Origin of the sequence: Rhodobacter sp. (genome assembly GCA_020637515.1) — a bacterium.
Taxonomy (GTDB): Bacteria; Pseudomonadota; Alphaproteobacteria; order Rhodobacterales; family Rhodobacteraceae; genus Pararhodobacter.
On the sequence record JACKKG010000001.1, the window covers coordinates 2649891 to 2705661 of the forward strand.

The following is a 55771-nucleotide window of genomic DNA, read 5'->3' on the forward strand; positions in this document are numbered from 1 at the left end:
AGCCGTTGATTCCCCCGCCGATGACGACAAGGTCGAATGGATCGCTCGAGGTTTGGGTCATGGCAGTCCGCGCGCGCGAAAATCTTCGTTTCTGAGCGATTATAATCGAATTCCGCGGGAATCGGCAAGACGCCCCGCGGCTCGCGCCGCGTTTTCGCGCGAAATTCCGCGCTTTGACTTGCGGTGCGGGTCCGCAGTGAACACAATCGGACAAAAAGGACCACATCATGGCCCAGGGTTTCCGCCTTCCCGAGATCCTCGACATTGCCCGCGCCGAAGGTCGGGTGACCGTGGACGATCTGGCGCAGCGGTTCGGCGTCACCGCGCAGACGATCCGCCGCGACCTGGCCGAACTGGACGATACCGGCAAGCTCGAGCGCGTCCACGGCGGGGCGATCCTGCGTTCGGGCACGGTGAACATCGGCTATCAGGAACGCGCCGCGCTGAACGCCGAGGAAAAGCGCGCCATCGCCCGCGCCTGCGCCGCCGAGATTCCGCAAGGCGCGTCGGTCTTTCTGGCGATCGGCACCACGACCGAGGCCGTCGCGCGCGAATTGCGCCGTCATGCCGGGTTGATGGTGGTCACCAACAACATGAACACCGCCAACATTCTGGCCGAAAACCCGGACTGCCAGGTGATTGTGACCGGCGGCACGCTCAGGCGATCGGACGGCGGGCTGACCGGGCCCCTGACCGAAGGCGCGATCCGCCAATTCAAGGTCGATATCGCGGTGATCGGCTGTTCGGCGCTGGATGCAGACGGCGACATGCTGGATTATGACATCCACGAGGTCGGCGTCAGCCGCGCGCTGATCGCCCAGGCGCGCAAGGCCTGGCTGGTGGTCGATCATTCGAAACTGGGCCGCACCGCGCCCGCGCGCATTGATTCGCTGGCCGTTCTGGACAGCCTGTTCATCGACCGGCCCCTGCCCGAGCGCCTGCGCGTCGCGTGCGAGGGCTGGGGCACGCGGGTGGTGACCTGCGGGCCGGTCGCCGAACCGCCGCCGGGCGATTAGCGCAGCGCCGCGCGGGCCGCCACCGCGCGCATCGCCGCGCTCAGCTCATGTTCGAGCGTGCCAGCCATCGACCGGAAAACGCCGATCTCGACCGCGTCGGGCGCGGTGCGGATCAAGACCGCCGGCAGGTGGTTCAGCGTCGCCCGGGCCGAGGTTCCGACCCCCATCGCGCGCAGGTCCAGCGGGCAGAGCCGTGCCAGGACCGCCTTGGCGTCGGGACCGGACAGCCGCACCCAGGCCCATCCGTCGGTCTGGTCGCAAAGCGCCGCCAGCCCGGACAGATCGGGCGCCTCGGCGCCCATCAGAAAGGCGGTCTCGCGCCCGGCCCAGACCAGGCGGCCTGCGCCCAGCGGCAGAACCGCGCCGGGGTCCGGAAAGGCGAAGGGCAGGCTGCGGCCCGGATAGGGCTGGATCGACGTCACCGGCCCGGGGTCCATCCCCTCGACCGTGGCCCGGCCGATGCTCAGCGGCAGGCCCTGAAACGGTTTGTCGGCGATGAGGTCAACCACGCATCCGCCCTCCCTCTGGATCGAAGAACACCGGGTCGCAGATCTCGACCAGCACGCGGTGGCCGCGCAACCCGTCGTCCAGCCGGATCACCTGCCCGTGGCGGCTGCGACCGTCCTTGACGAAGCCCAGCCCCAGCCAGCACCCCAGCGTCGGCGAGGGCGCGACCGAGGTGACATAGCCCTGGTTGTTCTCGCGCGTGGCCAGGTCGCGTTCGTTGTAGAGATGCGCGCCCGCGCTCAGCACCTCGCCCTGGTTGACGGGCATCAGCCCCACCAGCTGCTCGCGCCCGGGTTCGGTCAGGCCGGGGCGCTGCGCCGCCGCCTTGCCGATGCAGTCCTTCTTGGCCGAGACCATCTTTCCCAGCCCCACGTCGTCGGCCGTCACCCGGCCGTGGATCTCGGCGTGGGTGATGAACCCCTTTTCGACGCGCAGGACGTTCAGCGCCTCCATCCCATAGGCGCATCCGCCCTGGGCATGGACCGCGTTGAGCAAGGCCTCGAACAGCGAGGCTCCATAGCGCGTCGGCACCGCGATCTCGTAGCCTTCCTCGCCCGAGAACGAGATGCGGAACAACCGCGCCCCGATCCCGCCCAGCCGGATCGCCGTGCAGCCCATGAACGGCAGATCGGCGTCGATCCCCAGCGCGGCCAGCACGGCGCGGGCTTTCGGCCCGGCCAACGCGAACTGCGCCCAGGATTCCGTCACCGAGATCATCCGCACGTCCCAATCGGCGCAGAACGCCTGGTGCACGAAGTCGAGGTGCCGCATCACCGGCCCGGCGGCGGCGGTGGTGGTGGTGACCAGAAAATGATCCGCGGCCAGTCGCGCGCAGGTGCCGTCATCCATGACGAACCCGTCCTCGCGCAGCATCAGCCCGTAGCGCACGCGCCCCGGCTTCAGCGTGGACATGGTGTTGGTATAGACGAAATCGAGGAACCGCGCGGCGTCGGCGCCCTGCACGTCGATCTTGCCCAGCGTGGACACGTCGCAGGTGCCGACCGCCTCGCGGACCTGAAGAACCTCGCGGTCACAGGCGGTGCGCCAGTCGGCTTCTCCGGCGCGCGGGAAATAGCTGGGCCGATACCACAGCCCGGCCTCGATCATCGGCGCGCCCATCGCCCGCGATTTCGCGTCCGAGGTCATCAGCCGCCGCGGCGCAAACCCCTCGCCCCGGCCGCCCGCGCCCATCGCCGCGATCGACACCGGGACAAAGGGCGGGCGGTAGGTCGTGGTGCCGGTCGCCGCAATCCCCTGCCCCGTGGCGTCGGCCAGCACCGCCAGCGCCGCCACGTTCGACGACTTGCCCTGATCGGGCGCCATGCCCTGCGTCGTGTAGCGTTTCATGTGCTCGACGCTGGAATAGCCCTCCTGCGCCGCCAGCCGCACGTCCTTGGTGGTCACGTCGTTGGCAAAGTCCAGCCAGGCGCGCCCGCCCGCGTCCACCGCCCACAGGGGCGCGATGGCATAGGGCGTATCCTCGGCCTCGGGCACGGGGGTCTTCTTCGCGCGCAGCTTGAGGTCGCGCAGCGCCTCGGCCGCGGCCTCGGCGCCATCGGCCAGACAGGCGGCGGTGGAAAACCGCCCGCGCGCCGCGCCCGCGACGCCGAGGCCGGGCACCATCCCCGGCCGGGGCACAAAGGCGGCGATGTCCGCGTCCCAGTCGGGGCGGCCGTTCATGTGGCAGGTCAGGTGCAGCGTCGGATTCCAGCCGCCGGCCAGCGCCAGCGTCCGCGCCGCGATGACCGAGGTGCCGCCCGAATGCGTCACCGCGACGTCGCGCAACCCGTGGCGGCCGCGTGTGCCGGTGACGCTGGCCTGCGCATAGACGGGGAAATCCTCGGTCACGGGGATCGCGCGAGGATCGACATAGGCCGCGACTTCGATCCCCTGGGCGGTCAGGTGCCGCGCCGTCGCCAGGCCCGAGTCGTTGTTCGAGAAGATCACCACCTTGCCCGGGTTCACGCCCCATTTCGCGACATGCGACACCAGCCCCGAGGCCAGCATCACCCCCGGGCGGTCGTTGTCGGGGTGCGCGATCGGGCGCTCCAGCGCGCCGGCGGCCAGGATCGCGCGCCGGGCGACGATGCGCCAGAAGCATTCGCGCGGCAACTCGCCCGGGGCCGCCACATGCAGGCCCACCCGTTCCAGAGCGCCAAAGGTGCCGTCGTCATAGGCGCCGGTGACGGTGGTGCGGGTCATCAGCCGCACATTGGGCATCGCCGCCAGTTCCGCCACCGTCGCGGCGGCCCAGTCGGGTCCGGCCATTCCGCCGACCACGGGCTGGTCGGACAGAAGCCGCCCGCCCATCCGCACGTCCTCGTCGGCCAGAATCACGTCGGCGCCGGCGCGCGCGGCGGTCAGCGCCGCCATCAGCCCCGCAGGCCCCGCACCGATCACCAGCAGGTCGCAGTGCGCCCAGGCTTTTTCATAGACCGACACATCGTGATGCCCCGACAGGCTGCCCAGGCCCGCAGCCCGCCGGATCGCGGGTTCATAGAGCTTTTCCCAGAAGGCGCGCGGCCACATGAAGGTCTTGTAATAGAATCCCGCGCTGAAGAACGGTGCGAGCCAGTCGTTCACCGCCAGCGCATCGTGGCGCAGGCTGCCCAGACGGTTCTGGCTGCGCGCGGTCAGCCCCTCGTGGATCTCTTGCACGGTGGCGCGAACATTGGGGGTCTGCTGCGAGCCTTCCAGCACCTCGACCAGGGCCGAGGGTTCCTCGGACCCGGCGGTCATGGGGCCACGCGGGCGGTGATATTTGAACGACCGCGCCATCAGCCGCTGCCCGTTCGCCAGCAGGGCCGAGGCCAGCGTGTCGCCGTGAAATCCCGAATGCTCGACCCCGTCAAAGGTAAACCGCACTGGCCGCGCGCGGTCGATCAGCAGGCCCTTGCCGGGGATGCGATGCGACTGGCTCATGATTGCGCCCCGGTTCCGGCCACGGTGGGCGCGGCGCGCGACGCCACGGCCCGCGCCGACACGATGGCATGGGTCACGGTGTTGCGCGTGACCTGAACCCAGGTCTGGCAGGGGTCGTGATACCACAGGTCGCGCGTCTCGCCGGCCGGGTTGTCGCGCAGGTGCAGATAGGCGTCCCAGGCATCAAGGCCCGCATCCTCGGCGGGCCGGTCCAGGAACACCGCGGCACCGGAATAGGTGAACTCGCGCCGGTCGCGGGGGCCGCAGCACGGGCAGGGAATGCGCATCGGGTCTGTCTCCCTTCGGGAGGCGGCGCCTGGACCGGGCCAGCGGGCCGCCTGTCGTTTCAGCTCGGACTGGCGCGGATCAGTGCAGGTTGTGCTGCGCGCCGGTGCCCTCTTCGTCCATCAGTCCACGGCCGGTGCGGAACCGGTCCAGCCGGAAGCGCCCGGCCACCGGATGCGGGGCGCCGGTCGCCATCAGATGCGCCAGGCACCAGCCCGAAGCCGGCACCGCCTTGAACCCGCCATAGTTCCAGCCCGTGTTCACGAACAGCCCGTCAACCGGCGTCGTGTCGATGATCGGCGAGCCGTCGGGCGACATGTCCATGATCCCGCCCCAACTGCGCAGAAGCCTGGCGCGGCCGATCATCGGCATCAGCGTCATGCCCGCCTCCATGACATGTTCGACCATCGGCAGATTGCCGCGCGCCGCATACGAGGCGTAGAAATCCAGATCGCCGCCGAACACCAGCCCGCCCTTGTCCGACTGGCTGATGTAGAAATGCCCCATGCCGAAGCTGATGACATGGTCGATGACGGGCTTCAGCCCCTCGGTGACAAAGGCTTGCAGGACATGGCTTTCGATCGGCAGACGCATCCCCGCCATCGCCGCCACCTGACCCGAGCGCCCGGCGACCACCATCGCGACCTTCTTCGCGCGGATGGCGCCGCGCGTGGTCTGCACGCCCGTCACGCGGCCGTTCTGGATGTCGATCCCCGTGACCTCGCAATTCTGGATCAGATCGACGCCCAATCGGTCCGCGCCACGCGCATAGCCCCAGGCCACCGCGTCATGGCGCGCCGTCCCACCGCGCGGATGATAGAGCCCGCCGTAGATCGGAAAGCGCGTCTGCTCGAAATCGAGATACGGAAGCAGCCGGCGCACCGCGTCGCGGTCCATCAGCACCGCGTCGTCGCCCTGCGCCAGCATCGCGTTGCCGCGCCGCGCAAAGGCATCGCGCTGACCGTCCGAGTGGAACAGGTTGATGAGCCCGCGCTGCGAATGCATGACGTTGTAGTTGAGCTCGCGTTCCAGCCCCTCCCACAGTTTCAGCGAGTGGCTGTAGAATTCGCTGTTGCCCGGCAGGAAATAGTTCGCCCGCACGATCGTGGTGTTGCGCCCGACATTGCCGCCGCCCAGGTAACCCTTTTCCAGGACCGCGATGTTTCTGAGCCCGTGGTTCTTTGCCAGGTAATAGGCCGTGGACAGGCCGTGCCCGCCGCCACCGATGATGACGATGTCATAGGCCGGTTTCGGATCGGGCCGGCGCCAGGCCGGTGTCCAGCCCTTGTTGCCGCCCAGCCCCTGAGTGAAGACGCGAAAGCCGCTGTAGCGCATTCTCAGCCCCTTGTTGCGCCTATAGACAATCCTGTCCAGAGAGCAAAGACAAGCCTCAATTCGACAGTCCCGTGCCGATTGCCGCGCCGTGCTCGCCCGCGCAGCGGCCATGGTCGGCCAGGCTCTCGATCACCCGGCAGGTTTCGACCGCGGCGCCGTCGCAGGCCTCGGTCATGCGCCGCAATTCGCCGCGCAGGGCGGTCAGCGCGGCAATGCGGGCCTCGACCGCCCGCAGGTGCCGCCGCGCCAACGAATCGGCGGCGGCGCAGGATCGGTGCGGCTGATCCTGAAGATCCAGCAGGTCGGTGATATCTTCCAGCGCGAACCCCAGGTCGCGGGCGTGCCGGATGAAGGTCAGCCGCGCCACCGTGCCCGGGTCATAGAGCCGTCGGTTGCCCTCGGTGCGGGGCGGCGCGGGCAAAAGACCGCGGTCCTCGTAAAAGCGGATGGTCGTCACCTTGACGCCGCTGGCGCGGGCGGCCTCACCGATGGTCAGGTCCTTCATGGGGGGGTTGCTCCTCCAGCCACTGTAGATGTTAGACCCCGAGTCGCGCCACGGCAAGACCCGCGCGCGGGCCTCGCCAGGGCCCCGCACCAGCGAAGGACACAGGAGACCCCGATGCCTCACGACCACGACCACGATTTCGATGGGGCGAGCCCCGCCTATCGCCGCGCACTGATCGCGGTGCTCGTGCTGAACGGCGGGTTGTTTCTGGTCGAGATGACGGCCGGCGCGCTGGCCGGCAGCCGCGCCCTGCAAGCCGACGCGCTGGATTTCGGCGCCGATGCCCTGACCTATTCGCTGTCGCTCGCGGTGATCGGCCGCAGCCTGCGGTTGCGGGCGCGCATCGCACAACTCAAGGGGCTGTCGCTGGCGGCGATGGGGTTGACGATCCTGGGCCTCGCAATCCATGACGCGCTGGCGCCCGGCCTGCCCCGCGCCCAGGTGATGGGCGCTGTCGGCCTGGCCGCGCTGGCGGCGAACGTGGCCTCGGTCCTGATCCTGATGCGCTGGCGCGACGGCGACGCGAACGTGCGCTCGGTCTGGCTGTGCTCGCGCAACGACGCGATCGGCAACATCGCCGTGATGGGCGCGGCGGCGCTGGTCGCACTGACCGGCTCGGGCTGGCCCGATCTGGTCACCGCCATCGCCATGGCCGGACTGTTCCTGTCCTCGTCCCTGCAGATCCTGCGCCGCGCGGGGCACGAGATCGACACCCCGCATTCGCACCCTCACTGACCGCCCGCACCGGCCACCCGCACTGACCACCCGCTCCGGCCGCCGACCGGGGCGCGCCGCCAGCCCGGGGGCCCGCGCGACCGCGCGGCGGCGCCGGGGGGCTCGATGCCCCCCGGCGCCGCCCCCTCGCCCACCCGAACCACCGGGTTTTCGCCCGCAATCCCGCCCCGCCCCGCCATGCCGACTCGCCAAACGGCAATTCCTGTTGTATGCGCGGCAGCGCAGCAATCAGGACAGCCTTATGGACCTTCGCAACATCGCCATCATCGCGCACGTCGACCACGGGAAGACGACGCTGGTGGATGAGCTTCTCAAACAATCCGGCGTCTATCGCGAGGGTCAGGCCGTGACCGAACGGGCGATGGATTCGAACGATCTGGAACGCGAGCGCGGGATCACCATCCTGGCCAAGGCGACCTCGGTCGAATGGAAAGGCGCGCGCATCAACATCGTCGATACCCCCGGCCACGCCGATTTCGGCGGCGAGGTCGAGCGCATCCTCAGCATGGTGGACGGCGTCTGCCTGCTGGTCGATGCGGCCGAGGGTCCGATGCCCCAGACCAAGTTCGTCACCTCCAAGGCGCTGGCGCTGGGCCTCAAGCCGATCGTCGTCCTGAACAAGGTGGACAAGCCGGCGGCCGAACCCGACCGCGCGCTCAACGAGGTGTTCGACCTGTTCGCCAACCTCGGCGCCTCGGACGAGCAGCTGGATTTCCCCGTGCTCTATGCCTCGGGCATCAACGGCTGGGCGGACGAGGATCTGGACGGCCCGCGCAAGGACATGTCGGCGCTCTTCGGCATGGTGATGCGCCATGTCGAGCCGCCGAAACAGATCGCCGCCGCCAACGAACCCTTCCGCATGCTGGCGACGACGCTGGGCGCCGACCCGTTCATCGGCCGGATCCTGACGGGCCGGGTCGAGGCCGGCACCCTCAAGGTCGGCGAAACGCTCAAGGCCCTCAGCCGCAAGGGCGAGCGGATCGAACAGTTCCGCGTGACCAAGATCCTGGCCTTCCGCGGCCTGGGACAGCAGCCCATCGACGAGGCCGTCGCCGGCGACATCGTCACCATCGCCGGCATGACCAAGGCCACCGTCGCCGACACGTTGTGCGACCTCTCGGTCGATGCCGCGATCCCCGCGCAACCCATCGATCCGCCGACGATCTCGGTCACCTTCGGCATCAATGACAGCCCGCTGGCCGGCCGCGACGGCAACAAGGTGCAGTCGCGCGTGATCCGCGAACGGCTGATGAAGGAAGCGGAATCGAACGTCGCCATCAAGATCGAGGACACCCCGGGCGGCGAGGCTTTCGTGGTCTCGGGGCGCGGCGAATTGCAGATGGGCGTGCTGATCGAGAACATGCGCCGCGAGGGGTTCGAACTGTCGATCTCGCGCCCGCGGGTGATCTTCCGCGAGGAAAACGGCGAGCGCCTGGAACCCGTCGAAGAGGTCATCATCGACGTCGATGACGAATACGCGGGCGCGGTGATCGAAAAGCTGACGGGCCCGCGCAAGGGCGACCTGACCGAGATGAAGCCTGCCGGCACGGGCAAGACGCGCATCGTCGCGCATGTGCCCTCGCGCGGGTTGATCGGCTATCAGGGCGAATTCATGACCGACACGCGCGGCACCGGCGTTCTGAACCGCATCTTCCACGACTGGGTGCCTTACAAGGGGCCGATCCAGGGCCGCCGCCAGGGCGTGCTGATCTCGATGGAGAACGGCGTGTCCGTCGCCTATGCGCTGTGGAACCTGGAAGATCGCGGTCGCATGTTCATCGGCGCGCAAGAGCAGCTCTATGTCGGCATGATCATCGGCGAGCATTCGCGCGACAACGATCTGGAAGTGAACCCGATCAAGGGCAAGAAGCTGACCAACGTCCGTGCCTCGGGCACGGACGAGGCCGTGCGCCTGACGCCTCCGGTCATCATGTCGCTGGAACAGGCGATCGCCTATATCGACGACGACGAACTGGTCGAGGTCACGCCCAAGTCGATCCGCCTGCGCAAACGCTATCTCGATCCGCACGAGCGCAAGCGCATGGCCAAGGCCGAGGCCTGACCCCTCAGCGGCGCTGGTCCACGAGATGCAGCGCCGCCGCCCCCAGCCGGATGCCCAGCCCCCTGAACGCGCGCAGCGGATCGGGGCGCGCGGGCTCCAGCGGCACGCCCGATCCCTGCCCCAGCGCCGCCAGCGCCAGTTCGCGCCCCAGAACCGTGCCCGGTGCGATGCCGCGCCCGTTGAAGCCGGTGATGCCGTAAGCGCCCTCGCCCGCCATGACCAGCCTTGGCAACGCGTCCGGCGTGGTGCCGATGCGCCCGAACCAGCGATGCGCGAAACGCTGCCCCGCCAACTGCGGGAACAGCCGGACCATCTGCCGCCGCGCCCAGGCCTCGTGCACCGCCGCGTCTGCGGCCCCCAGCCAGCCAACCGAGCCGATGATGAACCGCCCCGCCGCGTCCAGCCGGAACGAGGTCAGCACCTGCGCGGTGTCCCAGGCCCCCTCGCCGCCCGGCAGGATCGTTTCGCGCAGCGCCTCGGGCAAGGGATCGGTGGCGCAGTTGAAATAGGGCAGCACCGCCAGCGCGGGGTTCGCGGCCGGCCCCTGGCCATAGGCGTTGCCCGCCCAGATCACGCGCGGCGCGCGCACCGTGCCGCCCGGCACGCTCAGCACCCAGTCGTCGCCCGCGCGGCGCGCGTCGGTGACGGGGCTCGGCGCATGGATCGCGGCCCCCGCCGCCAGCGCCGCGCGCGCCAGCCCCCGGGCATAGGCCAAGGGCTGCACCGTGCCCGCACGGGGATCGAACAGCGCCCCCCGATACCGCCCCGAACCCACCCGCGCGCGCGTCTCGCCGGCATCCAGCATCCGCACCGCGACCTGTCGCGCCTGCCATTGGCGCGCACGCTCCGCCAACGCGGCCAGGCCCTTGGCGTCGGGCGCGCAATGCAGGGTGCCGACCGGCCGCGCCTCGCAGGCGATCGCATGCTTGTCGATCAGCGCCCAGACCGCCGCCGGCGCCTGGGCCAGCAACCCCGGCAAGGGATTGCCCGGCGGCAAGGCGGCCTCGACCGTATCGGGCATGATCCACAAGCCCGCGTTCACCAGCCCGACGTTGCGCCCCGAACCGCCCGCGCCGATCCCCAGCGCCTCCAGCACAACCACCCGCGCCCCGGACTCGGCCGCGCTCAGCGCCGCCGAAAGCCCGGTGTAGCCCGCGCCGACAATGACCAGATCGGCCCCCACGGCACCGCTCAACGGCGACAGGTCGGGCGAAGGGGATGCGGTGTCGGCCCAAAGGCCAGGGGTGTCGAGGGTCATGCGGGCTCCATGGGCACGGGGCCTGACCCTGTTCCGCGCGCGCATCGCCGTCAAGGGCCCGCGAACCCGCCCTGTGCCGGTCTGCCGTCCATCATCTTGTGAAAAATACGCACGGGGATTTTCAAGGGGGGCGTGCCCCCCTTGAAGCGGGGGTGCGGGGGCGGCAGCCCCCGCCGCCGCCAGTCGCCTACTCGGCCGCCTTCAGCTCGAACCCGCGCTCGATCATGTCCGAGGGCGCCACCGGATAGGCGCCCGAAAAACAGGCGTCGCAGAACTGCGGGCAGGCCGCGTTGCGCCCCCCCGCCTCGCCCGCCGCGCGGTAGAGCCCGTCCAGCGAGATGAACTTCAGACTTTCGACGCCGATGAAATCGCGCATCTCGTCCTCGTTCATCCGCGCCGCCAGCAGCTTCGATCGCTCCGGCGTATCGACGCCATAGAAACACGGCCAGGTCGTCGGCGGCGAGGCGATGCGGAAATGCACCTCGCGCGCGCCCGCCTCCAGGATCATTTCCTTGATCTTCTGCGAGGTCGTGCCCCGCACCACGCTGTCATCGACCAGAACGATGCGCTTGCCGGCGACCAGCGCGCGGTTCACGTTCAGCTTCAGCCGCACGCCCATGTTGCGGATCTGTTCGCTGGGCTCGATGAAGGTGCGCCCCATGTATTGGTTGCGGATGATCCCCATGGCAAAGGGAATGCCCGATTCCTGGCTGTAGCCGATCGCCGCCGGCGTGCCGCTGTCAGGCACCGGGCAGACCAGGTCGGCCTCGACCGGCGCCTCGCGCGCCAGTTCCACGCCGATCTGGCGGCGCGTCTCATAGACCGAGCGCCCGCCGATGATCGAATCGGGTCGGCTGAAATAGACCTGCTCGAAGATGCAGAACCGCGACGGCGTGCGTTCGAACGGGCGGGTCGATTGCAACCCCTTGGTGTCGATCACCACCATTTCCCCCGGTTCGATCTCGCGCACGAAGTCTGCGCCGATGATGTCCAGCGCGCAGGTTTCCGATGCCAGCGCCCAACCGTCGCCGATCCGGCCCAGCACAAGGGGGCGCACGCCCAGTTGGTCGCGCACGCCGATCAGCTTGGTGCGGGTCATGGCGATCACCGAAAACGCCCCCTCGACCCGGCGCAGCGCGTCTTTCAGGCGTTCGGCGATGGTCTTCTGGATCGACCGCGCCATCAGGTGGATGATGCATTCGGAATCGGACGAGGACTGAAAGATCGACCCGCGGTCGATCAGCTCGCGCCGGATCGCGTTGGCGTTGGTGATGTTGCCGTTGTGCGCGATGGCGGCCCCGCCCATGGCGAATTCGCCAAAGAAGGGCTGCACGTCGCGGATCGCGGTCGCCCCCTTTGAGCCGGCCGTGGAATAGCGCACATGGCCGATGCCGATCGAGCCCGGCAGCGTTTCCATCAGCTTGGCCGAGGTGAAGTTGTCGCGCACCAGCCCAAAGCGATGGGCCGACTGAAAGCCGCGCGCGTCGTCATAGGTGATGATGCCGCCCGCTTCCTGGCCACGGTGTTGCAGCGCGTGCAGGCCGAGGGCGACGAAATTCGCGGCGTCCTGAACGCCAACCGCGCCGAATATGCCGCATTCCTCCTTCAGCTTGTCATCGTCGAATGGATGGCTGAGCCAAGGCTGCATGGCGGATCCCCATAGCTGCGATGCGCCTCCTTTAGGCGCTTGCCCCCGGCGGGGCAAGGGGCAAGCGTCCCCGGGGCGCGATTCATGTCATCGGCGTGACATCGCTCCGGGGATCGGGGGTGCCGCGCATGGCGCGGGCCAGCCCGTCCTTGCCCTGCGCCTCGAACCGTTCGGCCACGGCGGCGATGTCGCGCGCGTCGCGGTTCTGGTTCAGTTTGGACTTGGCCTCGACCCGCGTGACCTCCAGCCGGAAGGCGACGATCCGGGCCAGGTGCTGGGCCAGGAAATCCGCCGGCGCGTCGCCCATCCGCCAGGCGGCGGCGCCCTGCGTCGCGGCCTCGTGCCTGGCGGTCAGCAAGGACACGGCGCGGCGGCGGTCCCGTTCGGCATGCGACCAGCGGATGCGGGCGTGCACATGCACCACCTGGTAGTTCCAGGTCGGCACCGCCCGGTGGGTTTCGGCCTTGGAGGGATACCAGTTCGGGCTGACATAGCCCTCGGCGCCCCGAAAGATCGCCAGCACCGCGGCGCCGTCGGGCAGGTCGCGGTGCAGATCGTTGGCCAGCGCCACGTGCCCGACGAACCCGTCGCCGTCGCGCAACAGCGGCAGATGGTTGGCAACCAGCCCCTGCGGGCCCATCGCCACCAGCGCGGCCAGCGGATGATCGTGGATCACCTGGTCGATCCGGGCGGCATCGGATTCGGTGAAATGGTCGGGGGTGTACATGCGGCCTGCGGGGTTGGGGCTATGGGCAGGGCTATCGCGGAAATTGCCGACGGAAGCGAGCGGAAAGTCGGCGGCGGTAGAAAGCGACGATCAACGCCCGCACCACCGCCAGCGGCAGCACCCGGTGATGCGGGACGCCGGGGTCGAGGTTCGGATACCGGCGCGCACATCGCGCGCCCAGTCCGAGCCTTCGTCAGTCCGCTGCGTCGGGCGAGGGGATCTGCGAATGCAGCGGCATCACCTTGCGGCCCTTTTCCAGCACGACGATCGAATCGTAGATTTGAATGGAACGGCAGATATCCGAGACGACAGGGTGCTTTGGCCTGGTCACATGATACCAGCTGTGCATGTCATCCACGAGCTGGCGGGTGTAATTGAAGAAATTCCCTCGCCGCCAGAAGCCCCCGCCAAAGCGGCGCCAATAGGCGGTGTGCAGGTCCTCGATCATGTAGACCCCGGCCGGATCGAGCAGCGGAAACAGCGTCTCGAGGGTGCGCTTGATGTGCGCCATCACATGGCTGCCGTCATCCAGCACGATGTCCAGCCCGCCCATTTCCGCGACCACCCGGCGCAAGAAGTCGGGATCGGCCTGCGAGCCGATTCGCACCTGACCATCACTGCCCTGGAAGGCCGCGCATTCCGGGTCGATGTCGATGCCGTAGATGATCGCCTCGGGGCCGAAATACTTGCGCCACATCGCCAGTGACCCACCGCGCGAGACGCCGATCTCCAGAAACCGGATCGGACGGTTTCGGAACGGGGCGAAGTGGCGTTCGTAGATCGGCAGGAAGTGGTGCCACTTGTGCACCACCTTGCCGGTGTTGTCGCAGAAAATGTCGGCCAGATCGCCGGTGAACCCGTAGCTGTCGCGCAAATCGTCACGGACATTCGAGCGTTCGGGATAGCGCGAGGACCGGAACCGGCCCAGGCCGCGGCCCCGCCAGAACACGTCCTGCAATGCCTGATAGGCACTGTCGAAACCCATGAAAATTCTCCGCAATCGGGGCGAACTCGATACCAGGCGACGAAACACGCACGGAACAAGGCGGGAACAGATAAAGCAACAAGCAGGCTGGAACCAAACAGGACAACCCGGAAAAAAACGGACCGTCCCAAGTCACAAGGGCGCGACCGAAGCCGCGCCCTGTATCGTATACACCAGTTCGATCAGCGCTTCGAGAACTGGAAGCTGCGGCGCGCCTTGCGCTTGCCGTATTTCTTGCGTTCCACGGTCCGCGAGTCGCGGGTCAGGAAGCCCGCGGCCTTCAGCGCCGGGCGCAGCGCCGGATCGTAGAGTTGCAGCGCCTTGGAAACGCCGTGCTTCACGGCCCCGGCCTGACCCGACAGACCGCCGCCGACCACGGTGGCGAAGACGTCGAACTGGCCTTCAACGTTGGCGATCGTGAACGGCTGGCGCAGGATCATCTGCAGCACCGGACGGGCGAAATATTCCGCCATCGGCTTGCCGTTCACGGTGACCTTGCCGGTGCCCGGCTTGATCCAGACGCGCGCGACCGCATCCTTGCGCTTGCCGGTGGCATAGGCGCGGCCGAGCGCGTCGCGCTTGGGTTCCCGGGGGGCGGCGGGCTCGGCGGCGGGCGACGCGGCAGCCTGGGCGGCCGCAGCGCCGGCGACGGCGTCTTTCAGCGCGTCGAGGGTTTTGATCTCATCAGCCATGATCAGGCGCTCCGGGTGTTCTTCGGGTTCATCGACTTGACGTCGAGGACGGTCGGCTGCTGGGCTTCGTGCGGATGCTCGGCGCCGGCATAGACGCGCAGGTTGGTCATCTGCTGACGGCCCAGGCGGTTGCGGGTGATCATGCGCTCGACAGCCTTGATCACGACGCGTTCGGGGTGGGCGCTGTCCAGCACCTGACCGGCGGTGCGGAACTTGATCCCGCCCGGGTGGCCGGTGTGCCAGTAGTAACGCTTGTCGGCGCGCTTGTTGCCCGTCATCTGCACCTTGTCGGCGTTGATGACGATCACATTGTCGCCCATGTCCATGTGCGGCGTGAAGGTCGGCTTGTTCTTGCCACGCAGGATGTTGGCAACGATCGTGGCGAGGCGGCCCAGAACGACGCCCTCGGCGTCGATCAGGATCCACTTCTTCTCGATCTCCGCCGGTTTTGCGGTGTAGGTTTTCATGGTCCAGCCCTGAAACGTGAGAAGGGATTCGGCGCCAAGGGGACCCAAGGCGCCGGATGGCCGTGTTCTAGCGGATTGCCGGGGCGCGTCAAGGGGATGATGCGCGGAATAATCCTTATCAAACAATGCTTTGCGAAATAGGTATCATTTTACCCCAAAACTTTGCCCGTCCCCGCGTCGGCCCAGGGGATGCGGTGATGGTCGAAACCGTGGGTCAGCGTCGGCTTCACCACCGCGAAATAGGGCGACAGGTCGAAATCGCGCGGCACGATCAGCGTGGGGCTCCGCGGGCGCCAGACCTGGCCCTGCACGCGACCCACCGTCTGCCCGGTGCCGGGCTGGCGCAGCATCTCGATCTGCGGATGCACGGGGTAGCGCACCGACTGGAACGCCTGGGCGATCAGCGAGGAACAGATCGCCCGCGTCGGATCGCCCGACCCCAGGCTCAGCATGTGGCGCCGCCAGCGCACCGGAATGGGCGGCGTCGGGAACAGGTAGCGCGCCAGGTCGATGACATTGCGCGTGTCATAGGTGTAGCCGATGCGGTCGGCCATGTAGCGCGCCACGGCGATCCGTTCGGTATCGGACAGGCTGGCGGGGCGGCACAGGCGGGTGTTGAACAGCGCGTATTTCGACAGTGGCACGCGGTGGCAGCCGTCCTGAAGCGTGACCTCGACCAGTTCCACCAGATTGCCACCGTCGCGCAGATCGCGCACGCAAAGCGCGGCGTGCGACCAGGTGCTTTGCGTCAGATACTTGATTGCCGTGGAAATCCGCGCGCGCCCCTCGACAAGCAGCACATCGCCCACCCGGATCGTTGCCGACAGCGCCGGGTGATCTTGCGCGATGACCGGCTGATCGCGCGGTTTGTCCCGTTCCAGGAACCGGCCCAGGACGCTGCCAAGGCGTTCGAACATGCGCGTCTCCCTTTGCCGGTCATCTCAGCTTGGGCGGGCGGGACGGGTCAAGCCCCGGGTTGGCCCCGGGGGCCGGCTCGGGCGTCACGATCTGGTCAGTTGTGGCGGGCGCGGGCACCGGCGACAGCGCCAGGCCGACGCCCTCGATCGTCGCCATCGCCGGCGCGGGCGGAAAGATCACGTCCAGCGCCCCCGCGTCGAGACCAGACAGCGACAGGGCCTCGGCCACGGCGCGCGCGACGGGCGGGTGCGCGGCCTCGGGCAATCCCGACAGCGCCAGCACATGCCCCCGGCCGCCACCGCGCCAGCGCACCGCCGCCAGGACCGCCCGCCCGAGGCCCGGCAGACCCGACAGGCGGCGCTCGAGCGCGGGCAACAGCAGCGCCAGAACCGGCGCGGGCAACGCGGGCGCGGCAAACCCCTCGGGCACGGCCTCGGCCACGTCGGGGGCAGGCGCGGCGAGGGTGTCCGCCAGCCAGGCCAGCGCCGGCGGGTCCAGCAGCGCGGCATGGTCGGCATCGGGGTTCAGGATCAGCGACAGACCCGCCCCCGCCAGCATCGGCACCAGCACCCGCCCCGGCAGCGCCGCATAGGCCGCCTCGCCCGCGAATCCCGCGAGCCGCATCTCGCTGTCGAACGCCAGCACCGCCGGCCCGTCGGACAGCGCGAAGACGCGCGGTTCCATCCGGTCGCCGGCAACCTCGGCATCGAGCAGCACGAAGACCTCGGCGCGGCTGAGTTCGGCGTGCAGCGCCAGCCGGCGCGGGGCGTCCGCGGGCGCTTCGGCCAGGTGCCGCAGGGTCAGGTCCAGGTCGGTTTCCGGCAGATCGTCCATCGCGGCGCCTCGGATCGGTTGCGGATCGGTTGCGGACCCGGATGTCGGCGGTTTGACGCGCAAAGTAAACCCCGGCGCCGGTTTGCTACCCTGTGAACACATGTTTTTCACTACCCCGGCCCCATTGAATGCGCCATACTGACGCCCAGATCGGTCCGTATCCGGGCCGCAAGAAAAGCCCTGTTAAGCCTTGCATGGCAGACTGGTCCGCGTTGGGCCACCGTCACGACAGGCCCGGGCAACGAGGCGCGCGCAATGCTGGAGTTCAACAACGTCAGCAAATCCTTCTGGACCGGGAAAACCCACAAGGTGATCCTGCACGATGCGTCGTTCCGCATCGAGTTGGGCAATTCCGTCGGAATCCTGGCGCCGAACGGCTCGGGCAAGACGACGATCATCAACATGATGGCCGGGCTGGAAAAGCCCGACGAGGGCACGATCACGCGGGCCTGCCGGGTGTCCTTTCCGCTGGGCTTCATGGGCGGGCTGAACCACCGCCACACCGCGACCGAGAACGCGCGCTACATCGCCCGTCTCTATCAGCTCGATCCCGACGAGGTCGAAGCCTTCTGCCGGTGGATGTGCGATATCGGCGAATATTTCGACATGCCGGTCGGCACCTACAGCGCCGGGATGCGCGCGCGGTTCGCCTTTGCGCTGATGCTGGCGATCGAATTCGACCTCTATCTGGTGGACGAAGGGATGCCGGCGACCACCGACGCCAATTTCAACCGCCGCGCCGGCGCCATGCTGAAGGAACGGCTGGAACAGGCGACGGTGCTGATCGTGTCCCACCAGGCCGAGACGCTGGAACGCTATTGTCAGTCCGCAGCCGTGTTGCGCGACGGGCAGTTGCGGTTCTATGACTCGCTGGAAGAAGCGAAAGCGATTTATGACTACGAAACCCAAAGCTAGGCGGTTCCGGCTCAGGCTGGGCGATGATCCCACCGGCGCGCTTCGCACCGCGGTGGCGCCGCAGCCCGGCGCCACGCCGGGCGCGAACGAGGGCCCCTCGGCGACGCGGCCATCCAGCACGCGGGACCCCGGCGCCCAGCCGTCCCGACCGCAGCCCCCCAGGGCCGAGGGGCCCGCGCAGCCCGCCAACCGGTCCCCCGAACGGGGCGCGCGGCCCGTGCCCGATGCCCTTTTCGATGAAGAATCCGGCCCCACCCGGCCTGCGCCGACGCACCCGGCCGCACGCAACGCCCCGCGCCCGGCCCCGCGCCCGGCCGCGGCACAGCCGCCGGCGCAGGACCGACTCGCCGACACCTCCGCGCCGCGCCCGGCGCAACCGGTTACACCTGCCGAGGCCGATATCGACACGATCCGCGATTCGGAACTGACCGGGCGCCAGTTGCGCATGGCGATGCGCGTCGCGCAGCGCAACGGCATCAAGGCGACCTCGGGGATCGAGGCTGTGCGCCTTCTGCGCAAGCGGGGCATCGACCCGTTCGAACGCTCGACCCTGCTGGACCTGGCAAAGGACGAGACGCCGCAAAGCCGCGCGCTGACCACGACCGAGCCGGCGCAACCGCAGCTGCCCAAGACCTATCGCCAGCCCTCCCCCCCGGCCAAGGCCGAGCCGGGGCCTGGCCTGCCCTCGACCGAGGTGCGCAAGATGGAGGTCTCGCGCATCCAGCACGACATCGCCCGCCGGCGCCGGCGGCGCATGACCCTGCTGGCGACGCGGTTGCTGGTCTTCGTCGGTCTGCCGACGCTGATCGCGGCCTTCTATTTCTATGTTCTGGCCACGCCGCTCTATGCGACCAATTCCGAATTCATCGTGCAGCAGGCCGATAGCGGGTCCAGCGCCGGCGCCGGGGCGCTGGCGGGCATGTTCGGCGGTGCCGGGCTCAGCTCGAACAACGATTCGCGCGCGGTGCAAAGCTACCTGCAATCGCGCGACGCGATGCGCCGGCTCGATGCCGAACAGGGGTTCAAGGCGTATTTCCAGGGCGACAACATCGACCCGCTGCGCCGTCTGGCCCCCGACTCGACCGACGAGGCGGCCTATCGACTCTATGAAAGCATGGTGCAGGTCAGTTACGACCCGACCGAGGGGATCATCCGCATGGAGGTGATCGCCGCCGACCCCGCAACCAGCGAACGCTTCGCCCGCGCGCTGATTTCCTACGCCGAGGAACAGGTCGATCAACTGACGCAGCGCGTGCGCGAGAACCAGATGCGCGACGCCCAGCAACACGTCGCCAACGCCGAGCAGGAGATGCGCGACGCCCAGCAACGGGTGCTGGATCTGCAAGAACGCACGCAGATGCTGTCGTCCGAGGTCGAGGTGACGCTGCTCACCCAACAGATCACCCAGCTGGAATCGCAGTTGAACAACGAGCGGCTCAGCCTCGCCGACCTCGAAGCCAACGCGCGGCCCAACCCGGCGCGGCTGGAACAGGCGCAGCGCCGCGTCGCGTCGCTGGAAGAACGGATCAACCAGTTGCGCAACAGCCTGACGCAGGGCAGCAACGGCGAGGCCTCGGTCGCGCAGTTGCAGCGCGAACAGACGATGGCGCAGGCCGATGTCGCGACCCGGCAGATGCTGCTGGCCCAGGCCATGCAACAACTCGAGGCCGCCCGCGTCGAGGCCAACCGCCAGGTGCGCTACCTGTCGCTGGGCGTGACCCCCGTCGCCCCCGACGAGCCGACCTACCCCCGCGCCTTTGCCGATACCGCGCTCGCCTTCCTGATCTTCGCCGGCATCTATCTCATGATCTCGATGACCTCGGCGATCCTGCGCGAACAGGTCACCGGCTGAGCCTCGGCGGACCGGCCGGCAAATAAGTCCGCCTGTCCGCCCTGCGGCTCCGTCCGTGTGACGGGGTCGTCCGGTTCCGCGCCGCGCCGAAACAGCGTTCCGGCCTTCGTGGCGCGGGCGGAATACGGGTCGCCCGGCGTGCAGCCGCGCGGCGCGCCGGGCGCTTGCCAGCGTGCCATGACGCTGACAGATCGGACCCATGTCCCTGATCGGAGATGCGCCATGACCCTGTCCCGCCGCCCTGCCCTCGCGCTGGCCGCCGCCCTGACCCTGACCACCGCCCTGCCCGCGTTCGCCCTGGCCCCCGAGGGGTGGTCGCCCCTGCTGGAGCCCGCGCAACTGAGCGCGCTGCTCGCGCAACACGGCGACGAGATCCGCATCGTGCAGATCACCGGCGATTACGCCGCCGGGCATATCCCCGGTGCCGAGTGGTCGCCCTATGCCGCCTGGCGCTCGGACATGCCGAACCCGGGCGCGCTGCGCGATCTCGCGCATCTGCAAACCGTCGTGCGCGAGTTGGGGATCGACACCGACACGCCCGTCGTCGTGGTGCACGCGGGCGCCAATGCCACCGACATGGGGGCCGCCGCGCGGGTTTACTGGACCCTGAAATCGCTGGGGATCGCGGACCTGGCGCTGCTGAACGGCGGGCTGGCCGCCTGGAGCGGCGCGGGCCTGCCGACCGAAACCGCGCCGGCCTCGGCCCTTCCGTCGGAATATGTCGCGCATTGGAGCGATGCCTGGCGCGCAACCACCGACCAGGTGACGCAAATGGCCGCCGACGGCAGCGCCCGGTTGCTGGACGCGCGCCCGGCGGATTTCTTCGAGGGGCTGACCTGGTCGGTTGCCGCGCCCGGCACGATCCACGGCGCGGACAACGTGGCCTATTCGCAATTCTTCGACGGCACGCGCCTGGTCGGGGCGGATCGCATCCGCGCCCTCGCCGGGCAATCGGGTTATGCCCAGGGCACCACGGCGGTCAGCTTCTGCAACACCGGGCACTGGGCCGCGATCAACTGGTTCGCCCTGTCCGAGGTCGCCGGCTACGACGATGTGCGCCTCTATGCCGAGAGCATGGCGGAATACACCGCCGACGGCAGCCGTCCACTGGATCACGCGCCGAACCGGCTGCAATACGCCTGGCGCGCGACCTCGCGCTGGGTGGCGGGGCTGTTCTGATGACCGCGCGCCGTCTTGCGATGACCCTGCTGGGGCTGGCGGTGGTCGGCGCGGTGGCGCTGGCCGCGGGGCCGCGCTCGGGCCTGCTGGTGGCGATCGGAATCGGCTTTGGCCTGGTTCTGGAAGGGTTGCGATTCGGCTTTGCCGGGCCCTGGCGCCTGATGATCGCCGAACGCGACGCGCGCGGACTGATCGCGCAGGTCCTGGCCATCGGCCTGACCGCCGCCGTGGCCTTTCCGTTGCTGGCCGCGAACCCTGTCGAGCTGGCCCCGGCCCATGCCCCGATCGGGCTGGGCATGTTGATCGGCGCGTTTGTGTTTGGCGCGACGATGCAGGTGGTGATGGGTTGCGGATCGGGCACGCTGGTGAACGCGGGCTCGGGCAACTTGGTGGGGTTGGTCGCGCTGGCCGGATTTGTCGCCGGCGCCTTTCTGGGCACGCTCAACGCGGGATTCTGGGGCGGGCTGCCGGGGTTGCCGATGGTCTCGGCGCAGTCTCTGGCCGGGCCCACGGGCGGGCTGGCCCTGACGCTGGGCGGGCTGGCGCTGCTGGCGGTTCTGTTCGCCTGGCGCGCGGCGCCGGGCAAGCGCCTGCCGCCGGCGCGCCTGTTCTGGGCGGCGGCTCTGCTGGCGGCGCTGGCCATCGGCAATCTGGTGGTCGCCGGGCAGGCCTGGGGCATCGTCTACGGGTTGGGCCTGTGGGGCGCCAAGATCGCGACCGCCCTGGGCGCCGATCTGAGCGCCTCGGCCTATTGGGCGGAGCCGGGCAACGTGACGCGGCTGTCGCAGTCGATCCTGACGGACGTCACCTCGCTGACCGACATCGGCCTGATCCTGGGCGCGTTCCTGGTGGTCAACGCCCGCAAGGCCCCGGGCGCGCCGGTCGCCCCGCTGGCGCCGCGCGGATGGGCGCTGGTGCTGGTCGCGGGCGTGGTGCTGGGCTATTCCAGCCGCATGGCGCTGGGGTGCAATGTCGGGGCGTTCTTTTCGGGCATCTCGACCGGGTCGCTGCACGGCTGGGCCTGGTTTGTCGCCGCTTTTGCCGGCTCGGCGCTGGGGCTGAGGCTGCGCCCCTTCGTGCTGGTTCCGGCGCGACGCCCCAGCGAGGTCGCCGCATGAGCCGCCCTCTGGTTGCCCTGATCGCCCTGTCGGCGCTGGCCGCGCTGCTGGTCTGGGATGCCGCCGTCAGCGGCCTGCCCCAACCCTATGCCTTTCCCGCCGCGCTGGCGCTGGGATCGGGCGCGGCGCCGACGGGCGCGCATTGCACGCAGAACTGATCGGTCCGGCGGCCCTGCAACGGGCCGCCGATCGCCGCGCATTACCGCTGGAAGCCGGCGCTCCCCCCGGCTAGTCTGACGCCCGGAATCCATTTCAGGACGGGAGCTTTCCATGAAACTGTTCAAAGCCGCGGCCCTTGTCGGGGCGTTTGCCCTTTCCGGTTGCGTCGATGTCGATCTGACGACGACGATCACCGGCGCCGACCAGGCCAGCGTGACCGGCAACATGACCATCCAGCGCCAGATGCTCGAGATGATGGGCGGCACCGACAATTTCTGCTCGGCCGACGAAGGCGGCACGCTGGTGATGACCGAAACCGAGGCGCGTTGCGACCTGTCGATCTCGGGCACTTTTGCCGAGGTGTTCGAGAAGACCCCCGACGAGCCGCATCCGACGGCGACCGATCTGGGCGACGGCACCGTGCGTGTGACCTTCCCGCTGGCCGAAATGACGGCCGAATCCGACCAGTTGCGCGCCGATCCGCAGATGGCGCAGATGATGCGCCCGATGCTGGAAGGCCATGTCTTCACCATCCGCGTCGCCGGGGCCGAGGTCGTCTCGTCGAACGGGACGATCAACGACGATCACACCCAGGCGACCTGGACCTTCAACCTGGTGGACATCCTGGACCCCGAGGTCCAGATGCCCGACACGTTCGAGACGGTGGTCCGCTACTGAGCCGGGCGCGCCAGGGTGTCCAGCGCCCTGGCGATCCGTTCGAAAGAGGCGCGCGCGCCCTCGGCGAGGGTTCGCGCGCGCAGATAGCCGTGCACCAGACCCGGCTCTTCCGTCAGGGACACGGGCACGCCCGCCTCGGCCAGGCGGGCCGCGTATTCCACGCCGTGCGATGCCAGCGGGTCGGCCTCGGCGGTGAAGATCGCGGTCGGCGGAAGGTCGCTGTAATCGGTCGCCGCCAGGGCCTCGGCCGTCACGTCGCCCCGGGGCGGCGGCCCGTCGAAACGGATCTCATGGTAATAGAGGCAATCGGCGGCGGTCAGCATGGGGGCGTGGGCGTGGCGGATCATGCTGGGCATGTCGGCGTCCGAGGTCAGCCCCGGGTAGATCAGCACCTGCCCGCGAATGCGCCCGGGCCGAGTCGCGCAGATCGACGCCGCCAGACTGCCCCCCGCGCTGTCGCCCACCAGGACAAGCGGCCCGTCCAGCGCGTCCACCACCGCCACGCAATCGTCGTAATGCGCGGGGTGCCGGTGCTCGGGCGCCAGCCGGTAATCCACCGCGATCAGGGTCACCTGCGCGGCCTCGGCCAGGTCGGCGACGATGGAATCGTGGCTGTGCAACCCGCCGACCACGAAGCCGCCGCCATGGAAATAGACCCCCGTGACATCGGCCCTGGGCGCGGTCGGGATGTAGCGCCGGCAAGGCACGCCGGCGATCGTCCGATCCTCGGTCCGCAGGCCCGGCGGGTGCGGCTGGTCGAAGCGCGCGCACGAGGTGTCATAGACCGCGCGCTGCCGGGCCATCGACAAGGTAACCGCGTCCGGCGGATAGTCGGCCTCGGTCATGGCGATGAAGGCGCGCAAATCGGCCGGCAGCCAGGAATAGTCGCTTGGGTCACGGGTCATGCGGGGGCTCCCAGGGTTGCGCGCAGCGCGGCGATCAGCTTGCGCCAGACGGCGCGGTGGCGGTTGCGGTAGTGGATCGCGGCAAAGATCGGCTGGGTCAGCACCGGCGCGTCGGCGACGAACCGGGCCTGCCCCTGCGCCACCAGCCGCCGCGCCGCACCAACCTGTTGATAACCGGCCGCGCCAAAGGCCAGGATCATGCCGCGCACCGTGGCGTTCTGCCCGGCCGACAGCGGCGGCGCGGACAGATGCGGCAGCAGGGCCTCGTGCGTGCGGGCAAAGGCCGGCGACAGATTGGCCATCACATAGCGTTCGGCAGCGATGTCGGCCAGTCGCGGCGCCGGGTCACCGCTGGACCCGGCGCCTGGCGCGACCATGCGATAGGCCAGTTCGCCCAGCGTTTCGAAATGCAGGTCGGGCGACGGGTGCGGCGAAAACAACAGCGCAAGATCCAGCAACCCGCCCTGAACGTCGCGGCACATCTGCGCGGAATAGTCGGCCTCGATATAGATCGCAGCCTGCGGCAGCAGCGCGCGGATCGCCTGAACCCAATGCGCGGGATCGTCGGCGGCGAGGTCGTTCTGCAAACCCAGCCTGAGGGTCATCGCCCGCCCCTCGGCCCCGCGCGCGGCCGCGCGGGCCTCGGTCATGGCGTGCCGCAGGGCGCGGGCGTGGGGTTCGAAGCGCAGCCCCTCGGTGGTCAGTTCGCACCCCGCGCGCGAGCGGCGCATCAGCGTCACCCCCAGCACCCGCTCCAGCGACGCCAGCCGGCCCGAGACGGTGGATTGCGTGACGCCCAGCCGTTCCGCGCTGCGGTGGAAGCTGTGCGTTTCGCACAGGTCCAGAAACGTGTCGATCTGATCGGGTTGCATCGCGATCAGCCCGGGTAAACCGCCGCCTCGTAGAGCGCGCGAACCCGGTCCGTCAACGGCCCCGGCACGCCCATGCCGATCACGCGACCGTCGATGCGGGTGACCGCCGTGACGCCGCCCAGCGTGCCGGTGACGAAGCTTTCGTCGGCGGAATAGACCTGCGCCAGGGTGAAGTCGCCCTCGTGCACACGGATCCCGTCCGCGCGTGCGGCGTCGATGACCGCGCGCTGGGTGATCCCGCGAAACGAATAGGCCCCGCTCGAGGTCCAGATCTCGCCCCGCCGGACGACGAAGAAATTGGTCGAGTTGCACGAGGCCACGAAGCCGCGCGGGTCCAGCATCAGCGCCTCGTCCGCGCCGGCGTTGATGGCCTGGATCAGCGCCTGGATCAGGTTCAGCCGCGAATGCGAGTTCAGGTGCAGGTCGAACACATCGGGCCCCGAGGTTCGGAAAGTTGATGTGAACAGCGTCAGCCCCCGGGCGCGCGTCTCGGGGCGCGGGGTCTTGTATTCGGCGGTGACGACGACGGTCGGCCCCGACACGAGGAAGCGCGGGTCCTGGTTGGCGGTCGCCTTGACGCCCCGGGTCACCATCAGGCGCAGGTGGGCGCCGTCCGTCATCCGGTTCGCGGCGATCACCCCGTCGATGGCGGCATTGATCCCGTCCCGGCCCTGGGGAATGTCCAGGGCGATGGACCGTGCGCCTTCGAACAGCCGGTCGAGATGGGCCTCGCGCTGCAAGATGCGCCCGCGCACCAGCCTCAGCCCCTCCCACACGCCGTCGCCAAAGCCAAAGCCCGCGTCGAACACGCTGACCACCGCCTGCGCCTTTGGCACCAGCGCGCCGTTCACCCAGACCAGGACCTGGTCATTGCGCGGATCGGCGACATAGCCCTGCGCGGCGGTCGTGGTTGACGTGGTGCTCATCGGGTCCCCCTGCTGCGGTCCCGATTGGGGGCAAAGGGGGCGGGACTGTCAAGGCGCGACCTTGCACCCCGGCCCGTCGCGTGCCGACGTCAGTCGAGGGAATAGCCCGCGCCGCGCACCGTGCGGATCAGATCCTCGCCGCCGCGCGCGCCGATCGCCTTGCGCAACCGGCCGATATGCACGTCCACGGTGCGGGTATCGACATAAATGTCGCGCCCCCAGACCCGGTCGAGCAGCGCCTCGCGGGTCCAGACGCGGCCCGGTTTCTCCATCAGCGCCGCCAGCAGGCGGAATTCGGTCGGCCCCAGGTGCAGTTCGGCGCCCGCGCGGTGGACGCGGTGGGTTTCGGGGTCCAGCCGCAGGTCCCGCACCTCGAGCGCCTGGCCCGCGCGCGCGGGCCGCACGCGGCGCAGGTTGGCGCGCACCCGCGCCAGCAGTTCGGTCACCGAATAGGGTTTGGTGATATAATCGTCCGCGCCCGTTTCCAGCCCCCGCACGCGGTCGCTTTCGTCCGAGCGCGCCGAAACCATGATGATCGCCGCATCGGCGGCGCCGCGCTGCGCCTTGAGTTGGCGGCAGACCTCGATCCCCGAGACGCGCGGCAGCATCCAGTCCAGCAAGATCACATCGGGCGATTCCTCGGCCACCAGCAGCAAGGCTTCTTCGCCGTCCGAGGCCGTGGCGACCCGAAAACCGGCGGCTTCCAGGTTGTAGCTGAGCAGCGCGCGTTGTGCCGGCTCGTCATCGACGACCAACACCAGGGGATTGTCGTTGCGGCTCATGGCGGATTATCCGTGCGGCACGTCGATCGAGGCGGTGGACTGCCCCTTGGGCCGGTCGCCGGGCCGTTCGCCGGTGGCCAGGAACACGACCTGCTCGGCCGCGCCCGTCACCAGGTCGCCCATCCGTTCGACGTTCTTGGCGATGAAGGTGTAGTGCAGGCAGGCCGAGATGTTGCGCGGGTCTTCCATCATGTGGGTGATGAACTCGCGGAACAGGGCGTTGGTCATGTGATCGACCTCGACATCGCGGGCGATCACGTCCTCGGCCAGGGCCACGTCCAGCCGCGCAAAGGCGTCGAGCATGTCCTTCAACATCTGCCCGACCTGGCGCGCCTGGCGGCGGATCGCGGCGCTTGCACCCTCGATCTGCGGGCCGGCGGCGAGCACCGGAACACGCTTTGCCATGTTTTTCGCGTAGTCGCCCAGCCGTTCGATATCGGCGGCCATTTTCATCACCGCGATCACCGCGCGCAGATCGCCGGCCTGCGGCTGACGCAACGCCAACAGGCGCACCACCTGGCTGTCGATCTCCTCCTCGAGCCGGTCGATGGCGCGGTCGCCCGCGACCACCTGCTGCGCCAGATCCTCGTCGCGCTCTTCGAGTGCGCGCGCCGCCAGTGTGATCGCCTCTTCGACACGCCCGCCCATGCCCAGCATGGAATCCCGGATACGCTCGAGGTCTTCGTCAAAGGTGGAATCGATATGCAGGCGGGTCATGGAGGGGTCTCTCTTGCGTTTGCGGCACCTTAGCCCGCGAATATGACACTTCGGTGACGGTTCAGGCGATCGGCAGGGCCACGGCAAAGGTGCTGCCCTCGCCGCGGGTCGAGCGGATCGTGAACTTTCCCCGGTGACGATTGATGATGTGCTTGACGATGGCCAGCCCCAGCCCGGTGCCCCCCATCGCGCGCGAGCGGTGGCCGTCCACGCGGTAGAACCGTTCGGTCAACCGCGGCAGGTGAATGGCGTCGATGCCGTCGCCATGGTCGCGCACCAGCACCTTCAACACCGGCCCCGGCAGTCCCGGCAACGAATCGACCCGGTCCAGCGACACCTCGATCCGGCCGCCCGAGGCCCCGTATTTCAGCGCGTTCTCGATCAGGTTGTGAAAGACCTGCACCAACTGGTCACGGTCGCCGGGGATCGTCGGGGCCTCGGGCAGATCGCGGAAATCCACCACCAGCCCCGCGTCGTCGATCTGCGGGCGCAGCGCGGCCAGCGTGGCGCGCAACACCTCGGACAGCGACACCGGCGTGCGCGGGCGCACCTTTTCCTCGGCCTCGACGCGCGACAGCGACAGCAGATCGCTGACCAGTCGCGACATGCGCTGCGCCTCGCGTTCCATGATGTCCAGGAATTGCGCGGTGGCGGCCGGGTCGTTGCGCGCGGGCCCTTTCAGCGTCTCGATGAAACCGGCCAGCACGGTCAGCGGCGAGCGCATCTCGTGGCTGACATTCGCCACGAAATCGCGGCGCTGTTGCTCGGCCTCCTCGACATGGCTGATGTCGCGCAGGGTGACCAGCACCCCGGGCAGGCCCTGTTCGGGCACCAACGGCACCGCGGTCAGCCTGAGCACCGTCTCGCGGGTGGGCGAGGTCTGGAACATCCGCGCCTCGAACCCGGGATGCCCGCGCGCGCCCTCGGCCAGCGATGCCAGCGCCCGGTCGAGCGCGGCCGCGGGCTCGGGCTGGCGCAGATAGCTGAGCGCCGAGGCGCCGGTCAGGGGCGCGGAAAACAGTTCGCGGGCGGCGGGATTGGCCAGCAGGATGCGGCGATCCTGCCCCACCAGCAGCGCCGGATCGGGCATCGCGTCAAGCAAGGCACCGCAATGAGTCAGGTCGGCAGTCATGGCAAAGGGCATCGTCTGGGTCCGGCTGTCGATCTTGTCGCAAGGCTTTGTAACAGAACGATGACACCGCGTCCCCTGTCCTCGGTGCCAGAGGTCCCGGGCCGCGCGTCAAAGACCGGGCAGGTCCAGAACCAGCGCCGCGTGATCGCTGGCACGGGGCCGTGCACCCCCCACATCGGCAAGCCGCGCCTGCGGCCCGCCCGCGTCACGCCCCAGGCCCGCGCGCATGGCCACCGGCACCGCCCCGGGCCAGCGCCGCGCCAGCGCGGGCGAGGCGATCATGCCGTCCGGGCAGCCGCGATGGCCGACCCCATCCCACCAGGTCCAGCGGTCGGCTTCGGGCATCCGGTCGATCAGGTCCACGCCAAAGGGCCCCAAAAGCGGCGCCACGGCGCGCGCGCGCTGTCGGCGCGGGTCGTTCAGATCGCCCAGCACCAGCCACAGCGCCCGCGCGGGGTCGTCGAAGCGGCGCTCGATCAGGCGGCGGACCGCGCTCGCCTCGGTCCACCGCTGCGCCCAGGCCGCCGCGGCCTCTGGATAGGGCGCCTTGAAATGCACGATGAACAGGCTCAACGCGCCCAGATCGACCTCAAGACAATCGCGCGCGAACACGCGCCCGTCGCCGCGTTCGCTGGCCAGCCCCAGCGCGCGCGCCGACTGCCGCGCGTGACTGCGCGCCGCAAAGGGCCGCCGCGCCATCGCCGCAAGATCGCGCCCACCGCCATCGTTGCCGGGCAGACAGGCGCGCCAGGGCCAGGGGGCAGCGCCGGCGGCCCGCAACAGGTGGTCGTGGAAATAGTCCAGCGTCGCGCGGTCGAAAACCTCCTGCAAGGCGCAGACATCGGCGTCCGAGCGCGCCAGAATCGCCGCCGTGAGCCGCCGGTCGGCATAGTCCAGCGCGTCGGCCGCCTCGTCACTGTCGCGCGCCCCGTCCAGCCGCGCGCGCCCGCGGTTGTGGCGCAGCCGCAGGTTCTGCACGTTGAACGTCAGAACCCGCATGGCGCGCGCTCAGCGAAACCGGGCCGCGAGCGCGCGCATCCCGTTCGCCAGCACCAGCACGTCGATGCCGACGGCCACGAAATTGGCGCCGGTGGCGATCCAGCCCTTCGCCTGCGCCTCGTCGGTGGACAGGATCCCCGCCGCCTTGCCGGCCGCACGGATGCGCTGGATCGCGCCGGTGATCGCCTCCGTCACCTCGGGGGCGTTCGCCTGGCCGCGATAGCCCATGTCGGCCGACAGATCGGCGGGGCCGATGAACACGCCGTCCACCCCCTCGACCGCCAGAATGTCGTCCAGCGCGGCGAGCCCGGCGCGGTTCTCCACCTGCACCAGCAGGCAGACCTCGGCGTCGGCCTTGTTGACGTAATCCGCGATCCCGCTGAACCGCGAGGCCCGGGCCAGCGCCGCGCCGACCCCGCGCAGGCCCTCGGGCGGATACCGCATCGCCCGCGCCAGCAACGCCGCCTGGGCGCCCGATTCGACCATCGGCACCAGAATCGTCTGCGCGCCGATGTCCAGCGCCTGCTTGACCATCCACACCTCGCCGACCGGCAGGCGGATGACCGGATGCGCGCGCGATCGCCCCAGTGCCGTCAACTGCTCGCGCATCGAACGCAGGTCGTTGGGCGCGTGCTCGCCATCGATCAGCAGCCAGTCGAACCCGGCCTCGCCCGAGATCTCGGCCGCATAGCCGTCGGCCAGCCCGACCCAACAGCCAATCTGCACCTCGCCGCGCGCCAGCGCCGCCTTGAACCCGTTTTTCTGCATCTTTGTGCTCCAAATATCCTCGGGGGTTTCCCAAGGGGGTGGAAAACCCCCTTGGGGCGGGGGTGCGGGGGCGGCAGCCCCCGCGCTACCCGGCCAGATCGCGCAACACCGTGCCTGCCAGCCGCACATCCGCCTCGGTGCAGGCGAAACTGCCCGCCTGAAAGCGCACCACGAGCCGCCCGCCCGTCCGCCCCTGCGTGACATAGATCCGACCGTCGTCGTTTACCCGCGTGACAAAGTCGATCATCGCCGCCTCGTCGGCCCCCTTCAAGGCAAAGGTGAACAGCGACAGCACGGGCTCGGTCACGATCTCGAACCGGGGATCGGCGCGCAATTCCTCGGCCAGGGCCTGGCTCCAGCGGACATGGTCGCGCATCACCGCCCGCAACCCGCGCAGGCCATAGGCCTTCAGCACGAACCACAGCTTCAGCGCGCGGAACCGCCGGCCCAGCGGGACCGACCATTCGGAATAGTTGACGAACCCGTCCTTGCCATGGGTCCGCAGGTATTCGGGCTGGATGGCGAGGGTCTTCACCAGCGGCTCGGGGTCGCGCAGGAAATGTGCGGAAAAATCGAACTGCACCCCCATCCATTTGTGCGGGTTCAGCACCAGCGAATCCGCGCCCTCGATCCCCGCCCACAGCGGGCGGAATTCCGGGCACAGCATCGCCGCCCCCGCCCAGGCCGCGTCAACGTGACTGTAGAGCCCCTCGTCGCGGGCGACGGCCAGGATCGCCGTCAGGTCGTCACAGGCGCCCGTCCCGGTGCCGCCCACGCAGGCCACCACCCCCGCCGGCAGATCCCCGGCCGCGCGGTCGGCGGCAATCCGGTTGCGCAGGGCCACCGGGTCCATGGACCGCAACGGGCCCTGCGTGGGGATCCGCACGAGGTTCTCGGCACCGATCCCGGCGATCCAGATCGCCCGATCGACCGAGGTATGCACCTCGTCCGAGGCATAGATCCGCACCCGGGGCTGACCCGACAGCCCCTGCCGGTTGCCGGCCCAGGCCAGCGCGCGTTCGCGCATCACCAGCACCGCCGCCAGCGTGGCACCCGAGGCCGAGTCCTGGATCACCCCCTGGAACCCGTCGGGCAGGCCCAGCCCCTGGCGCAGCCAGTCCATCATGCGCGTCTCGATCTCGGTGCTGGCAGGCGAGGTCTGCCACAGCATCCCCTGTTGCGCCAGGATCGCGGCGACGAAATCCGCCAGCATCGAGGGCGGCGTGGCATTGGCCGGGAAATAGGCAAAGAAGCGCGGGTGCTGCCAATGGGTCAACCCCGGCACCACCTTGGCGTCGAGGTCGGCCAACAGGTCATCGAGCCCCGCGCCTTCCTCGGGCGGGGCGGCGGGAAAGGCGGCGGCGACGCGGCCCGGCTCCAGCGGCGCGCGCACCGGGCGTTCGGCGATCGTGCGGTGATACGCGGCACCCCAACGGGCGATATCGGCCCCGAGACGGGCGAACTGGTCCCAATCGAGCAAGGGTTTTTCGGTGGTCATGGGGGGCCTTTCTGAACCGTCCGTCCCGAGGCAGATAATCAGAAGATACTGAACAAGGCAATCATTTCGCCACCTGCACCGGCAATCCCGCCGCCATGAGCCGTGCCAGGGGCTCGGGCGTCAGCAGCGCCACGGGGCCGCTGTCCAGCCGCGGGTCCTGGCACCGCGTGTAGCCCGTGAACCCCCAGCGCCACCATCCGCCCCAGCGCAGCAGGGGCGCACCGTCGTGGAGGATCATCGCGCCGTCGGGCACGGCCTGGGCCGGGGTCGGCACCAGCCGCCGGGCCTGCCCGTCCAGGCGCGCCGCGTGCAGGCGGGTGTCGATGGCGTCGGCCGTGGGGTCGCCGAACAGCTCTGACCAGAGCGCCCGAAAGCGCAACCAGTCGGCGTGCCGGCATTCGGCGCAGGGGCGGTGCCCGGCGGCATAGGCCGTGGCCTCGTCCAGGAAGAACAGCTCGGTATAGCGGCCGGGTTGCATGACGGGCCGCGACCGCCCCCGGAACGCCGTGCGGCAGGTGATCCAGCGCCGGGTGGCATGGGCGCGCCGGATCGTGCCCTCGGCGTCATGCAGGCATCCGCGATTGCCCATCCACGCCCCGCGCGGCGCCACGGCATGAAGCGCGCCCAGGGGATCGACCCGGTTCCTTCGCATCGGCCTTTGACCCCTCCTCGACTGCTCGCGGCCCGTCAAGGCCGCGTGATCGCGCCCCGCCCACCCTTGCGGGAGGGTTCGAAAAGGCGCTGCATCCCGGGGCCCGAGTCGGGCGGATGGCCGATGATGACACGCGTGCTGCGCCTTGTCCCGCTGATCGTTCTGGCGCTGCTTCTGGCGCGCCCCGTGGATGCGCCCGAGCGTGGCCTGCCCACGCCGGGTGCGGACCGGGGCGGCCAGTTGGCCGCGCTCGTCGTCGCCACGGTCGCGGGGGACCCCGCCCGACCCGGCGACCGCCCGCTGCCCCTGCCACCCGGATTGCCCACTCCTCGGACAGGCCCGGCCCCCTTGCAAGCGCGCCGCTTGCCGCGCGGGGCCCGGTCGCAGCGGCGGCCGCCGCGCGCCCGCCCCACGTTCCGCCCCATGGCCGCGCGCGCGCCGCCCGGGTCCGCCCCCGCAGCCCTGAACCGACCCCCATCCCTGCGAGGACCCGATGTTTCGTTATCCCGGCCTGATCGTCTTTCTGGCGCTTGTCCTGCTGTTCATGGCCTATGCGGTCACCACGCTGATCCTGCATCCGTCGTGAACGCCCGGCCAGCGGCCCGCAAAACGCCGCGCTACCCCACGGGGTGGCGCGGATCATCCGCACCCGTAGGCAGGCCTTCCCGCGCTGCGGGATCAATCAGGTCGCGAGTCTGGCGGCCGACAAAGCCATTCCCCGTCGCTCTTTCACGACAGGGCGGCGGTGCAGGCCTGGCGCGAACAGGCAGACCACCGCGCAGCACATGCGCAGGGCCGCGACGGCGTGTGACGCGCCTGTCGGTCAGCGGGTGGCGCGGGTGCTGCGGGACGACGGCCTGACCGTTCGGGCCGAGGTCCCACAACCCTGTTCCCTCAGCCGGTGCGCTTGATGACGAAGGTGTAGGTGCCGCTGCCCTCGTTCGATGAGACCAGCTCGTTGCCCGTGGTGCGACAGAAGGCTTCGAAATCCTTGACCGCGCCCGGATCGGTGGCGATGATTTCCAGCGTCTGGCCCGTCGCCATGTCCTTGAGCGCCTTTTTCGCGCGCAGGATGGGCAACGGGCAGTTCAGACCCTTGGCGTCCAGAACCTGATCGGCCATGCGTATAGCTCCTTAGATGTAGAGGTTGATATCGCTGCGGGCGGCGACATCCACCCAGCTCGCCGCGCCGCCCAGGGTGATGCCGTCAACCATGTCCTCTTTCTTGTATTCAAAGAGATCCATGGTCATCTGGCAGGCGATCATGTTCACGTCGGCCTCGACGGCCAGCTCGCGCAGTTCCTCGATCGAGGCGACGCCCTTCTTTTTCATCATGTTCTTCATCATGGCCGTGGTCAGCGCCGTCGCCCCGGGCATCGCCGCCATGATGTTCGGCATCGCCATGTGTCCGCCCGCCATGGGCATTTCCATCGCGGTATTGCCCAGGGGGTTGATCTTGAGGTTCAGGTCCTTCTTCAGCAGGCTCAGCCCGTAGAAGGTGAAGAACATCGTCACCTCGAGCCCCATCGCGGCCGCCGTGGTGGCCAGGATGAAGGGCGGATAGGCCCAGTCGAGCGTGCCCTTGGTGACGATGATCGTCATGGATTTGGCATTGGAATCGTCCAGCATGGTTCTTTCTCTCCCGTTGGCGGAACAAATCCGACCTTTCGGCGGCCCCGCGGAACCGCCGTTCGACCGGGCGTGTCCGCCCTACCCTGTGCTGCCGCCGCCTTGCGTGCCCCTCACGATCAGCGGGCAGCCGTCAGCTCATGCCGCGCAACCCGCGAACGAGTCGGCGTCCATCTTGGCCTCGTAGGGCGCGGCCACGGCGCTGCCCGCGACCAGCACGGCATCCGCCGCCGCCTGGTCCACGGGCTTGACCTTGACCATCCAGCCCGCGCCGTAGGTGTCGGAATTGGCCAGCTTGGGTTCGGCGGTCAGGGTGTCGTTGACCGCCAGGATCTCGGCGTCGAAGCCGATCTTGGCCGGACCGACCCATTTGCCGCTTTCCACCGTGGCGACGGATTTGCCGCCGGCGATGGTCTTGCCGACCTTCTTGGCGGTGAAGGCGACCAGCGCCCCGGCCATGCCGGTGGCAATCATGGTCATGCCGACGGTATAGGTGCCGTCGCCGTTCGGGCGATACCACAGGTTGTTCGCCACGTCATAGAACAGGTCGTCAGGCAGGTTGCAGCCGCGCACTACGGGCATGATCAGTCTCCTTGCAAGGGTGTGGCGTCGCGTTGGCGAACCGGGCGCGAGGAACAGCAGAAGTCCCCCAGGCCCGATTCGACCATCTTGCCGCCGACGAAAAGGGCGAGGTGGCGCAGGACCATCGCTTGCAGACGCAGGGTCCGGCGCAATTCGGGCGTGTCGCCCTCGCAGGCCAGCGCCACGTTGCGCAGATAGACAAGCTCGCGGCAGGTCTCGCGGCAGGCGTTGAACGACGGCTCGCCGCGCGCGCCCTGCCGGTGCAGCGCCAGCAAGCGGAACCCTTCGTGCGTGACGTCGGTCGGCACCTGCCCGCGCGAGTCGAGCCAGGCTTCGAGCACGCCCTCGCCCTCGATCAGGTGCGTGTCGGCCAGCGCGCGCGGGTCCACGGCGGGCGCCGCGCCGTCGCGCGCATCCAGACGGTCCAGCAGATCGGCAAAGGGCAGCGCGGTCATCCCAGCCCTTTCTGCCGCAGCAGATCCCGCGGATCGGACAGGTTTTCCTGCACACCGACCTTTTTCTGCGACAGACCCAACGCCATGCCCACAAGTTGCGTGAAATAGAGGATCTTCACGTTGGTCTTGCGTCCCAGAACCTCCTCGGCGCGGACCTGGTGCATTTCCAGCCCGGTGTGGCAGGTGGGGCATTCGGTGGCGATCACCTCGGCGCCGCAGGCCTCGGCGGTTTCCAGGATGTTCAGCACCAGCCGGGTCGAGGTGTCGCTGTCCGACAGCGAATGGGCGCCCCCGCAACAGGCGGTCTTCAGCGGGAAATCCACGTTCTCGGCACCGGCGGCGGCCAGGATGTCATCCATATAATGCGGTTTCGCCGTGGATTCGCTGCCCGGGCCCTGGTCCTTTTCGGGAAAGATATGCCGGGGCCGGGTATACATGCAGCCGTAATAATTGGCGATTTTCAGGCCCTTGAGGTTGTTCTTGACGCGACGCGCAAGCTCCTCCTCGCCCACGGCGCGCTTGATCCAGTCCAGCGCGTGGATCGTCTCGACCCCGCCGGCCTCATAGGTGTTGTGCCCCGCCTTGCCCGAGAGGCGCGCGTTGACCTCGACCGAGCCTGCGTCATGCGCCAGGTCGTATTCGGCCTTTTTCAGGTTGTGGTAGCAGCCGTTGCAGGGCGCCATCACGGTGTCAAAGCCCATGTCCTCGGCGATCGACAGGTTGCGCGCGGACAGGTAGGTCTGGATCTTGGGGTCGATGTTCTTCACTTCCATCGCGCCGCAGCAGTTCCAGTTCTTCAACTCGACCAGATCGAGCCCCAGCGCCTTGCCCACCGCCTTGGTCGAACGGTTGTAGGCATGGCCCGTCCCCTCGAGCGCGCAGCCGGGGTAATAGGCAACCTTTTTCAGGTCCTTGCCGTCGGTATCCTTGGCCATCTTACTGCCTCCCCTGCCCGTCGAGCCCCAGGGCCGCGCGGTTCTGCGCCTCGACCTCGTGGACGTATTCGTTGATCGCGCGCCGCGCCGCGCCCCAGTTTCGGGTGCGCGGACGGAACACCACGCCCCAGCCCAGGCGCGTCAGGTAGCCCAGTGGCATCCGCTTGACCAAACCCGTCACCAGACGCGCCAGCCATGGCTGGTTCGCAGGCTGCCCGGTTCGCCGGAAAAAGCCCAGCAGCACGCGCGTTTCCTCGATCTTGCCGGTCTTGATGACGCTGCCGGCAAAACCCTCGTCGAAATGGGTAGAGGGGCTTTTCGGCGTGTGGCCCTTCAGCTCAAGCCAGTGGGCGGTGGCTTTCATCACGCCCTCGGGGACCACGTCGCGCGGGCAGGCATAGGTGCATTTGTTGCAACTGACGCACTGCCAGATGATGTCCTTGTCGCGCAGAAGCTCCTGCTCCATCCCCAGCCGGATCAGATAGATCCAGTACCGCGGGTTGAATTCGGGGTTCACGGCATTGACCGTGCAGGCGTTGGTGCAGGACCCGCATTGCCAGCAGCGGTGGATGTTCTCGCCCCCCGGAAGGGCGGCGATCTCGTCTTGCATGGCCTCGTTGTAATCGGTGACCGAGCGCCCCTCGATGAAGGTGGACCAATGCCCCGAGACATCCACGCCGTCGATGACAAGATGCTCGTGCTCGACCAGGTTTTCGGGCCGGATCAGCGATTTCTCATGAATGGGCATTCGACACCTCGGGGTCTGGCAATCCGCTGAGAACGTGGGGCTTTCCGTCGATCAGCCTGAGCCGGGTGCGCCCCGTTTCGGTATCGACGGCGTCCAGCCCCAGCATCCGGCGCGTGTGGTGCATCGGGTCTGTGTCCGAGGTGAAATCGGACCGCAGATACTGCCCGCCCCGGTCGTTGATGTAGCCGGCATAGACATGAGCCAGCAGCAAATCGACGGCGAACGGCAGGTCGCGATAGACCCCCTCGCTCGCCAGGAAACCGATCAGTTCCACGCTGAGCGTGTCAAAGCTGCGCTGGCCGTCGTCGGCGTCGATGCGCGCCAGGTCCACGTCATCGGCGTGCCAGATCTCGCGCAGGGCACCGGTGCCGACGCGCGCGTCCCAGATCCAGCGGGTCATCAGGGGGATGCGCTCGGGATCGGTGAAATGCAGCACCTCGGCGCCCAGATCGCGCACCCAGCGATGCGCCTTGTCTTGCGGAAAGGCAGCACAAAAGACCCTGAGCCGGTCATCCACCGGCCCGGCGCCCGGGTCGCCGTCGAGCAGATGCATCAGCGCCAGCTTGATGCGCTCGAAGCCTTCCTCGGCCAGCGCGGCGCCGATCCGGCGACGCACCGGCGCGATGAAGGCCGCAAGGTCCAGGAACGCCGCCGGCGACAGGTCGCGCACCGCGCCCTGGCCCAGAAGCTCCTGGAACAGGGCGGATTTCAGCATCAGCGCGGTGACATAGCGGGACACGCCGCCGGTCGGTTCGGCCGAGGCCGCAAGGTCCTGAAACGCGCGCCGCAGGCGCGGGCCGGACAGGTCCAGCACCACGCCCGTCTCGGGCGCGGTCGCAACCGCCTGCCTGCGCCCCAGCCAGCCCATCACTCGGCCGCCATCGAGGGCGTGCGCACCAGGTTCAACGCCGCCATCGCCGCGGCATGGCCCTGGGCGATGGAATCGTCGATGGTCTCGGGGCCCGTCGCGGCGCCCGCGACGAACACGCCGGGCCGCGAGGTTTCCGCCAGATGCGCATAGCTCGAGGGTTTGGCGATATAGCCATACTTGTTCAGATCGACACCGAAGATCGCGCCGAGCGTCATGTTGTCCACATTGGGGTCCATGCCGATCGCGTGCACCACCATGTCGAAGGGGATCGAGATCGGGCGCTTGACCAGCGTATCCTCGCCCTTGACCAGCAGGCGCCCGTCGCGGCCGGTGACCTCGGCGATGCGGGCCTTCACATACTTGACCTTGCTGATTTCCTGGCTGCCCCAGTAATACTCGCCTTCCAGAAGACCGAAGGTGCGGATGTCCATGTAGTAGATGTAGACGTTCGTCTGCGGGCTGAGTTCGCGGATTTCCATGGCGATGTTCGCGCTGACGGTGCAGCAGATCTTGGAACACCATTCGCGCCCGATCTGCCGGTCGCGCGAGCCGACGCACAGCAAGATCGCCACCCGGTCCGGAACCCGCCCATCCGAGGGGCAGCGGATGCCCTGCCCCGACGAGATCATCTGTTCGACCTGCACCGTCGTCACCACGTCCGGATAGGTGCCGAAACCCCACTCGGGCTTGTTCACGCTGTCGAAATGGGTGAACCCGGTCGCCAGGATCGCGGCCGAGGCCTCGATCCTGGTGCCGTCCCTGAGCGTCGCGGTAAAGGCCCCCGGCGCGCCGTCGAACCCGTGCACGGCGGCGCCGGTCCGCACCGTCACCCCCGCGCGCCCCGTGACCCGGTCCACCATGCCGCCGATCGCGTCCTTGGCCCATTCGTGGCTGGGCACCAGCTTGGCATAGCCTTGCAGGATCGGCGCGCCGCCCAGGCGGTCCTCCTTTTCGACCAGCACCACCTCCTGGCCGGCGCTGGCCAGCGCATGGGCCGCCGAAAGACCCGCCGGGCCGCCCCCGACGATGAGGATCGGTTTCGTCATGACTCAGGCTCCTGTCAGGGACTTGGGTTTCACATAGCCGGGGCCCGAGGTGATGGCCCGCTTGGGATCGTAGAGGGTCTCGATCCGGCCTTGCTTGACCTCTTCGAGGTAGGATTCGAATTCGGCCTTGGCCTTTTCCCAGTCGATTCCCATCTTTTCCAGCAGGGTCTCGAACGGGCTGGCATGCCAGTGCAGTTGCGCCAGTTTATAGGGGTGGGCGCCCATCGTCAGGGCCGCGAACTGGCAGTCGGCCATGACCGGCAGGGCATAGACCTTGCCCACCGCCTTGCCGATCCACTGGTTCTTGTCCAGCGTGGTGATGCAGCCCGTGTCGTGGCCGATCATGACATCGGCGCGCGCTTCCTCGACCGCGACCTTGATCTTGCGGTCGATGGCGAAGCTGCGGGTGAATTCGCGCTCGCCGATGATGTGCCGGAAGCCGAATCCGCAGCAGTCATACCAGGTCGAATAGTCGATGACCTGCGTTCCCAGCGCCTGCAACAAGCCCGTGGTCACGGCGACGCGGTTGCCGTCCAGCACCGTGTCGTCATAGATCACGTCCTCGGGCACCATCTTGTAGACGTGACAGGCGGGGTGAACGGTCGCGCGGATGTTCGAGACATCCACCTCTTGCCGGTCGGCGATCCGGTGGCGCAGGACGTGCAGCCATTCGGAATAATGCACCAGTTCCTCGGGGATCAGCAGCTTGCCGTCCACCAGGCGCCCCAGCTTGGCCAGGATCTTCTTCACCTCGGCGCGCAGATTGGCGTCATGCAGCAGGAAATGGCGGATTTCCTTGTAGTTGCCGAACGACGTGCCGCAATGGATCAACGGGTAATAGGTCCCTTCGGGCAGGCCCTGCGCCTTGGCGCTGACATAGGCCTGGTGGAAGTTGCGCAGGAACACCGCCGCCAGCGACACCACGTTGCCGATCCCCGAACCGTGATAGTTCCAGGCGGTGCAACTGGTCTGGTCGGTCTCGTCCAGATAGTCGAGGCCCAGCTCGTTCATGATCCACAGGACCGAACTGGGATAGCCCGGAATGTTGCCGCACTGGCCGCAGGACTTGTGATGCCACAGGTTGGTGGTGGGGATCTTCTTGTCCCAGCCATACAGCGTCTTGGCCATGACCGGCTGGTGCTGATCGCCGACGCGGTGCACGACGATCTCGCCGTCGCGTTCCAGTTGCCACAGGATGTCGCGCACGTCTTCCTTGCGGTTCTTTCCGGTCAGCAGCGCGCGTTTGTCGATCTTGGCCGAAACCCAGTCGGTGGCGCGCTGCGCCTCGACCTGGCTGAGTTGCGTGGGCGTCCAGTCGGCGCCGAAGCCGTTATACGTCCCGTTCCCGGTGTCAGACGTCATGATTGCGCTCCTCCCTTGAGCAGACCGCCGCGGGGCGATCAATCGTCGTCATCCTCGTCGTCGTCATCGTCCTGCTCGTCGAGCCACTCTTCCCATTCCTCGCGCTTTTCATCCATTACGTCGGACACCACGTCGAAGAGGTTTTCATCAACCTTTTCAAGCTGATCAAGGACGCCCGTCGCCTCCCAGATGGTATAGAGCTCGACCGAGGTGCGCAGGTTCACCTCCCACGCCGTGTCCAGCGTGTGCATCGTCGGCATGGGGATCGCCTTGCGCAGGATGGCCAGCGGCGCGTCCACCTTGGCGACATTCGGCCCCCAGTCGGGGAAGGCCTCCTTGGTGATCATGTTGGGCGCAAGCTGGTTGCCCGTCGAGACGACCTTCAGCAGAACCCGGCTGAACGGGCGCAACACCTCTTTCACCGAATCAAAGTCGTGCTGGATCGCCACCTCGCGCAGGATCATCACCAGGCCGCCGGGCGAGTTCTCGAACGGGCAGCGCGCGGCGCAGGTGTAGCACTGGGCGCAGGCCCAGATCTTTTCCTGCATCGCATCGTAGATGCCTTCCAGGTTCTCGGTCCACAGAAGCTGGACGATCTCGCGCGGGGAATAGTCGTAGTAATGCGCCGACGGGCAGGTCGCGGTGCAGATGCCGCAGTTCAGGCAGCCGTGGATCTCGTGGTCATAGGTCGGATGGGCGCGGATGTCGTCGAAGATCTCTTCCAGCTTGGCGCGGCTGATCGGCGGCGCATCCGATACGGGATCGGCGATCGGCGGCAGCGGAATCGTGGCATGGGCGGTCATCGCGGAGTCCTCCTCGACGGGCGACAGGTCAGTAGGTCAAAACCTTGGCGTCATCGTCTTCCATGATGGATTCGATCACATGCGCACCGCCCACGATCCCCTCGCATTCGGGGATCAGGTCCTCTGCCGTCATGTCGAAGAGATCGAGGTTCGGCGAACAGCAGTAGAATTTCGCCCCCGCCTCGTGCGCGTCCTTGATGAAGTCATAGACCGTCTTGGGCGAGCCGTCCTTGACCACCAGAGCCTCGGCCACACCCTTTTTCATCAGGCGGCCGGCGGTGGCGGTGCAAATCACCTCGACCTCGTAGTCCATGGCCGCCGCAACGGTCGCCTGGAAAAAGGGCGCGCCCAGTTCCTCGCCATTGCGGGGGTCCGTGTTGACCATCACGATGATCAGCTTCGACGCCATCAGGTCCTCCTCGAGCCGTGCCTTGGATTGCGGTGCCTCCCCTCCCCGGGACTCACCTTTTCAAAATCATATATGCGCAAATTTACATGTCAAAGAAATTACCCGCCGCGCTGCGGCATACCGGCGCATACCCGGGTCACATCCAGCCGCAGCGGTTCACCAACCACACCATCAGGGGCGACAGCGCGCCGGCCAGATCGGCCTGCACCGCGCCCAGTTGCGCCAGGGCTTCGGGGCAGTCGTCGGGGGTGTCGGCGTATTCCATGATCAGGTCTTCGGCCATGCCGCGCTTCATGCCCGGGTGGCCCAGAAAGCCGATGGCGTTCGCGCGCGCGGCAAAGACCAGGGGCGCGCCCTGCCCGTCCGTGGCCAGCACCGGCCAGTCCGGTTTCAGCACCGGCGCATCCCGCAGATAGGCGGCGACGGGGAATTGCTCGGGCAGGCCCGAACCGGGGGCGGCCCGGGCCTGGTCGATGGTAAAGCGCAAGGGCGCCTCGGTCACGCCGCCGCCGGCCGCAACCGTCAGGATCAGCGCCCCCATGCCGAAGCCGACAACCGGCAAGCCGGCCTCGAGATAGGCCCGCGCCAGCCTGAGTTCGGGGCCCAGCGACGGCAGGATATGCCCGCTGACCAGACCGTAGGGCCCACCGCCCAGCACGATCAGCCCGTCCCCCGCCACGACCGAGGGCACACCGCCGCCCGCTGCGAAGGGGCGGATATAGGTAAAGCGGATGTTCCGGCCTTCGAGATGGTCCTCGATCAGGCCCAGATACTCGGCCTCGGAATGTTGCAGGACGCCGAGCCGCTTCATGCCTCGGGCGCCGCCGCCATGATGGCCGCGGCGAGGTCCGCGGGCCCGACGCCGGGCATCTCGATCCCCAGGGTATCGATGGCGGCCTCGGCCGCCTGCGCCAGCGCATCCGCCGTCAGCGCGGTGCCCTTGAGCGCCGCGGCAAGCGCGTCCGCGCCCATCGGCGGCAGGCAGGTGAAATCGCCTGAGATCACCAGATCCGCCACGGCCCCGTCGCGCGCCAGAAGATTGACGCGGATCATCCCCCCCGGCGCCTTGTGCGCGGCCTCGGTCAGGTGGGTATCGGCGGAAATCTTGACCCCCAGCGCCACCAGCTTGCGCTTCTGAACCTCGGTCCATTCGGGATCGGCCAGCGCGCGTTCGGCGGCGGCGATGGCCTCCAGTTCGGCGTCGGTCGGGGTGCTCCAGGTGGGCGTGACGCCCAGAACCTCGGCGCAATGGGCCAGAAAGCGGGTCTTCAGGTCGGCGCGGTCGGGCTCGGTCCCGGTCAGCTTGACGATGGTCGTCATGTAGTCGTCCAGCGTCTGCCTGAGCTTGTCGCGGAATTTCTCGCTGGGAACCTTCAGGCATTGCGACATGGTCGCGGTATCGAAGTCGATCATGAAGCTGCCGACCATCACCGTCGCCTCGCCGATCGAGGCCGCGCCGGTGCCGCCGATCTTGCGCCCGTCCACCTGGATGTCGTTGATCGGCCGATAGACCGCGTTGATCCCCATCTCGCGATAGGTGCGCACCACGGGTTCGATGAAAAGCGGATACAGGTTGGCCGCGAATTCCGGCGCCTTTTGCCGGGGATAGATGAAATGCGTGAACAACTGGTTGCGGTCCAGATAGACCGCCCCGCCACCGACATGACGGCGGTAGATCGGCAGGCCCCGGGCGGCGCAAAAGTCGGTGTCCACCTCATGCGCGATGTCCTGGTGCAGGCCGACACAGACATAGGGCTCCGAGGGCGAGACCAGCGACAGCACCGGATCGCTGTCCGCGGTCATGGTCTCGGCCAGACCGTGATAGACGGCCTGGCTGCGCAAGGCCGGAACAAAGCCGAAATCGATCACCCTCAGACGCATGGTTCCCTCCGCTTTTGCGGCCAAGGATGGGTCCCCGCCGGCCCGGCTGTCAATCGAAACATTCAGATGCGTCAATATCATCCCCGGGCAGGCCTGCCCGAGCGCCGCCTGGCCCGCGGCGCCCCGCCGGCCGGGCCGGACGTCAGGCGAGCCCCCGCAGGCGTTGGCATTCCGCGCTGGTTCCCTGCAGCCCCGAGGCCACCGAAACGCCGATCATCCGCGGGCGCGCGCCCCGCCGGTCAGCCGCATTTCGAATGACCGCAGGCGCGGCAGGTCATGCAGCCCTCGATCATCACAAGCTCATACGCCCCGCACGAGGGGCAGGCCTGGGCGCGCGCCGGGCCGCTGGCCTTGGGGTCGGATTTCAGGCCCAGGCCGACCCCTTCGATGAAGCCGATGGACACGAGATGCTCCTCGATCACGCCACCGATGGCCGCCAGGATCGACGGGATATACCGCCCCCCCATCCAGGCCCCGCCGCGCGGATCGAACACCGCTTTCAGCTCCTCGACGACAAAGGACACATCGCCGCCCCGCCGGAACACCGCCGAGATCATCCGCGTCAGCGCCACGGTCCAGGCGTAATGTTCCATGTTCTTCGAGTTGATGAACACCTCGAACGGCCGCCGGCGCCCGCCGACGACGATGTCGTTCACGGTGATGTAGATCGCATGCTCGCTGACCGGCCATTTCACCTTGTAGGTCTGGCCCTCCAGCGCCTCGGGGCGGTCGAGCGGTTCGGACAGGTAGATCACCTCGGCCCCGCTGTCGGATTGCGGCGCCGCGTCCGAGGATTCGCTGACGGTCAGCACGCTGCCCGTCACCGCGTTCGGCCGATAGGTGGTGCAGCCCTTGCAGCCCAGGTCCCAGGCGGCCATGTAGACCTCCTTGAACGCCTCGAACGAGATGTCCTCGGGGCAGTTGATGGTCTTGGAAATGGACGAATCCACCCAGGCCTGCGCCGCCGCCTGCATCCGCACATGGTCCATGGGTGCCAGCGTCTGGGCGGACACGAAATAGTCGGGCAAGGGCGTGTCGCCGTGCCGGTCGCGCCACAGCGCGACGGCGTAATCGACCACCTCTTCCTCGGTCCGCGATCCGTCGGGTTGCAGCACCTTGCGGGTATACCCATAGGCAAAGACCGGCTCGATCCCGGAACTGACGTTCCCGGCATAGAGGCTGATGGTCCCCGTCGGCGCGATCGAGGTCAGCAGCGCGTTGCGGATGCCATGCGCGCGCACCGCCTCGCGGACGTCGGCGTCCATCGCCTGCATCGTGCCCGAGGCCAGATACTTCTCGGCGTCGAACAGCGCAAAAGCCCCCTTTTCCGCCGCCAGATCGACCGAGGCCAGATAGGCCGCCCGCGCGATGGCCCGCATCCAGGCGCGGGTCTGTTCGACCGCCGCGTCGGACCCATAGCGCAACCCCATCATCAACAGCGCATCCGCAAGCCCCGTCACCCCCAGCCCGATGCGGCGCTTGAGGCGCGCCTCCTCCGCCTGCTGGGGCAGCGGAAAGCGGCTGGCATCGACGACATTGTCCATCATCCGCACGGCCGTGCGCACCAGATCGTCCAGCGCCGCCGTGTCGATCCCGGCGCCCTGCTCGAACGGGGCCGAGACCAGCCGCGCCAGATTGATCGACCCCAGCAGGCAGGCGCCATAGGGCGGCAGCGGCTGCTCGCCGCAGGGGTTGGTGGCGGCGATCGTCTCGCAATAGCCCAGGTTGTTCGCGGCGTTGATCCGGTCGATGAAGATCACCCCCGGTTCGGCGTAATCGAAGGTCGCGCGCATGATCCGGTTCCACAGATCGCGCGCCTCGACGGTGCGATAGATCCGGCCGTTGAACACCAGATCCCACGAGCCGCCGGCCTTGACCGCCTCCATGAACGGGTCCGTCACCAGCACGGACAGGTTGAACATCCGCAACCGCGCGGAATCCTGTTTGGCGGCGATGAAATCCTCGATGTCGGGATGGTCGCAGCGCATCGTTGCCATCATCGCGCCCCGCCGCGAGCCCGCCGACATGATCGTGCGGCACATCGCGTCCCACACATCCATGAAGCTGAGCGGCCCCGAGGCATCCGCCGCAACCCCCGCGACCGGGGCGCCCTTGGGGCGGATGGTGCTGAAATCATAGCCGATGCCGCCGCCTTGCTGCATCGTCAGCGCGGCCTCTTTCAGCATGTCGAAGATGCCGCCCATGCTGTCGGGGATGGTGCCCATGACAAAGCAGTTGAACAGCGTCACGCTGCGCCCGGTCCCGGCACCCGCCAGGATGCGGCCCGCCGGCAGGAACCGGAAATCCGCCAGCGCGTCGTAGAACCGCGATTCCCAAAGCGCCGGGTCGCTTTCGACCGACGCCAGATCGCGCGCGACGCGGCGCCAGCTGTCCTCGACCGTGGCATCGAGGGGCTTTCCCCCCTCATCCTTGAGCCGGTATTTCATGTCCCAGATCTGCTCGGCGATGGGGGCGGAAAAGCGGCTCATGGGATGGTCCTGCTGGGCGCTGCGGGGAAGGCAGGAAGATAGTCCGCCCACGGGACGGGGTCAACGGATCGGGCCTTGAACTTGGCCGCGCGCGCAGCACATATTGCGTCATGACCCTGCACATCCTCAAACTCTGTGTCGGCTGCGAGTCGGTCGAGGACCTGGCCGACTGGCAAAAGGACCGTGCGCGCGAATTGCCCGGCGGTCTGCCGCGCCACGTCACCCGCATGTGGCCGAAACAGGCCCAGGCGGTGCTGGATGGCGGCTCGATCTACTGGGTGATCAAGGGCACGGTGCTGGTGCGCCAGCGCATCCTGCGCCTTGATCCGGTCGAAGGCGCGGACGGCGTCACCCGCTGTGCCTTTGTGCTGGACCCCGATCTGGTCCGCACCGAGCCCGCGCCGCGCCGCCCCTTCCAGGGCTGGCGCTATCTTCAGCCTGAGGACGCGCCGCGCGACCTGCCGGCGCTGCGCGCGGGCGACGACGACCTGCCCCCCGAACTGGCCGAGGCGCTGGCCAATTTCGGGTTGCGCTGATCACGCCCAGTCGGGTTTGCGCTTTTCGATGAAGGCGCTGATCCCCTCGTCGGTATCCCTGAGCAGCATGTTCTCGGCCATCACGCCGCCGGTATAGGCATAGGCCTGATCCAGCGGCATCTGCATCTGCTGATAGAAGGCCCGCTTGCCGATCCGCACCGCCGCGCCCAGCTTGCCCGCGACGGTCTGCGCCAGTGCCATCGTCTCGGCCTGAAGCTGGTCGGGCGCGGCGATGCGGTTGATCAGACCGACCTCGCGCGCGCGGTCGGCGTGGATGAATTCGCCCGTGGTCAGCATCTCGAACGCCTGTTTGCGCGGCAGGTTGCGGGTCAGCGCCACCATCGGCGTGGAACAGAACAGCCCGATGTTCACCCCGTTCACGCCAAAGCGCGCGTCCTCGGCCGCGACCGCCATGTCGCAGCTCGCCACCAACTGGCAGCCCGCGGCCGTGGCGATCCCGTGCACCTGCGCGATGACCGGTTGCGGCATCGATGGAATCAACTGCATCAGCGACCCGCAGCGCCCGAAGAGATCGGCGAAATAGGCCGCGCCCTTGTCGGCCGAGGCCCGCCCGGCCTGCATCTCCTTCAGGTCGTGGCCGGCGCAGAACACCTTGCCCGCACCCTTGATGACCACCACCTTGACCGCCGGATCCTCGGCCAGCCGCGACAGCGTGCCGGTCATCGCCGCCAGCAGCGCGTCGGACAGCGCATTCAGCGCCGCCGGACGGTTCATCGTCACCACCGCCACCTTTTCCGCAACGTCACACAGAACCAGATCACCGCTCATCTTGCCCTCCTTGCCCGGTTTCCCGCACCTTAGTCGGGGCGACGCAGGGAGGAAAGCATGTCGGTGATGATGGACCACGAGGCGCTGAACGCCTTCATGGCGCGCGAATTTCCGCAAGTGGCGGCGGATTACCGGGTCGAGCGCGTCGCCCCGATGGAGGCCGATGTGCGGCTTCTTGTGGGGGACGGCCATCTCAGACCGGGCGGCACGGTCAGCGGGCCGTCGATGTTCTCGTTGGCGGATCTGGCGATGTATGCGGTGCTGCTTGGCATGATCGGACCCGTGGCGCTGGCGGTGACGACCAACGCCTCAATGGACTTCATGCGCAAACCCCAGGCCGGGCGCGACCTGATCGGCCAGGCGCGCCTGCTGAAACTGGGCAAGACGCTCGCGGTGGGCGACGTGCTGATCCGCTCAGAGGGGTCCGAGGACGTTCTGGCCCGCGCGGGCATGACCTACGCCATTCCGCCCCGGCGCTAGAACGCCCTCAATCGCGGCGGCGGACCTGCACCTGCGCGCCGTCGCGGCGAATCTCGTAGCGGCCGGCCTTTTCCACCAGATCGGACAGTTTCGCCACGCCGAAACTGCGGCTGTCGAAATCGGGATGACTGGCCTGGATGGTCTGCCCGATCAGGCCCAGCGGGAACCACTCGCCTTCGGGGTCGATGGCCATCATGGCGGCGTTGATCATCGGGATCGCATCCTTGGCATGATCGCGGCGCGGGGTTTCGCGCGGCTCATCCTGCTGCAACAGATTTTCCACGAAAATGAACCGCTTGCAGGCTTTCCTGAAGGCGTCCGGGGTCTTTTTCTGACCGATGCCATAGACGTCCAGCCCCTGTTCGCGGATGCGGCTGGCCAGGCGGGTGAAATCGCTGTCCGAACTGATCAGGACAAAGCCGTCGAACCGGCCGGTGTGCAGCAGGTCCATGGCGTCGATCACCAGCGCGATGTCCGACGAGTTCTTGCCCACGGTGTTGGCCGGCTGATGGTGCGGCACCAGCGCGAGCGTCGGCAGTTTTTCCTGCCAGCCCGACAGTTGCTGGCGCGAAAAGTCACCGTAAATGCGCCGCACCGAGGCCTCGCCCAGACTGGCGATCTCCTCGAAAATGGCCTCGGCCCATTTTGGCGAGGAATTGTCGGCGTCGATCAGGACGGCGAGAAGCGGGGTTCCGTTACGGGCCACGGTGGCTCCTGTGGTGGCCGGGTCGGGGGCGCGGCCCCGGTCCGCCGGCGTAAATCGAACACGATGCGCGGCCGAGTGTGGGCCCGGCACCCCGATTTGGCAACCGCCTAGGCAACCTTTTCCGCCAGCGCGCGGGCGATGGCAAAGGCGCCGCGCAGGCGGTCCTTCTCGCTGGTCCAGTCGCTGGGCAGAACGACCTTGTTGTCGCGGATACGGGCCCCGGACTGCGCATGAAGAAATTCGACCAACCCCTTGGGATTGGGATATTTATCCTGATAGAACTGCACCGTCGCACCCTTGGGCCCGGCATCCAGCCGGGCGATATGGGCGCGCTTGCACAGGGCCTTGATCCGAACGACGGCCAGCAACGTGTTCACTTCCTTGGGCAATTCGCCGAAACGGTCGATCAGTTCGGCGGCGAACCCTTCGAATTCGACCTTCTTTTCCAGCGTGGACAGGCGCCGATACAGCCCCAGCCGCACGTCCAGATCGGTGACATAGGTTTCCGGGATCAGCACCGGCACGCCCAGATTGATCTGCGGCGCCCATTGGCCATCGCTCAGGTCGGACAGCTCGCCCGAGCGCAGGCGGGCAATCGTTTCCTCCAGCATCTGCTGATAAAGCTCGTAGCCTACCTCATTGATATGGCCCGATTGTTCCTCGCCCAGGATATTGCCGGCCCCGCGCAGATCCATGTCCTGCGAGGCAATGGTGAACCCAGCGCCCAGGCTGTCGATCGACCCCAGCAGCTTCAGGCGGCGCTGTGCCTGAGGCGTCAGCGGCGTGCGCGGCTTGGTGGTCAGATAGCAATAGGCGCGCGTCTTGGACCGGCCCACGCGGCCGCGAATCTGATAGAGCTGCGCCAGACCGAACATGTCGGCGCGATGCACGATCATGGTGTTCGCCTGCGGGATGTCCAGGCCGGATTCGACGATGGTCGTCGCCAGAAGCACGTCATACTTGCCATCGTAGAACGCATTCATGCGCTCATCGAGATCGCCCGCCGCCAACTGCCCGTGCGCGACCAGAACCGACACTTCGGGCACCTGCGTCTTCAGGAAATCCTCGATTTCGGGCAGGTCCTTGATACGCGGAACGACATAAAAGCTCTGCCCGCCCCGGTAGCGTTCGCGCAGCAACGCCTCGCGGATCGTCACGGTGTCGAACTCGCTGACATAGGTGCGGATCGCCAGCCGGTCGATCGGCGGAGTCGAGATCAGCGACAGGTCCCGCACCCCCGTCAACGACAGTTGCAGCGTGCGCGGGATCGGCGTCGCGGTCAGCGTCAGAACGTGCACGTCCGAGCGCATCTCCTTCAGCCGTTCCTTGTGCTGGACGCCGAAATGTTGCTCTTCGTCGATCACCATCAGGCCCAGGTTGCGGAACCGGATCTGCTTGGCCAGGATCGCGTGGGTGCCGACCACGATATCGACCGTTCCATTTGTCAGACCTTCGCGGGTCGCGGCGGCTTCCTTGGCGCCAACAAACCGCGACAATTGCCTGACAACCAGCGGAAACCCCCGGAACCGTTCGGAAAAGCTGTGGAAATGCTGGCGCGCCAACAAGGTCGTCGGGCAGACCACGGCGACCTGAAGGCCCGACATGGCGGCGATGAAGGCGGCGCGCATCGCGACCTCGGTCTTGCCGAACCCCACGTCGCCCACCACCAGCCGGTCCATCGGGCGACCGCGATCGAAATCCTCGATCACGTCCTCGATGGCCTTCAACTGGTCGTCGGTCTCGGCGTAGGGAAAGCGCGCGGCAAAGGCCTCCCACATGCCTTCGGGCGGGTTCAGGATCGGAGCCTTGCGCAACTCGCGCTCGGCGGCGATGCGGATCAGCTTGTCCGCCATCTCGCGGATGCGCTGCTTCAGGCGCGCCTTCTTGGCCTGCCAGGCGCCGCCGCCCAGCTTGTCCAGAAGCCCCTCTTCATGGCCATAGCGGCTCAGCAGTTCGATGTTCTCGACCGGCAGATACAGTCGGTCGCCGCCCGCGTATTCCAGCGCCAGGCATTCGTGCGGGGCGCCCATCGCGGTGATGGTTTCCAGACCCGTATACCGCCCGACACCGTGGTCCACATGCACCACGAGGTCCCCGGCGGTCAGGCTCTGGGCCTCGGTCAGGAAATTCTCGGCCTTGCGCTTGCGTGCGCCGCGGATCAGGCGCTCGCCCAGCACGTCCTGTTCGGACAGAACCGTCAGTTCCGGGGTGACGAACCCCGCGTCCAGGGGCCAGACAGCCAGCGCGACCTGTCCCTTGCCGGTCAGGTCGCGGGCATCGCGGATCGGTATCGCGTCGGTGAGCCCGTGCTCGGCAAGCAAGCCTTGCAAGCGTTCGCGCGCGCCCTCGGACCATGACGCGATGACCACCGCGCGGGTTTGCCGCTCGATCTGAACATGATCGCGCAGGGCCTTGAAAATGTTCACATCATCCTGCTGGCGTTCCAGCGAGAAATTGCGCCCGGCCCGGCCCTGGGAATCCAGCACGCCGGGCCCCGGCGGTTGCGGCAGGGGCGAAAGGCGAACGCTGCGCAGGGGGGCCAGCGCCGCTTGCCAGCCCGCGTCGTCCAGATAGAGCGTGCCGGGCGCGGCGGGCTTGTAGACGGTGTCCACACGCGCCTTGACCGCCAGCGCCTCGCGCCGGTTGTCGTATTGGTCGGCGATCGTGTCCCAGCGCGCCGCGCGGACGGCGTCGATCTGATCGTCCAGCAGCACCGAGGCGCCCGGCAGGTAATCGAAGACCGTTTCCAGGCGCTCGTGGAAGAAGCCCAGCCAATGCTCCATCCCCTGATGCTTGCGCCCCGCGCTGACCGCCTCATACAGGGGATCGTCCGACCCTGCGGCGCCGAATTCGGCGCGATAGCTCTGGCGGAACCGCGCGATCGAGGCCTCGTCCAGGATCACCTCGGACGCGGGCGCCAGTTCCAGCCGGTCCAGCGTGCCGGTGGTGCGCTGGGTCACCGGGTCAAAGCGGCGCAGCCCGTCCAGCACATCGCCGAACAGGTCCAGGCGCACGGGTTCGGCGTCGCCCGGGGGATAGATGTCCAGGATACCGCCGCGCACGGCGAAATCGCCGGGCTCGGTCACCGTCGGGCTGGGCGAATAGCCCATCCGCGCCAGATAGGCGCGCAGGGCGCCCTCGTTCAGGGGACGCCCGACCTGGGCGGTAAAGCTCGAGGTGCGGACCAGATCGCGCGCGGGCAGCTTCTGCATCGCCGCGTTCAGCGTGGTCAGCAGCACGAAGGGCCCGGGCACACCCTGCGCCAGCGCCGCCAGCGTGGCCATGCGCCGCGCCAGGATATCGGGGTTCGGCGAGACGCGGTCATAGGGCAGGCAATCCCAGGCCGGCAGGCCGATCACCACCAGATCCGGGGCGAAGAACGCAAGCGCCGCGCGCATCGCCTCGAGCCTCTTGTCGTCGCGCGCGACATGAATCACCGGGGTACCGCGGCGGGCGACCTCGCGGCGCAGGATTTCGGCGTCGAACCCTTCGGGCGCGCCGCCCATCACCAGGCGGTCGTTGGCCATGGTGTCTTTCCTTTCAGCCGAGGGCGCGCAGGGTCAGGTTCTGCCACATGCCCCACATCGTGGTGACAAGGATCGTGAACAGCCCGATCGCCTGCACCAGGATCCGCAGCCGGCCAAAAGCGCGCGCCATCGCGGTGCCCTCGGGGTAGAGGCCGCGCTCGATCCGGGCGGCCAGTCGCAGCGTCAGCCAGGCGGCCAGCGTCAAGGGCCCCAGCAGCAGCAGCACCGCCTGTGCGAATTCCAGACCATAGCGAAAACCCAGAACCGCCAGCGCGCTGAGCACGGCCATCCAGAACGCCACCAGCCAGACGCCGGCGCGCTCCATGATCTCCATACGGCGGCGCGACTGGATTCGGGCCAGGGTCTCGAAATCGGCCATCGCCGCGCCCCCCTTGCGGCGCGCGCTCTGCACCAGGTCGAAGGGCACGCCCAACAGGAAATGGCTGGCGTTCGACCAGGCAACCGCCAGCACGAGCCAGAACCAGACATTCGAGAACGACCTGAGGTCGATCGTGGAGAACAGAGAATCCGTCACAGTCCGCCGCGCAATCAGAGACTCTCTCTGATTAATCATGTTTCCCGGCGGGGCCAACCGGGAAACCGACCTGGGACTTGAGGTCGCGGCCCGCGCGTGGCACCAAGGCCGCAAGTTCCAGGGAGATCGCCCATGCCCGTCCACGCCCCAGCCCCTTTTCCCGCCGCCCGCCTGCGCCGGTTGCGTCGCACCCATGCGCTGCGCGACCTGGTGGCCGAACACGCCGTCACCGCCGCCGATCTGATCTGGCCGGTGTTCATCCGCGAGGGCCAGGGCATCGAAGAGCCGGTGGCGTCGATGCCCGGGGTCAGCCGCCTGTCGCTGGACGTGATGTTGCGCAAGGCGACCGAGGCGCACGCGGCCGGTGTGGGCGCGATCTGTCTGTTCCCCTATACCGCCGCGGCGCTGCGCACCGAGGATTGCGCCGAGGCCTGGAACCCCGAAAACCTGACCAATCGCGCGATCCGCCTGCTCAAGGCCGCGTTGCCGGACATGGCGGTGATGACGGATATTGCGCTCGATCCTTACAACATCAACGGCCATGACGGGTTCGTGGTGGATGGCCAGATCGTGAATGACGAAACGGTCGAGGCGCTGGTGAAGATGGCCCTCGCGCAATGCGAGGCCGGCGCCGACATCCTGGGCCCCTCGGACATGATGGACGGCCGTGTCGGCGCGATCCGCGCGGCGACCGAGGCCGCCGGCTTCCAGAAGGTCGCGATCCTGAGTTACGCGGCCAAGTTCGCCAGCGCCTTTTACGGGCCGTTCCGCGACGCGGTGGGGGCCTCGGGGCGGCTGGTGGGCGACAAGAAGACCTATCAGGTCAATCCCGCGAACCGGCTCGAGGCGCTGCGCTGCGTGGCGCGCGACCTCGACGAGGGGGCCGACATGGTGATGGTCAAGCCGGGTATGCCCTATCTGGACATCTGCCGCGCGGTGAAAGACGAATTCGGCGTGCCGACCTTTGCCTATCAGGTGAGCGGCGAATACGCGATGCTGGCGGGTGCGATCGACCGCGGCTGGCTGGGCGACGCGGTGATGCTGGAAAGCCTGCTGTCGTTCAAGCGCGCGGGATGCGACGGGGTGCTGACCTATTTCGCGCCGGCGGCGGCGCGGGCGCTGCGCGGCTGACCGGCGGTCTGGGCAACGATTCGCCCAAGGGCTTGCGGCGCAGGTGACAAGCGCCGCAAGGACTCGTATAGTTTTCCGACACAGGATTTTCGGTCACGGGGCGACAGATCCCGGGCCGCCACAAAGAGGTTGAGCATGACCCAGATTTCGCGTTCTTCGCGCACGCTTTCGCGTCGCGGCCTGCTGACCGGCGGTGCCGCCCTGGCCACCCTGGCCGCCTGCGGCAACCCGGTCGGCAATTTCAACGCCGAGCGGCTGGACAGCCGGGTGGACGCCACCCGGGACTACCTGCGCCAGAACCACCCTGAACTGGACACCCTGTTCCAGGACGCCCAGGGCATTCTCTACATGCCCCTGGTGACCGAGGCCGGGCTGTTCATCGGCGGGTCCTTCGGGCAAGGCGCGCTCAGGATCAACGACGCGACGGTCGATTACTATTCGGCCACGCGGCTCAGCGCGGGCCTGCAAATCGGCGCGCAGCAATATGCCCATGTGCTGTTCTTCATGACGCCGCAGGCGCTGGCCGATTTCCGCGCTGGCGAGGGCTGGGCGGCCTCGGCCGACATCCGCTATGCGACGCCGACGCAGGGCGGGTCCGCCGGCGTGCAGACGACGACGCTGTTCGCCCCGGTGATCGCGGTCGTGTTCGGCCAGGCCGGGCTGATCGCCGGCGCCTCGCTGGCGGGCGTGCGCTATCAGCGCATCATTCCCTGACCCTTCGTCCCTTTGGGGGGCCGATCCGCGCGCGCGCCGTTTAGTTTCCGTGGAAAACACCCATTGCCCGGCCCCGCCGTCCTGCTAGCCTTGCGCAGGGATTCGCACGGGAGGGCAGCATGATCACCATCAGCGGCGAGGGGCTGACCCTCGCGGATATCGTCGCCGTGTCCAGGGGCGCCAAGGTCGCCCTGTCCCGGGCGCCGGACGTTCTGGCGCGGGTCGCGGCCTCGCAAGGGCGGATCGAAACCGCGGTCGCCGAAGGCGAGCAGGTCTACGGTGTGACCACGCTTTACGGTGGCATGGCCGACCAGCGCGTCCCGGTCGAACGCATGGTCGAATTGCAGCACATCGCGCTGTGGCACCACAAGACCGCAACCGGGCCGCGCCTGCCGACCGAGGACGTGCGCGCGGCCATGCTGCTGCGCGCGAATTCGCTGATGAAGGGCTATTCCGGTGTGCGGCTGGAGTTGATCCAACGCTACGTGACCTTTCTGAACGCGGGCGTCACGCCACAGGCGTATCAGCGCGGCTCGATCGGGGCGTCGGGCGATCTGGTGCCCCTCAGCTATATCGGGGCCAGCGTGATCGGGCTGGACCCGGGCTTTCTGGTCGATTGGGACGGCGCGGTGCTGGACTGCCACACGGCGCTGGCGCGGCTGGGGCTGGACCCGCTGGTGCTGCGCCCCAAGGAAGGGCTGGCGCTGAACAACGGCACCACGGCCTCGACCGGGGTCGCGGCGAACGCCATGGGGCGCGCGGCGACAGTTTTCGCGCTGGGGCTGCACACGCAGGCCCTGCTGGCCGAGGCGCTTCTGGCCACCAACCAGTCCTTTCACCCGACCATCCAAGCGGTCAAGCCGCACCCCGGGCAAGTGTTCAGCGCGGCCTTGATGCGCGATCTGCTGGACGGATCGTCGCTGATCCGCTCCGAGGCCGCGGGCGCGCGCGGCCACCGCCAGGGCAAGCTGATCCAGGATCGCTATTCGCTGCGCTGCCTGCCGCAATACACGGGCCCCATCGCCGACGGGCTGGCCATGGCGGCGCGCCAGATCGTGACCGAAGCGAACAGCGCCAACGACAACCCCCTGGTCGATCCGGACACCGGCGAGGTCTATCACACCGGCAATTTCCTGGCCCAATACACCGCCATCGCCAGCGACCAGATCCGCCTGCATCTGGCGATGCTGTTGAAACATCTGGATGTGCAGATCGCCATGCTTGTCACACCCGAGTTCAACAACGGCCTGCCGCCGTCGCTTGTGGGCAACACCGGCCACGGCCTGAACATGGGGCTGAAATCGCTGCAACTGACCTGCAATTCGGTCGCGCCGCTGGTGCAGTTCTATGGCCGCTCGATGGCCGATCTCTACCCCTCGCACGCCGAACAGTTCAACCAGAACATCAACAGCCAGGCGATGAACGCCGCCAATCTGGCGCGTGACAGCGTCGAGGCGAGCGAGCATTTCCTGGCCGCCGCGCTGGTCTTTGCCGTGCAGGCCGTCGAATTGCGGGCGGCGACGGTGCGCCCGGGGCACTACGACGCCTCGGACCTGCTGTCGGTGCGCAACCGCGCGCTCTACCGCGCGGCGCGCGGCGTGGCACTGGGCGCCCCCGACGCGGCCCGGCCGATGCTGTGGGACGATACCGAGGGCTTCATCCAGGACAAGGTCGAAGGCATCCTGACCGACCTGCGCGCGGGTCAGGCGATCCGCACCGCGGTCGCGCCGGTGCTGGCGCAGGTGGACGCCTTTCTGGCCGGATGACGCCGGATGACGCCGGGGGGGGGCCTATTCGGCCTCGGCCGCGCCGATCAGGCCGCGCAACCCCGCCAACGCGCCGGCGGCGATGGCCGCCAGCGTCACCGGGCCCGACCAGGCCAGCGTGGCAAAGGCGCTGACCCCCTGCCCGACCGAACATCCCAGCGCGATCACGCCGCCGACGCCCATCAACGCCGCGCCGCCGACCTGGCGGCCCAGTTCGCGCGGGTCCTCGCAGGCTTCCCAGCGGAACATGCCGCGCCAGAGGGATCCGGCCAGCGCGCCCGCCATCACCCCCAGCACCGCGCCGACCGAGAAATTGATCCCGCCCGCGG

General features: G+C 68.2%; 57 protein-coding genes (2 of these 57 only partly in view). 14 read left to right on the forward strand and 43 right to left on the reverse strand.

Features of this window, described 5'->3' with window-relative positions; genetic code table 11:
• On the reverse strand, window positions 1–61 hold the 5' end (the start) of the coding sequence (glpD, locus tag H6900_12995; GenBank protein MCC0074194.1) for a glycerol-3-phosphate dehydrogenase. The gene continues 1487 nt to the left of window position 1, outside the view; 61 of the gene's 1548 nt are visible here — the first part of the coding sequence; the start codon lies at window positions 59–61; its stop codon lies beyond the left edge, outside the window.
• A gap of 166 nt (window positions 62–227) precedes the next feature.
• Here glpD and H6900_13000 point away from each other — a divergent pair, with 166 nt between their 5' ends.
• On the forward strand, window positions 228–1016 hold the full coding sequence (locus tag H6900_13000; protein MCC0074195.1) for a DeoR/GlpR transcriptional regulator: 789 nt from the start codon (window positions 228–230) through the stop codon (window positions 1014–1016).
• Here H6900_13000 and H6900_13005 read toward each other — a convergent pair.
• The 5 genes from H6900_13005 to H6900_13025 form a co-directional block, all read right to left on the reverse strand.
• Window positions 1013–1525, reverse strand: coding sequence for a sarcosine oxidase subunit gamma (locus tag H6900_13005; GenBank protein ID MCC0074196.1), 513 nt, complete (start codon window positions 1523–1525; stop codon window positions 1013–1015). The genes H6900_13000 and H6900_13005 overlap by 4 nt on opposite strands.
• Entirely contained in the window at window positions 1518–4445 is a 2928-nt protein-coding gene (locus tag H6900_13010; GenBank protein MCC0074197.1) for a sarcosine oxidase subunit alpha family protein, read from the reverse strand. The genes H6900_13005 and H6900_13010 overlap by 8 nt, the downstream gene beginning before the upstream one ends.
• A complete protein-coding gene (locus H6900_13015; GenBank protein MCC0074198.1) occupies window positions 4442–4732 on the reverse strand; it encodes a sarcosine oxidase subunit delta in 291 nt (96 codons plus the stop codon). Before H6900_13015 ends, H6900_13010 begins: the two co-directional genes overlap by 4 nt.
• A 79-nt stretch (window positions 4733–4811) precedes the next feature.
• A complete protein-coding gene (locus H6900_13020; protein MCC0074199.1) occupies window positions 4812–6065 on the reverse strand; it encodes a sarcosine oxidase subunit beta family protein in 1254 nt (417 codons plus the stop codon).
• 55 nt (window positions 6066–6120) lie between these two features.
• Entirely contained in the window at window positions 6121–6570 is a 450-nt protein-coding gene (locus H6900_13025) for a helix-turn-helix domain-containing protein (GenBank protein MCC0074200.1), read from the reverse strand.
• A gap of 114 nt (window positions 6571–6684) precedes the next feature.
• On the opposite strand from H6900_13025, the gene H6900_13030 reads away from it, so the two are divergent.
• Both H6900_13030 and typA read left to right on the forward strand, forming a co-directional pair.
• Window positions 6685–7305: a cation transporter gene (locus H6900_13030; GenBank protein MCC0074201.1), complete on the forward strand. Its 621-nt coding sequence runs from the start codon at window positions 6685–6687 to the stop codon at window positions 7303–7305.
• Window positions 7306–7546: 241 nt separating this feature from the next.
• Window positions 7547–9367, forward strand: a complete 1821-nt coding sequence (typA, locus tag H6900_13035; protein ID MCC0074202.1) for a translational GTPase TypA — start codon at window positions 7547–7549, stop codon at window positions 9365–9367.
• Between the two features lie 4 nt (window positions 9368–9371).
• Here the strand turns inward: typA and H6900_13040 are convergent, their stop codons facing one another.
• From H6900_13040 to H6900_13075, 8 genes are all read right to left on the reverse strand, one after another.
• Window positions 9372–10625 carry an FAD-binding oxidoreductase gene (locus tag H6900_13040; protein ID MCC0074203.1) on the reverse strand — a complete coding sequence of 418 codons (1254 nt, stop codon included), beginning with the start codon at window positions 10623–10625 and terminating at the stop codon, window positions 9372–9374.
• Window positions 10626–10812: 187 nt separating this feature from the next.
• Entirely contained in the window at window positions 10813–12273 is a 1461-nt protein-coding gene (locus H6900_13045; protein MCC0074204.1) for an amidophosphoribosyltransferase, read from the reverse strand.
• A gap of 82 nt (window positions 12274–12355) precedes the next feature.
• On the reverse strand, window positions 12356–13000 hold the full coding sequence (locus H6900_13050; GenBank protein MCC0074205.1) for an FMN-binding negative transcriptional regulator: 645 nt from the start codon (window positions 12998–13000) through the stop codon (window positions 12356–12358).
• A 193-nt stretch (window positions 13001–13193) separates the two neighbouring features.
• Window positions 13194–13985, reverse strand: a complete 792-nt coding sequence (locus H6900_13055; GenBank protein MCC0074206.1) for a class I SAM-dependent methyltransferase — start codon at window positions 13983–13985, stop codon at window positions 13194–13196.
• A gap of 182 nt (window positions 13986–14167) precedes the next feature.
• The gene (gene rpsI / locus H6900_13060) at window positions 14168–14677 is read right to left on the reverse strand and encodes a 30S ribosomal protein S9 (protein MCC0074207.1); all 510 of its coding nucleotides are present in this window, start codon (window positions 14675–14677) and stop codon (window positions 14168–14170) included.
• A gap of 2 nt (window positions 14678–14679) precedes the next feature.
• The gene (gene rplM / locus H6900_13065) at window positions 14680–15144 is read right to left on the reverse strand and encodes a 50S ribosomal protein L13 (GenBank protein MCC0074208.1); all 465 of its coding nucleotides are present in this window, start codon (window positions 15142–15144) and stop codon (window positions 14680–14682) included.
• A 149-nt stretch (window positions 15145–15293) separates the two neighbouring features.
• Complete coding sequence (locus H6900_13070; GenBank protein MCC0074209.1) at window positions 15294–16061, reverse strand: lipo-like protein; 768 nt, start codon at window positions 16059–16061, stop codon at window positions 15294–15296.
• A gap of 19 nt (window positions 16062–16080) precedes the next feature.
• Window positions 16081–16896, reverse strand: a complete 816-nt coding sequence (locus H6900_13075; GenBank protein MCC0074210.1) for an SseB family protein — start codon at window positions 16894–16896, stop codon at window positions 16081–16083.
• 255 nt (window positions 16897–17151) lie between these two features.
• Between H6900_13075 and H6900_13080 the strand changes: the two genes are divergently transcribed.
• The 6 genes from H6900_13080 (at window position 17152) to H6900_13105 (ending at window position 22797) form a co-directional block, all read left to right on the forward strand.
• A complete protein-coding gene (locus tag H6900_13080; GenBank protein MCC0074211.1) occupies window positions 17152–17811 on the forward strand; it encodes an ATP-binding cassette domain-containing protein in 660 nt (219 codons plus the stop codon).
• Window positions 17789–19663 (forward strand): capsule biosynthesis protein, encoded by a 1875-nt coding sequence (locus H6900_13085; protein ID MCC0074212.1) that lies wholly within the window; start codon window positions 17789–17791, stop codon window positions 19661–19663. The genes H6900_13080 and H6900_13085 overlap by 23 nt, the downstream gene beginning before the upstream one ends.
• A 222-nt stretch (window positions 19664–19885) precedes the next feature.
• On the forward strand, window positions 19886–20842 hold the full coding sequence (locus H6900_13090; GenBank protein ID MCC0074213.1) for a sulfurtransferase: 957 nt from the start codon (window positions 19886–19888) through the stop codon (window positions 20840–20842).
• Entirely contained in the window at window positions 20842–21960 is a 1119-nt protein-coding gene (locus tag H6900_13095) for a YeeE/YedE family protein (GenBank protein ID MCC0074214.1), read from the forward strand. The genes H6900_13090 and H6900_13095 overlap by 1 nt, the downstream gene beginning before the upstream one ends.
• Window positions 21957–22118, forward strand: a complete 162-nt coding sequence (locus H6900_13100) for a hypothetical protein (protein ID MCC0074215.1) — start codon at window positions 21957–21959, stop codon at window positions 22116–22118. Before H6900_13095 ends, H6900_13100 begins: the two co-directional genes overlap by 4 nt.
• Before the next feature lie 112 nt (window positions 22119–22230).
• The gene (locus H6900_13105; GenBank protein MCC0074216.1) at window positions 22231–22797 is read left to right on the forward strand and encodes a hypothetical protein; all 567 of its coding nucleotides are present in this window, start codon (window positions 22231–22233) and stop codon (window positions 22795–22797) included.
• Here the strand turns inward: H6900_13105 and H6900_13110 are convergent.
• The 24 genes from H6900_13110 to H6900_13225 form a co-directional block, all read right to left on the reverse strand.
• Entirely contained in the window at window positions 22791–23702 is a 912-nt protein-coding gene (locus tag H6900_13110) for an alpha/beta hydrolase (GenBank protein MCC0074217.1), read from the reverse strand. The two genes, H6900_13105 and H6900_13110, sit on opposite strands and share 7 nt — an antisense overlap.
• A complete protein-coding gene (locus H6900_13115; GenBank protein ID MCC0074218.1) occupies window positions 23699–24574 on the reverse strand; it encodes a LysR family transcriptional regulator in 876 nt (291 codons plus the stop codon). Before H6900_13115 ends, H6900_13110 begins: the two co-directional genes overlap by 4 nt.
• A 5-nt stretch (window positions 24575–24579) precedes the next feature.
• Window positions 24580–25500: an aminotransferase class IV gene (locus H6900_13120; protein MCC0074219.1), complete on the reverse strand. Its 921-nt coding sequence runs from the start codon at window positions 25498–25500 to the stop codon at window positions 24580–24582.
• Window positions 25501–25589: 89 nt separating this feature from the next.
• A complete protein-coding gene (phoB, locus tag H6900_13125; GenBank protein MCC0074220.1) occupies window positions 25590–26282 on the reverse strand; it encodes a phosphate regulon transcriptional regulator PhoB in 693 nt (230 codons plus the stop codon).
• 6 nt (window positions 26283–26288) lie between these two features.
• The gene (gene phoU / locus H6900_13130; GenBank protein ID MCC0074221.1) at window positions 26289–26999 is read right to left on the reverse strand and encodes a phosphate signaling complex protein PhoU; all 711 of its coding nucleotides are present in this window, start codon (window positions 26997–26999) and stop codon (window positions 26289–26291) included.
• A 61-nt stretch (window positions 27000–27060) separates the two neighbouring features.
• A complete protein-coding gene (locus H6900_13135; protein MCC0074222.1) occupies window positions 27061–28131 on the reverse strand; it encodes a PAS domain-containing protein in 1071 nt (356 codons plus the stop codon).
• A gap of 108 nt (window positions 28132–28239) precedes the next feature.
• On the reverse strand, window positions 28240–29130 hold the full coding sequence (locus H6900_13140; protein MCC0074223.1) for an endonuclease/exonuclease/phosphatase family protein: 891 nt from the start codon (window positions 29128–29130) through the stop codon (window positions 28240–28242).
• 9 nt (window positions 29131–29139) lie between these two features.
• On the reverse strand, window positions 29140–29898 hold the full coding sequence (locus H6900_13145; GenBank protein MCC0074224.1) for an HpcH/HpaI aldolase/citrate lyase family protein: 759 nt from the start codon (window positions 29896–29898) through the stop codon (window positions 29140–29142).
• A gap of 85 nt (window positions 29899–29983) precedes the next feature.
• Window positions 29984–31396, reverse strand: coding sequence for an aspartate aminotransferase family protein (locus H6900_13150; GenBank protein MCC0074225.1), 1413 nt, complete (start codon window positions 31394–31396; stop codon window positions 29984–29986).
• Between the two features lie 61 nt (window positions 31397–31457).
• Window positions 31458–32048, reverse strand: a complete 591-nt coding sequence (locus H6900_13155) for a hypothetical protein (protein MCC0074226.1) — start codon at window positions 32046–32048, stop codon at window positions 31458–31460.
• A gap of 894 nt (window positions 32049–32942) precedes the next feature.
• On the reverse strand, window positions 32943–33170 hold the full coding sequence (locus H6900_13160; GenBank protein ID MCC0074227.1) for a sulfurtransferase TusA family protein: 228 nt from the start codon (window positions 33168–33170) through the stop codon (window positions 32943–32945).
• A 12-nt stretch (window positions 33171–33182) separates the two neighbouring features.
• Window positions 33183–33677: a DsrE/DsrF/DrsH-like family protein gene (locus tag H6900_13165; GenBank protein MCC0074228.1), complete on the reverse strand. Its 495-nt coding sequence runs from the start codon at window positions 33675–33677 to the stop codon at window positions 33183–33185.
• 138 nt (window positions 33678–33815) lie between these two features.
• The gene (locus tag H6900_13170; GenBank protein MCC0074229.1) at window positions 33816–34259 is read right to left on the reverse strand and encodes a glycine cleavage system protein H; all 444 of its coding nucleotides are present in this window, start codon (window positions 34257–34259) and stop codon (window positions 33816–33818) included.
• 2 nt (window positions 34260–34261) lie between these two features.
• A complete protein-coding gene (locus tag H6900_13175) occupies window positions 34262–34714 on the reverse strand; it encodes a hypothetical protein (protein MCC0074230.1) in 453 nt (150 codons plus the stop codon).
• Window positions 34711–35622, reverse strand: a complete 912-nt coding sequence (locus tag H6900_13180; GenBank protein ID MCC0074231.1) for a CoB--CoM heterodisulfide reductase iron-sulfur subunit B family protein — start codon at window positions 35620–35622, stop codon at window positions 34711–34713. Before H6900_13180 ends, H6900_13175 begins: the two co-directional genes overlap by 4 nt.
• Before the next feature lie 28 nt (window positions 35623–35650).
• Window positions 35651–36397 carry a 4Fe-4S dicluster domain-containing protein gene (locus H6900_13185; GenBank protein ID MCC0074232.1) on the reverse strand — a complete coding sequence of 249 codons (747 nt, stop codon included), beginning with the start codon at window positions 36395–36397 and terminating at the stop codon, window positions 35651–35653.
• Entirely contained in the window at window positions 36384–37268 is an 885-nt protein-coding gene (locus H6900_13190; protein MCC0074233.1) for a hypothetical protein, read from the reverse strand. Before H6900_13190 ends, H6900_13185 begins: the two co-directional genes overlap by 14 nt.
• On the reverse strand, window positions 37265–38314 hold the full coding sequence (locus tag H6900_13195) for a CoB--CoM heterodisulfide reductase iron-sulfur subunit A family protein (GenBank protein ID MCC0074234.1): 1050 nt from the start codon (window positions 38312–38314) through the stop codon (window positions 37265–37267). The genes H6900_13190 and H6900_13195 overlap by 4 nt, the downstream gene beginning before the upstream one ends.
• Before the next feature lie 3 nt (window positions 38315–38317).
• Window positions 38318–39676 (reverse strand): heterodisulfide reductase subunit B, encoded by a 1359-nt coding sequence (locus tag H6900_13200; GenBank protein ID MCC0074235.1) that lies wholly within the window; start codon window positions 39674–39676, stop codon window positions 38318–38320.
• A gap of 38 nt (window positions 39677–39714) precedes the next feature.
• Entirely contained in the window at window positions 39715–40401 is a 687-nt protein-coding gene (locus tag H6900_13205; protein ID MCC0074236.1) for a 4Fe-4S dicluster domain-containing protein, read from the reverse strand.
• 106 nt (window positions 40402–40507) lie between these two features.
• Entirely contained in the window at window positions 40508–40888 is a 381-nt protein-coding gene (locus tag H6900_13210) for a DsrE/DsrF/DrsH-like family protein (protein MCC0074237.1), read from the reverse strand.
• Between the two features lie 136 nt (window positions 40889–41024).
• Complete coding sequence (locus H6900_13215; protein MCC0074238.1) at window positions 41025–41699, reverse strand: hypothetical protein; 675 nt, start codon at window positions 41697–41699, stop codon at window positions 41025–41027.
• Window positions 41696–42769, reverse strand: coding sequence for a lipoate--protein ligase family protein (locus H6900_13220; GenBank protein MCC0074239.1), 1074 nt, complete (start codon window positions 42767–42769; stop codon window positions 41696–41698). Before H6900_13220 ends, H6900_13215 begins: the two co-directional genes overlap by 4 nt.
• Before the next feature lie 239 nt (window positions 42770–43008).
• The gene (locus H6900_13225; GenBank protein ID MCC0074240.1) at window positions 43009–45258 is read right to left on the reverse strand and encodes an adenosylcobalamin-dependent ribonucleoside-diphosphate reductase; all 2250 of its coding nucleotides are present in this window, start codon (window positions 45256–45258) and stop codon (window positions 43009–43011) included.
• Window positions 45259–45368: 110 nt separating this feature from the next.
• On the opposite strand from H6900_13225, the gene H6900_13230 reads away from it, so the two are divergent.
• Window positions 45369–45794: a DUF1489 domain-containing protein gene (locus tag H6900_13230; protein MCC0074241.1), complete on the forward strand. Its 426-nt coding sequence runs from the start codon at window positions 45369–45371 to the stop codon at window positions 45792–45794.
• On the opposite strand, the gene H6900_13235 is transcribed toward H6900_13230, so the two are convergent.
• The gene (locus H6900_13235) at window positions 45795–46583 is read right to left on the reverse strand and encodes an enoyl-CoA hydratase (protein ID MCC0074242.1); all 789 of its coding nucleotides are present in this window, start codon (window positions 46581–46583) and stop codon (window positions 45795–45797) included.
• Between the two features lie 57 nt (window positions 46584–46640).
• Between H6900_13235 and H6900_13240 the strand changes: the two genes are divergently transcribed.
• A complete protein-coding gene (locus tag H6900_13240) occupies window positions 46641–47063 on the forward strand; it encodes a PaaI family thioesterase (GenBank protein ID MCC0074243.1) in 423 nt (140 codons plus the stop codon).
• 7 nt (window positions 47064–47070) lie between these two features.
• Here the strand turns inward: H6900_13240 and H6900_13245 are convergent, their stop codons facing one another.
• The 3 genes from H6900_13245 to H6900_13255 form a co-directional block, all read right to left on the reverse strand.
• Window positions 47071–47769, reverse strand: coding sequence for an NYN domain-containing protein (locus tag H6900_13245; protein MCC0074244.1), 699 nt, complete (start codon window positions 47767–47769; stop codon window positions 47071–47073).
• A gap of 107 nt (window positions 47770–47876) precedes the next feature.
• On the reverse strand, window positions 47877–51296 hold the full coding sequence (gene mfd, locus H6900_13250; protein ID MCC0074245.1) for a transcription-repair coupling factor: 3420 nt from the start codon (window positions 51294–51296) through the stop codon (window positions 47877–47879).
• 13 nt (window positions 51297–51309) lie between these two features.
• On the reverse strand, window positions 51310–51870 hold the full coding sequence (locus H6900_13255; GenBank protein MCC0074246.1) for a component of SufBCD complex: 561 nt from the start codon (window positions 51868–51870) through the stop codon (window positions 51310–51312).
• A gap of 93 nt (window positions 51871–51963) precedes the next feature.
• On the opposite strand from H6900_13255, the gene hemB reads away from it, so the two are divergent.
• The 3 genes from hemB to H6900_13270 all read left to right on the forward strand — a co-directional run bounded on the left by hemB (window position 51964) and on the right by H6900_13270 (window position 55442).
• A complete protein-coding gene (gene hemB / locus H6900_13260) occupies window positions 51964–52962 on the forward strand; it encodes a porphobilinogen synthase (protein ID MCC0074247.1) in 999 nt (332 codons plus the stop codon).
• Between the two features lie 135 nt (window positions 52963–53097).
• A complete protein-coding gene (locus tag H6900_13265; protein MCC0074248.1) occupies window positions 53098–53676 on the forward strand; it encodes a twin-arginine translocation pathway signal in 579 nt (192 codons plus the stop codon).
• A 119-nt stretch (window positions 53677–53795) separates the two neighbouring features.
• Window positions 53796–55442 (forward strand): aromatic amino acid lyase, encoded by a 1647-nt coding sequence (locus H6900_13270; protein MCC0074249.1) that lies wholly within the window; start codon window positions 53796–53798, stop codon window positions 55440–55442.
• 24 nt (window positions 55443–55466) lie between these two features.
• Here the strand turns inward: H6900_13270 and H6900_13275 are convergent, their stop codons facing one another.
• A protein-coding gene (locus tag H6900_13275; protein ID MCC0074250.1) for a YeeE/YedE family protein crosses the window boundary here: on the reverse strand, window positions 55467–55771 show its end. It continues 742 nt past the right edge of the window; only the last 305 of its 1047 coding nucleotides appear in the window; the start codon falls outside the window, past its right edge; it ends in the stop codon at window positions 55467–55469.

What these genes read in the sequence shown, in the direction of transcription:
- H6900_13015 (MCC0074198.1), bottom strand. Translation starts at nt 4,732, where the DNA reads ATGCGCATTCCCTGCCCGTGCTGCGGCCCCCGCGACCGGCGCGAGTTC.
- H6900_13030 (MCC0074201.1), top strand. Translation starts at nt 6,685, where the DNA reads ATGCCTCACGACCACGACCACGATTTCGATGGGGCGAGCCCCGCCTAT.
- H6900_13000 (MCC0074195.1), top strand. Translation starts at nt 228, where the DNA reads ATGGCCCAGGGTTTCCGCCTTCCCGAGATCCTCGACATTGCCCGCGCC.
- H6900_13025 (MCC0074200.1), bottom strand. Translation starts at nt 6,570, where the DNA reads ATGAAGGACCTGACCATCGGTGAGGCCGCCCGCGCCAGCGGCGTCAAG.
- H6900_13270 (MCC0074249.1), top strand. Translation starts at nt 53,796, where the DNA reads ATGATCACCATCAGCGGCGAGGGGCTGACCCTCGCGGATATCGTCGCC.
- H6900_13145 (MCC0074224.1), bottom strand. Translation starts at nt 29,898, where the DNA reads ATGCAGAAAAACGGGTTCAAGGCGGCGCTGGCGCGCGGCGAGGTGCAG.
- H6900_13090 (MCC0074213.1), top strand. Translation starts at nt 19,886, where the DNA reads ATGACCCTGTCCCGCCGCCCTGCCCTCGCGCTGGCCGCCGCCCTGACC.
- H6900_13155 (MCC0074226.1), bottom strand. Translation starts at nt 32,048, where the DNA reads ATGCGAAGGAACCGGGTCGATCCCCTGGGCGCGCTTCATGCCGTGGCG.
- H6900_13050 (MCC0074205.1), bottom strand. Translation starts at nt 13,000, where the DNA reads ATGTACACCCCCGACCATTTCACCGAATCCGATGCCGCCCGGATCGAC.
- rplM (MCC0074208.1), bottom strand. Translation starts at nt 15,144, where the DNA reads ATGAAAACCTACACCGCAAAACCGGCGGAGATCGAGAAGAAGTGGATC.
- H6900_13085 (MCC0074212.1), top strand. Translation starts at nt 17,789, where the DNA reads ATGACTACGAAACCCAAAGCTAGGCGGTTCCGGCTCAGGCTGGGCGAT.
- H6900_13265 (MCC0074248.1), top strand. Translation starts at nt 53,098, where the DNA reads ATGACCCAGATTTCGCGTTCTTCGCGCACGCTTTCGCGTCGCGGCCTG.
- H6900_13255 (MCC0074246.1), bottom strand. Translation starts at nt 51,870, where the DNA reads ATGATTAATCAGAGAGAGTCTCTGATTGCGCGGCGGACTGTGACGGAT.
- H6900_13135 (MCC0074222.1), bottom strand. Translation starts at nt 28,131, where the DNA reads ATGACTGCCGACCTGACTCATTGCGGTGCCTTGCTTGACGCGATGCCC.
- H6900_13195 (MCC0074234.1), bottom strand. Translation starts at nt 38,314, where the DNA reads ATGACGAAACCGATCCTCATCGTCGGGGGCGGCCCGGCGGGTCTTTCG.
- H6900_13200 (MCC0074235.1), bottom strand. Translation starts at nt 39,676, where the DNA reads ATGACGTCTGACACCGGGAACGGGACGTATAACGGCTTCGGCGCCGAC.
- H6900_13095 (MCC0074214.1), top strand. Translation starts at nt 20,842, where the DNA reads ATGACCGCGCGCCGTCTTGCGATGACCCTGCTGGGGCTGGCGGTGGTC.
- H6900_13150 (MCC0074225.1), bottom strand. Translation starts at nt 31,396, where the DNA reads ATGACCACCGAAAAACCCTTGCTCGATTGGGACCAGTTCGCCCGTCTC.
- H6900_13070 (MCC0074209.1), bottom strand. Translation starts at nt 16,061, where the DNA reads ATGTTCGAACGCCTTGGCAGCGTCCTGGGCCGGTTCCTGGAACGGGAC.
- mfd (MCC0074245.1), bottom strand. Translation starts at nt 51,296, where the DNA reads ATGGCCAACGACCGCCTGGTGATGGGCGGCGCGCCCGAAGGGTTCGAC.
- H6900_13140 (MCC0074223.1), bottom strand. Translation starts at nt 29,130, where the DNA reads ATGCGGGTTCTGACGTTCAACGTGCAGAACCTGCGGCTGCGCCACAAC.
- H6900_13165 (MCC0074228.1), bottom strand. Translation starts at nt 33,677, where the DNA reads ATGCTGGACGATTCCAATGCCAAATCCATGACGATCATCGTCACCAAG.
- H6900_13175 (MCC0074230.1), bottom strand. Translation starts at nt 34,714, where the DNA reads ATGACCGCGCTGCCCTTTGCCGATCTGCTGGACCGTCTGGATGCGCGC.
- H6900_13100 (MCC0074215.1), top strand. Translation starts at nt 21,957, where the DNA reads ATGAGCCGCCCTCTGGTTGCCCTGATCGCCCTGTCGGCGCTGGCCGCG.
- H6900_13210 (MCC0074237.1), bottom strand. Translation starts at nt 40,888, where the DNA reads ATGGCGTCGAAGCTGATCATCGTGATGGTCAACACGGACCCCCGCAAT.
- H6900_13160 (MCC0074227.1), bottom strand. Translation starts at nt 33,170, where the DNA reads ATGGCCGATCAGGTTCTGGACGCCAAGGGTCTGAACTGCCCGTTGCCC.
- H6900_13010 (MCC0074197.1), bottom strand. Translation starts at nt 4,445, where the DNA reads ATGAGCCAGTCGCATCGCATCCCCGGCAAGGGCCTGCTGATCGACCGC.
- hemB (MCC0074247.1), top strand. Translation starts at nt 51,964, where the DNA reads ATGCCCGTCCACGCCCCAGCCCCTTTTCCCGCCGCCCGCCTGCGCCGG.
- phoB (MCC0074220.1), bottom strand. Translation starts at nt 26,282, where the DNA reads ATGAGCCGCAACGACAATCCCCTGGTGTTGGTCGTCGATGACGAGCCG.
- rpsI (MCC0074207.1), bottom strand. Translation starts at nt 14,677, where the DNA reads ATGGCTGATGAGATCAAAACCCTCGACGCGCTGAAAGACGCCGTCGCC.
- H6900_13170 (MCC0074229.1), bottom strand. Translation starts at nt 34,259, where the DNA reads ATGCCCGTAGTGCGCGGCTGCAACCTGCCTGACGACCTGTTCTATGAC.
- H6900_13040 (MCC0074203.1), bottom strand. Translation starts at nt 10,625, where the DNA reads ATGACCCTCGACACCCCTGGCCTTTGGGCCGACACCGCATCCCCTTCG.
- H6900_13225 (MCC0074240.1), bottom strand. Translation starts at nt 45,258, where the DNA reads ATGAGCCGCTTTTCCGCCCCCATCGCCGAGCAGATCTGGGACATGAAA.
- H6900_13115 (MCC0074218.1), bottom strand. Translation starts at nt 24,574, where the DNA reads ATGCAACCCGATCAGATCGACACGTTTCTGGACCTGTGCGAAACGCAC.
- H6900_13235 (MCC0074242.1), bottom strand. Translation starts at nt 46,583, where the DNA reads ATGAGCGGTGATCTGGTTCTGTGTGACGTTGCGGAAAAGGTGGCGGTG.
- H6900_13220 (MCC0074239.1), bottom strand. Translation starts at nt 42,769, where the DNA reads ATGCGTCTGAGGGTGATCGATTTCGGCTTTGTTCCGGCCTTGCGCAGC.
- H6900_13045 (MCC0074204.1), bottom strand. Translation starts at nt 12,273, where the DNA reads ATGCAGCCTTGGCTCAGCCATCCATTCGACGATGACAAGCTGAAGGAG.
- typA (MCC0074202.1), top strand. Translation starts at nt 7,547, where the DNA reads ATGGACCTTCGCAACATCGCCATCATCGCGCACGTCGACCACGGGAAG.
- H6900_13105 (MCC0074216.1), top strand. Translation starts at nt 22,231, where the DNA reads ATGAAACTGTTCAAAGCCGCGGCCCTTGTCGGGGCGTTTGCCCTTTCC.
- H6900_13240 (MCC0074243.1), top strand. Translation starts at nt 46,641, where the DNA reads ATGTCGGTGATGATGGACCACGAGGCGCTGAACGCCTTCATGGCGCGC.
- H6900_13110 (MCC0074217.1), bottom strand. Translation starts at nt 23,702, where the DNA reads ATGACCCGTGACCCAAGCGACTATTCCTGGCTGCCGGCCGATTTGCGC.
- H6900_13020 (MCC0074199.1), bottom strand. Translation starts at nt 6,065, where the DNA reads ATGCGCTACAGCGGCTTTCGCGTCTTCACTCAGGGGCTGGGCGGCAAC.
- H6900_13055 (MCC0074206.1), bottom strand. Translation starts at nt 13,985, where the DNA reads ATGGGTTTCGACAGTGCCTATCAGGCATTGCAGGACGTGTTCTGGCGG.
- H6900_13230 (MCC0074241.1), top strand. Translation starts at nt 45,369, where the DNA reads ATGACCCTGCACATCCTCAAACTCTGTGTCGGCTGCGAGTCGGTCGAG.
- H6900_13215 (MCC0074238.1), bottom strand. Translation starts at nt 41,699, where the DNA reads ATGAAGCGGCTCGGCGTCCTGCAACATTCCGAGGCCGAGTATCTGGGC.
- H6900_13120 (MCC0074219.1), bottom strand. Translation starts at nt 25,500, where the DNA reads ATGAGCACCACGTCAACCACGACCGCCGCGCAGGGCTATGTCGCCGAT.
- H6900_13075 (MCC0074210.1), bottom strand. Translation starts at nt 16,896, where the DNA reads ATGGACGATCTGCCGGAAACCGACCTGGACCTGACCCTGCGGCACCTG.
- phoU (MCC0074221.1), bottom strand. Translation starts at nt 26,999, where the DNA reads ATGACCCGCCTGCATATCGATTCCACCTTTGACGAAGACCTCGAGCGT.
- H6900_13080 (MCC0074211.1), top strand. Translation starts at nt 17,152, where the DNA reads ATGCTGGAGTTCAACAACGTCAGCAAATCCTTCTGGACCGGGAAAACC.
- H6900_13185 (MCC0074232.1), bottom strand. Translation starts at nt 36,397, where the DNA reads ATGCCCATTCATGAGAAATCGCTGATCCGGCCCGAAAACCTGGTCGAG.